The sequence below is a fragment of the Actinomadura physcomitrii genome (assembly GCF_008923205.2).
GTDB classification, from domain to species: Bacteria; Actinomycetota; Actinomycetes; order Streptosporangiales; family Streptosporangiaceae; genus Spirillospora; species Spirillospora physcomitrii.
In genome coordinates this window covers 56,702-112,562 of record NZ_WBMS02000021.1, presented here as the reverse complement: position 1 = coordinate 112,562, position 55,861 = coordinate 56,702, and the positions used below count along the sequence as shown (strand labels likewise).

Below are 55,861 nucleotides of genomic sequence, written 5' to 3'. Positions count from 1 at the left end.
GCGGCGCGCATGGCGGCGTGCATGGGCGGCGTGCATGCGGGGTGGGAGGGCGCGGGTTTGGTTTGCGGGTTTGTTCGTGGGGGGGGTTCTCGTGGCGGCAGGGCGCGAGGCACTGCAAGCGTGGGGGCTTGCAGTGCCCGTGTGGTTGAGGGTGGTCAGATGGCCGTGGGGACGATGTCGGGGGCGCCTCGGCGGCTCGCGTCGGCTTCCTGGTCGTCGTCCTGGGTCTGGGAGGCGCGTTCGGCTTCGACGCGCTTGCGGTAGTACTCGATCTCCCGGTCGCGCTGCTTCTTCGACCAGCCGAGGACGGGGGCGAGGAGGTCGGCGGCCTCCTGGGCGACGCCGACACCGCGGTCCCACGTCTCGATGGAGATGCGGGTGCGGCGGGCGAGGACGTCGTTGAGGTGCCGGGCGCCCTCGTGGCTGGCGGCGTACACGACCTCGGCGCGCAGGTAGTCGTCCGCGCCGCTCAAGGGCTTGCCGAGGTCGGGCTTGTCGGAGATGAGTTCGAGGAGGTCGTCGGTGAGGGTGCCGTAGCGGCGCAGCAGGTGCTCGACGCGAGCGACGTGCACGCCGGAGCGGGCGGCGAGACGGTGACGGGCGTTCCACATGGCCTGGAAGCCGTCGCCGCCGACGAGCGGGACGCGGTCGGTGCAGGATTCGGGGATCTTGCCGTCGAGGCCGTGGGCGACGGCGTCGATCGCGTCCTTCGCCATGACGCGGTACGTGGTGTACTTGCCGCCCGCGACCAGGACGAGGCCGGGGACGGGGTGGGCGACGACGTGCTCGCGGGACAGCTTGGACGTCTCCTCCGTCTCACCGGTGAGGAGGGGGCGCAGGCCCGCGTACACGCCTTCGACGTCGTCGTGGGTGAGCGGGGTGTTCAGGACGGCGTTGACGTGGTCGAGGACGTACTCGATGTCGGCCTTGGACGCGGCGGGGTGGGCCTTGTCGAGGTCCCAGGCGGTGTCGGTGGTGCCGATGATCCAGTGCCGTCCCCACGGGATGACGAACAGCACGGACTTCTCGGTGCGCAGGATGATCCCGGTCGAGGAGTGGATGCGGTCCTTTGGGACGACGAGGTGGATGCCCTTGGACGCCTTGACGTGGATCTGGCCGCGTCCGCCGACGAGCTCCTGGATGTCGTCGGTCCAGACGCCGGTGGCGTTGACGACCTGCTTCGCGCGGACCTCGCTGGTGGTGTTGCCCTCCAGGTCGCGGATGCGCAGCCCGGTGACGCGCTCGCCTTCGCGCAGCAAGCCGAGGACCTGGGTGCGGGACGCGATCTGCGCACCGTACTCGGCGGCGGTCCGCAGCACCGTCATGACGTAGCGGGCGTCGTCGACCTGCGCGTCCCAGTACTGGATGGCGCCGGTGAAGGCGTCCTTGCGCAGGGACGGCGCGAGCCGCAGCGCGCCGCGGCGCGTCAGGTGCCGGTGGTGCGGGACGCCCCGCGACATGCCCATCTGCAGCGACAGCAGGTCGTAGAGCGCGACGCCGGCGCCGAAGTAGGCGCGTTCCCACACGTGGTGGGTGGTCGGCAGCAGGAACGGGACGGGACGGACCAGATGCGGCGCGATCTGCTGAAGCAGCAGGCTGCGTTCGGTGAGCGCCTCGCGGACCAGGTCGAAGTTGTACTGCTCCAGGTAGCGCAGCCCGCCGTGGATCAGCTTGGACGACCGGGACGACGTCCCGGACGCGAAGTCGCGCGCCTCGACCACCGCGACCGTGAGACCGCGGGTCGCCGCGTCCAGTGCCGCGCCGGCCCCGACGATCCCGCCGCCGACGACCACGACGTCGAACTCCTCGCGGCCCATCCGGTCGAGCGCGGCGGCCCGTTCGGCGGGGCCGAGCCGTGAGCTGCCGAGGCCGGTCACAGGTGATCCCGTCATCGCGATTCCCCCCAGATCGGTTCGTTCACACGCAGTACCTACCCAACAGTAGGGTCGGGTCCACCCAGGAAACGCCCGATTCGGCGTGGGGTCGCTCTCAGTCGGTGGACCGGCGCGGCGCCACCACGACCTGTACCCGCTGGAACTCCTTCAACTCCGTGTAACCGGCCGTCGCCATCGCGCGGCGCAGCGCGCCGATCAGGTTCATGGAGCCGTCCGCGACGTGCGAGGGGCCGTGCAGGATCTGCTCGAGCGAGCCGATGGTGCCGAGGCGCAGCCGCGTGCCGCGCGGCACGTCGCCGTGGTGGGCCTCGCTGCCCCAGTGGTAGCCGCGGCCGGGCGCCTCGCTGGACCGGGCGAACGGGGAGCCGACCATGACGGCGTCGGACCCGCAGGCGAACGCCTTGGCGATGTCGCCGCTGTTGGTCATGCCGCCGTCGGCGATGACGTGCACGTACCGTCCGCCGGACTCGTCCATGTAGTCGCGGCGGGCGGCGGCGACGTCGGCGACGGCGGTGGCCATCGGGACGGCGACGCCGAGGACGGTCCGCGTGGTGTGCCCGGAGCCGCCGCCGAACCCGACGAGGACGCCGGCGGCGCCGGTGCGCATCAGGTGCAGCGCGGCGGTGTAGGTGGAGCAGCCGCCGACGATGACGGGGACGTCGAGGTCGTAGATGAACTGCTTGAGGTTCAGCGGCTCGGCGCGCCCGGACACGTGCTCGGCGGACACGGTGGTGCCGCGGATCACGAACAGGTCGACGCCCGCGTCGATGACGGCCTTGTGGAACTGCGCGGTCCGCTGCGGGGACAGCCGCGCGGCGACGGTGACGCCGGCGTCCCGGATCTCCTGGATCCGGCGGCCGATCAGCTCCTCCTGGATCGGCGCGGTGTAGATCTCCTGGAGCCGCTGCGTGGCGCGGGCGTCGTCCAGCTCGGTGATCTCGGCGAGCAGCGGCTCGGGGTCCTCGTAGCGGGTCCACAGGCCTTCGAGGTCGAGCACGGCGAGGCCGTCCATCCGGCCCATCGCGATCGCGACGGCGGGGCTGACCACGCTGTCCATCGGCGCGACGACCAGCGGCATCTCGAACCGGTAGGCGTCGATCTGCCAGGCGACGCTGACCTCTTCCGGGTCGCGCGTGCGGCGCGACGGGACGATGCCGATGTCGTCGAAGGCGTACGCCCGCCGGCCGCTCTTGCCCCGGCCGATCTCCACCTCAGCAGCCACTGCGCCCTTCCTCCACCTCGCGGACAAGCGTGCTGTTCCCGCCGGCGGCGCGAACAAGCCCCGCAAGAGCTTACGGCAGGTCGCACCGCACCCCGCGACCAGGACGGAACGCCCCGCACACCCCGCGCCGCGCAGGCCGCGCCGCACGGACCGTGTTGAACGGACTGTGTCGCACGGGCCGCACCGCACGGGCCGTGTTGGAGCCGGGTCGTGTTGGAGCCGGGGCGTGCTGCGGGGGTCAGCGACCCTGGTAGTTGGGGGCTTCTACGGTCATCTGGATGTCGTGGGGGTGGCTCTCGCGCAGGCCGGCGGGGCTGATGCGCATGAGCTGGCCGCGTTCCTGCAGTTCGGGGATGGTGCGGGTGCCCGCGTACCACATGGACTGGTGCAGGCCGCCGACGAGCTGGTGCGCGACGTTGGCGAGCGGGCCGCGGTAGGGCACCTGGCCCTCGACGCCCTCGGGGATCAGCTTCTCCTCGGCGGAGACGTCGGCCTGGGCGTAGCGGTCCTTGGAGTAGGACGCGCCGCGCTCCCGGTTGCGCATCGCGCCGAGCGAGCCCATGCCCCGGTACGACTTGTACTGCTTGCCGTGCACGAAGATCAGCTCGCCGGGGGACTCCTCGACGCCGGCGAGCAGGCTGCCGAGCATCACGGTGTCGGCGCCCGCGACGAGCGCCTTGGCGATGTCGCCGGAGTACTGCAGGCCGCCGTCGCCGATCACCGGCACGCCGGCCTCCTTGGCGGCGCGGGCCGCCTCGGAGATCGCGGTGAGCTGCGGGACGCCGACGCCGGCGACGATCCGGGTGGTGCAGATCGAGCCGGGTCCGACGCCGACCTTGATCGCGTCCGCGCCCGCGTCGACCAGCAGTTTCGCGCCCGCGTAGGTCGCGACGTTGCCGCCGACGACCTGGACGGGCGCGTTGGACTTGATCGCGGCGACGGTGTCGGCGACGCCCTTGGAGTGGCCGTGCGCGGTGTCCACGATGATCACGTCGGTGCCGGCGTCGATGAGGGCCCGCGCGCGCTTGATCGCGTCCTCGCCGACGCCGACCGCGGCGGCGACGAGCAGCCGGCCGTCGGCGTCCTTGGTGGAGTCGGGGTACTGCTCGCTCTTGGTGAAGTCCTTGGTGGTGATCAGGCCCTTGAGCCGGCCGTCGGCGTCCACCAGCGGGAGCTTCTCCACCTTGTTGCCCGCGAGCAGCCGGAACGCCTCGTCCCGCGACACGTCCACCGGCGCGGTGACCAGCGGCATCGGGGTCATGACCTCGCGCACCGGACGGGACAGGACCGTCTCGAAGCGCATGTCGCGGTTCGTCACGATGCCGACCAGTACGCCGCGTACGTCCGTGACCGGCACGCCAGAGATCCGGTAGCGGGCGCACAGCTCCTCGACGTCGGCGAGGGTCGCGTCCAGCAGGCACGTCACCGGGTTGGTGATCATCCCGGCCTCGGACCGCTTCACCCGGTCGGCCTGGCCGGCCTGCTCCTCGATCGACATGTTGCGGTGCAGCACGCCGATGCCGCCCTGCCGCGCCATCGCGACCGCCGTGCGGGCCTCGGTCACCGTGTCCATCGCCGCCGACACCAGCGGGATCCGCAGCGAGATCTCCCGGGTCAGCCGGGTCGTGGTGTCGGCCTCCCCCGGCTGCAGGTCCGAATAGCCCGGAAGGAGCAGCACGTCGTCGAAGGTCAGGCCCTGCGGGAGGAATTTGGCGGGCTCGGCGGCGGGGTTCATGGTTGCCTTCCGTAGTGGTGGCGGTATACGGCCAGGTCACGGCGACCCTGTCCCCATGTTAGGCCGTCGTCCCGCGCCGGGACGGGCTGTTGCGGACACCGGGCACGTGGCCTTGATGACACCGCGTAACGCGTACCGGACGCGCCCGCATTCCCCGCGGGACGGGCGCCGCGGGCCCCGGCGGACCTCGTCGCGGCCACGCAGAGTGATTGTTCGCGCACAGAAGGGACCGGGGGGTGCACCAGGTGGTGCGGCGCGCAGTAGCGTAAGAGTGTGCACGACGATGCCCCGCTCGACCCGTTCGCCGGAGACCCGGAGGATCCGGCGGCGTCGCTCGGCGACCCCGGCGAGGACGCCGCGCCGCTGAGCGTCGCCGAGCGCGAGGACGTGCTGGCCGACCTCGCCGACCTGGAGGTCTTCCGGGCGCTGCTGGAGCCGCTCGGGGTCCGCGGCCTCACCGTTGACTGCGCCGACTGCGGCAAGCTGCACTACATCGACTGGGATCTGCTGCACGGCAACCTGCGCCACCTGCTCGACCAGGGTCTCCCGCGCGTGCACGAGCCCGCCCTCTCCCCGGACCCCGTCGACTACGTGAGCTGGGAGTACGCGCGCGGCTACGTCGACGGCGTGATCGACAGCGAAGAGGGCCGGGACGAGAACTGACCGCCGCCGGGCGGGATTTCCGGTAAGCCGGGCGGTGATCGATCGGTCTCTGGCAGGCGATCGGGGCGCCGCGGGGTCAGTCCGGGTCGGGGGTTCCGTACTGGTCGAGGCGTTGCCGGGCGCGTTTGCGGATGTCGTCGATGGCGCGGCGGGTGTCGTCGTCGGACGGGGCCGACGGGAAGTCCGGGCGGATCGCCGGGGCCGAGCGCGGTGTGCCGGGACGGCGCGGCGCGGTCCGGTGCGGGCGGTCGGCGCCGGGGATGAACTTCTCGAGGTGGCGCTTGATGCGGTCGAAGTCCTGGCGGCCGGGGTCGCCGGTGGCGGGTGCCTTGGCGGCGGGACGGTCCGCGTCCGGAGCGGGCGCCGCCGGGGCGGAGGGCAGCGGACGCGAGTCGGCGTGGGTGCCCGCGTCGGTGTCCTTGGCGTGCCGTTCAGCGGGGCCGGACACGCCGGCGCCGCTGCCCGCGGGCGGGGCCGCCGCGGCGCGCTCGGTGGCACCGCCGCCGGCGGCGGCGACGCCGGTGCTGGCCAGCACGGCGCCGGCGACGCCGAGGGCGACGATGGTGCGGGGGCCGCGGCGGCGCGGTTTGGGCCCGGGTGCGGACGGCGGCGTCCCGGGACCGGGGTCGGGCGGGCCGGCGGCTCCGCGTCCGGGGTCCTGGTCGTCGACGTCGGCGATCAGCGCCCGCAGCAGCCGGACGGCGGGGTCGGCGGCGGCCTCGTCGCCGCCGGCGGCGGCAAGGCGCTCGGCGGCGGCCCGATCGGCCGCGGCGCGCTCGCCTCCCGCACGGTCGGCCACCGCGCGGTCAGCCGCCGAACGGGCGGTGGAGCCGACAGCGCGCCGCGCCGCCAGCGCGTCGATGATCGCGTCGGTACGGCGCACCGCGCCCAGGTCGGCGAGCAGGGTGACCGCCGGGGCCGGCGGCCGGTTCCCCGGCTCGCGGGCCGCGCCGGAGTTCGAAGGCCCGACCGGATCCGGGGCGCCAGGGCTCCGCTCCGTCAAGCGATCGACTCCTCTCTGGCCATCGCGCGGAGCCGGGCCAGGGCCCGGTGCTGCGCGACCCGTACCGCCCCCGCGGACATGCCCAGCACATTACCGGTCTCCTCCGCCGACAGGCCCGCCACCACGCGCAGCAGCACCAGCTCGCGCTGGTGGTCGGGAAGCCGCGTGAGCAGGTCGCGGGCGCGCTGCGCCTCGATGTAGCGGACCACGGTCTCCTCGGGCCCCGGGCGGTCGTCCGGGCCGTCGGGCAGGTCCTCGGTGGGCACGGCCGCGCGGACCGCGCTGCGCAGCGCGTCGGCGATCTTGTGCGAGGCGATGCCGAAGACGAAGGACGCGAAGGGGCGTCCCATGTCGCGGTAGCGGGGCAGCGCCGACAGCACCGCGATGCAGACCTCCTGGGCCACGTCGTCGGCGATGTGGTACTGCCCGGAGACCCGGCCGAGGCGGGCCCGGCAGTAGCGCACGATCATCGGGCGGACCTCGCCGATGAGCACCTCGATCGCGCCCGGGTCGCCCTGGACGGCGAGGTTGGCGAGTTCCCGGAGGTCGCCGCCGTCCTCGTTCGCCGCGCGGAGCACGCGCATGCGGCGGCCGGTGTCGTGGCGCGGCGGAGGGGCCGGTCCCCCCGAGGGTTCGACAGCGCGCGCGGTCATGGTCCCGGCGTAGCTTCCCTCGGTCACGTCAAGCATGATGCCCAGCACCGCCGGGCGTGTCGCCACTGTCGTCGGCAACGGAATGGTCACAGTGCGGGGACGAGCCCGAAAATACCACGCATTGCTGTCATCCGAGCGCGCAGAGTGCCGGAACCGCCACCGGCGGGACGGCGGGACGGCGGGACGGCGAAGGCCCCCGTCCGGTTCCGGACGGGGGCCTCGGTGATCTCCGCGGCGGGCGAGCCGCTCGCCCGCCGAGATCGGATGATCAGTGGCCGTGCCCGTGGCCGTGCCCGTGGCCGCCGGCCGCCGGCTCCTCCTCCTCGGGCTTGTCCACGACGAGCGCCTCGGTGGTGAGCAGCATGCCCGCGATCGACGCGGCGTTGGTGACGGCGGAGCGGGTCACCTTGACCGGGTCGATGACGCCCTGGGCGATCAGGTCGCCGTACTCGCCGGTGGCGGCGTTGTAGCCGTGGCCGGCCTGCAGGTCCTGGACCTTGGAGACGACGACGTAGCCCTCCTGGCCGGCGTTCTCGGAGATCCAGCGCAGCGGCTCGACCAGCGCGCGGCGGACCGCGTCCGCGCCGGTGGCCTCGTCGCCGGACAGGCCGAGGGTGTCGAAGCCCTCCTTGGCCACGTGCACCAGCGCGCTGCCGCCGCCGGACACGATGCCCTCCTCGATCGCCGCGCGGGTCGCCGAGATGGCGTCCTCGAGGCGGTGCTTCTTCTCCTTCAGCTCCACCTCGGTGGCGGCGCCGACGCGCAGCACGCAGACCCCGCCGGCCAGCTTGGCCAGGCGCTCCTGCAGCTTCTCGCGGTCCCAGTCGGAGTCGGAGTTCTCGATCTCGACCTTGATCTGGTTGACCCGCGCGGTGATCTCGTCCGCGGAGCCCTCACCGTCGACGATGGTGGTGGCGTCCTTGGTGACGGTGATGCGGCGGGCGCGGCCGAGGTCCTCGAGCCCGATCGAGTCGAGCTTGAGGCCGATGGCCTCGCTGACGACCTGGCCGCCGGTGAGGGTGGCCATGTCGCCCAGCATCGCCTTGCGGCGGTCGCCGAAGCCCGGCGCCTTGACGGCGACGGAGGTGAAGGTGCCGCGGATCTTGTTGGCGACGAGCAGCGCGAGGGCCTCGCCCTCGACGTCCTCGGCGACGACCAGCAGCGGCTTCTTGGTCTGCGCGACCTTCTCCGCCAGCGGCAGGAACTCCTGCACGTTGGAGATCTTGCCGTCCACGATCAGCACGTAGGCGTCCTCGAGGACGGCCTCCATGCGCTCGGGGTCGGTGACCATGTGCGGCGACAGGTAGCCCTTGTCGAACTGGAGGCCCTCGGTGAACTCCAGCTCGAGGCCCATGGTGTGGGCCTCCTCGACGGTGATGACGCCGTCCTTGCCGACCTTGTCGAACGCCTCGGCGATCAGCTCGCCGATCTGCGCGTCCTGGGCGGAGATGGTGGCGACGTGGGCGATCTCGCCCTTCTCGTCGACCTCGCGGGCCGACTTGAGGAGCTGGTCGGACACGTACTGGGCGGCCGCGTCGATGCCGCGCTTGAGGCCGAGCGGCGAGGCGCCGGCGGCCACGTTGCGGATGCCCTCGCGGACCAGGGCCTGGGCGAGGACGGTCGCCGTGGTGGTGCCGTCGCCCGCGATGTCGTTGGTCTTGGTCGCCACTTCCTTGGCGAGCTGGGCCCCGAGGTTCTCGTAGGGGTCCTCCAGCTCCACCTCGCGGGCGATGGTGACGCCGTCGTTGGTGATGGTCGGCGCGCCGAACTTCTTGTCGATGACGACGTTGCGGCCGCGCGGGCCGATCGTCACCTTGACGGCGTCCGCGAGAGCGTTGACGCCGCGCTCAAGAGCCCGGCGAGCGTCCTCCTCGAACTCCAGGATCTTCGCCATGGGGTTAACTCCTATGTCACGCGATCCGCCCCGGCCGCCCCGCCGGTGGGCGGCGCGGGCCGGGGCGGGCGCATCACGTCTCGGTGATTACTTCTCGATGACCGCGAGCACGTCGCGGGCCGAGAGGACGAGGTAGTCCTCGCCGTTGTACTTGACCTCGGTGCCGCCGTACTTGCTGTAGAGCACGACCTCGCCGACCTTGACGTCGACCGGGACGCGCTCGCCCTTGTCGTCGACGCGGCCCGGGCCGACGGCGAGGACGGTGCCCTCCTGCGGCTTCTCCTTGGCGGTGTCCGGGATCACCAGCCCGGAGGCGGTGGTGGTCTCGGCCTCAAGCGGCTGGACGACGATGCGGTCCTCGAGCGGCTTGAGAACAACCTTGGTGGCGGTCGTCACGATCTGACCTCCCCTTCGATTGGTCCTCGGCGGCCGTGGCCGGCCGCCGGCACATGTGACAGAGAGGCGACCCTGGACCGGCCTGTCGTCGCGGGTGCCAGACCGACCTTGTCGCTGTGTTGGCACTCTCGCGGGGAGAGTGCCAGTCAGTGAGACTATGCCGTGCCCGTTGGCCCGTCAACACGGACACGGAGGCACGGCCCGCGGCGTTCCCGCCCGTTCACCCGCGGATCACCGGTGCGCCGCGGTCGGTACGGTCCAGGCATGGACATCGCGTCGTTCCGGGAGCTGCTCACCCCCGCCGGCCAGGCACTTCTCGCGGAGGCGGGCGAAGCGGACATCTCGGAGGCCGGTCTGCTCGGCACGGCGTCGCGGCTGCGCGAGCGGTACGGGGCGGACCTGGTCGCGGCAGCACTGACGCAGGTGCGGTCGCGGCGGCGAGCCGAGGCGAAGTTCGGGTCCGATTCCGGCCGCATGTACTTCACCCCGGCGGGCTTGGAGCAGTCGACGCGTGCGAGCGTGGCGGCGCATCGCGCGCGCCGGTTCGCGTCGGGGCTGCCCGCGGGCGCGCGCGTACTGGAACTGGGGTGTGGCATCGGTGCCGACCTTATGGCGCGTTCGCGGATGGGTTTGACGGGGGACGGCGTTGAACGCGACCCATTGACGGCAGAGGTGGCCAGGGCCAACGTGACGGCGTTCGGCTTGGACGACCTCGTGCGCGTGCGCGTAGGCGACGCCCTGGAGGAGGACCCGGACGGATACGCCGCCGTGTTCGCCGACCCCGGGCGCCGCACGGCGCGGGGCCGCGTCTTCGACCCGCGCTCCTACGAGCCGCCGCTCGACGCCGTCCTCGGCCTCGCGGGACGGGCGCCGGCGGCGTGCGTGAAGGTCGCGCCCGGTATCCCGCACGAGGCCGTGCCGGACGGGGCGGAGGCGGAGTGGGTGTCGGTCGGCGGTGACGTGAAGGAGGCCGCGCTGTGGCTGGGCGGCCTCGCCGGGGACGTCGGCCGCCGCGCCACCCTCCTGCCGCCCGGCGCCCCGTCGGATGCGGAGCCGGTCACGCTGGTCCCGGCGGGGTTGGGCGATCCGGACGTCCGCCCCTGGGGCCGCTACCTCTACGAACCGGACGGCGCGGTCATCCGAGCGCATCTCGTCGCGGAGGTCGCCGACCTGGTCGGCGGCGGGCTCGCGGATCCGCACATCGCCTACGTCACGTCCGACGAGCTGCGCCCGACGCCGTTCGCGTCCGCCTACGAGATCGACGGTGTGCTGCCGTTCGCGGTGAAGCGGCTCAAGGCCGAGCTGCGGCGCCGCGGGACCGGCGTGCTGACGATCAAGAAGCGGGGCTCCGCGGTCGACGTGGACCGGCTCCGCCGCGACCTCGGCTTCGGCGGGCGGCGGGCCGGGTTCGGCGAGGCCGAGACCACGGTGGTGGTGACGCGGGTCGGCCGGGACCCGGTCGCGCTGCTCGCCCGCCCCGTCCAGCACCCCTTGCCGGTATCCGCGCGGCGGCCGGGTACGCAGGACGCCGACCCGCCCGCGGCGGGCCGCGCCCGGTAAACGGTCCAAAGATCTTCCGCGCGGCGCCGGAACGCCAAGGGCGTCCGCGCGACGCACCATGGCCGCGCAAATCATTCGCGCTTTCCGCATTGCGTTCACCAGGGTTTCCGGGTGGCCGGCAAGGTGCGCGCGACGGCCCGCCGAATCGGCGCGGCGGGATCGACGAACGGCGAAACACCAAGGCAGGTTCAGCGATCGGGTTCCGGCCGCCCACGAATGCCGGCCCGGAATGGCGGCGGGCCGGGCGGGGGCGTGCGGGGCGGAGCCGTCGCCCGCCGGGGCGCCGTGCCGGAGGGCCGGCTCGGGAACTGCCGATGTTGGACGAGATGTACGGACAGAGTCCCCGCCGCGGGCGCTCCGGCGGCGCCCGGGCGCGGGCCCGGCGACGGAACCGAACACCACATTCACCCCGAAGCCCTCGAATCATAGAAATCACCTTATGAACGATGATCACCGTCAATTCGCATCATCGGGATAACAGGCGCATTCCGCAGAACCCGCGACGTTCTCTGCTACCCGTTATAGCGGCGCTTCACACGCACTACAGTGGCGACTTCACGATTCATTGCCGTGCGCCATTTCGACGCGTCCGGCACACGAAGGAGCATCGGGTGGAAACGAATCACAACTTCCTGCAGACGGGGGGTCAACCGGTCTCGGATCGGATGCGGGAGTTGCTCGCCCGTGCGGCGCAGGACCACGTCTATGAACAGCGCTCACAGGGTCAGGTCCTGGACGAGATCCGCCAGCGGCTGGAGGGTATGGAGTGGCTGCTCCGCGAGGTCCGCGAGCGCGAGCTCACCGGGCTGACCGGGCAGCTCGACAGCGTGCGTGGCCAGGTCGACGAGCTGGTCGGCAAGCCCCCCGAGTGGGCCGAGGGGCTGGCCGAGCACATCGACGGCCTCGGCGAGCGGGTCAAGCCGGTCGCCGAGCTGCCCGCGCTGTGGGCCGACGTCGGCGTCGTCGCCGAGAACGTCGACGAGGGCCTGACCCGCATCCAGGCCGTCCTCGACTCCGCGCAGCACATCACCGACGCCACGCAGCAGGCGTCGCAGCGCATGGAGGAGATGACCAAGCGGCTGGACAAGCTCCAGGGCAGCATGGAGGCCGCGTCCGTCCGCTTCAACCGGCTGGACAAGTCGCTGGCCGAGCTCGGGCACCGGTCCGAGCGGCTGGAGCACTCGATCAACGGCGTCACGGCGCGGGTCGACCAGGCGCTCGGCGAGATGGCCGAGCGGATGGAGCAGGGTCTCGAGGCGGTCAACGGGCGGGTCGAGGGCGTCGGCGGCCGGCTCGACGGGCTGGACGGCCGGCTGGACGGGGTCGACGGGCGCATCGAGGGCGTGTCGGGCAAGCTGGAGGGCCTGGACGGCCGGTTCGAGAGCATCGAGGGCCGCATCGACGGCGTGGGCGAGCGGATCGGCCGGCTCCCGGCCACGCTGGAGATCGCCGAGATGCACCGGGTGCTGGGCGAGCTGGCGCGGCGGCCGCCGATGGACCACGGCGACCGGTTCGACGCGCTGGAAAAGCACCTGGCCGACGCGGTCGACCCGCTGATCGAGGAGCTGCGCGCCCGGCCGGACCGCGACGAGGTCAAGGCCACGATGTCGCAGATCGCCGAGACCGCCTACAGCGACGTGGCCCGGCGCATGGACGAGTTCTCCCGCCGGTTCGAGGACGTGCACGAGGACGTCAGCAAGCGGATCGAGGGCATCCACGAGGAGGTCGCCAAGCGCGTCGACGCGGCGCTGGAGGAGTTCACCGCGCAGATCGACCTCGTGTCCCGCCGGGTGGAGTCGGTGCACTCCGACGTCACCAAGCAGGTCGAGTCCGTGCACAGCGAGGTGGCGCGGCAGGTCGCAGGGGTGCACGACGACTTCGGCAAGCGGATCGGCGACATCCACGAGGACGTCAGCCGGCAGGTCGGCGCCATCCACGAGGGCGTCGCCAAGCAGGTCGCCGGGATGCAGGAGGACGTGGCCCGGCAGGTCGGCGGCGCGCAGGAGGAGTTCGGCCGCCGGGTGGACGGCGTGCAGGACGAGGTGACGCGCCGGGCGGAGGCGGTGCAGGACGAGTTCGCCAAGCGGTTCTCCCGGGTGGAGGACGAGGTCGGCCGGAAGGTCGACGGCGTCCACGACGATGTGTCCAAGCAGGTCAACGCGGTGCACGAGGACGTGCTGAAGCGGCTGTCGACGCTGGAGGAGACGATGCTCGCGCTGGCCGAGGCGCTGCTGCGCCCGCGCCGGGACGGCAAGGACTGAGCGCCGGGGCACAGGCTCCCTGGAAGCGGAGCGAGTGGGGTCTGCGGCGCGGTGCGGGCGGGGTCGCGGCGCGGCCCCGCTCGCACGCCCGTCGCGCCTCCCCGGAGTCCTTCCGCCCCGACCCGCTCCGGCCCGCTCCGAGGGGTTCGGATACTCAACTGGATCCGTTGAGTTTGTCCCGGTAAACGGCGTGATGACCGGAGGGCCTCCACCAAGACCCCGCGATGACGTGCATTTTGTTACGTTCCGTCTTCGCAAAATCACGCCCAATACCTTTCGGAATCCGTTTTCATGGATCTCGTGACTCGCACACCGGTTCCCTGCCTGCCGACCGGCGCCCCACCCGGCCACGCCACCCTGCGCTGGGTGGAGGGCTGCCTCGGCACGGGCGCCGAGGTGCGGCTGGTGCGGCCGCTGCCCGGCGGCACCGCGCACGCCAACCACGCGCTCGTCGTCGAGACGCCGTCCGGCAGCGCGCACCGGCTCGTGCTGCGCCGCTGGACCGGCCGCGACAGCGGCCTGGACGCGGGCCCCGGCCGCCGCTCCTACGGCGACACCGAGTTCTCCCCCGAACGCGAGATCGCCGCGCTCGCGCTGCTCGCCGGCTGCGAGATCCCGACCCCCGAGCTCGTCGCCGCCGACCCGTCCGGCGCGCACTGCGACGTCCCCGCGCTGCTGATCAGCCGGCTGACCGGGCATCCGCCCCGGCCGTCCCCCGACGACCTGCCCGAGTACCTCATCCAGCTGGCCGCCGCGCTGCTGCCGGTGCACGCCCTGAACGGCGCGTCCACGATGCCGCCGTACGTGCCCTACAACCGGCTCGACCAGCGGCTCCCGCCCAAGCACGCGCTGCGCCCGCAGCTGTGGGAACGCGCCTTCGAGGTCGCCGCCGGGCCCGCCCCCGACGCGCCCGCCCGGTTCGTCCACCGCGACTACCACCCCGACAACACGCTGTGGTCCTACGGCAAGCTGACCGGGGTCGTCGACTGGTCGGACGCCTCGTCCGGGCCCGTCGCGGTCGACGTCGCCCGGATGCGCCGCGGCCTCGCGCTGCGCTACGGCGTGCCGGTCGCCGACCGCTTCCTCGCCTCGTTCGACCAGGTCTCCGGCGGTTACGAGCACCACCCGTACTGGGACGTCCGCTGCCTGCTCGACCTGCTCCCCGAGGACGACGGCCGCATCGTCGACGAGGCGAAGGTCCCCCTCTTCGAGGACTACCTCGACGCCCTGCTGGCCGCCCTCAGACCGTGATCGACTCGATCGGGAGGCTCGAGTCGGCGGGAAGGCCCAGGTCGGACGGGGCGAGGCCGGCGGCGACGAGCTCGGAGCCGAGCGCGGCGACCATCGCGCCGTTGTCGGTGCACAGCTTCGGGCGCGGGACGCGCAGCCGGACGCCCGCGGCCGCGCAGCGTTCGGCGGCGAGGGCCCGCAACCGGGAGTTCGCCGCGACGCCGCCGCCGATCAGCAGGTCGCGGACGCCGTTGTCCTTGCAGACCTTGAGGGCCTTCTGGGTGAGGACGTCCACGACGGCCTCCTGGAAGGACGCGGCGACATCGGCGACCGGCACGGGCTCGCCGGCGCGCTCCCTGGCCTCCACCCAGCGGGCCACGGCCGTCTTCAGGCCGGAGAAGGAGAAGTCGTAGGTGCCGTCGTTGTACTTGCCGCGCGGGAACGCGATCGCGGCGGGGTCGCCCTCGCGGGCCATCCGGTCGATCGCCGGGCCGCCCGGGAAGCCGAGGTCCAGCACGCGCGCGACCTTGTCGAACGCCTCGCCCGCCGCGTCGTCGACGGTGCTGCCGAGCGAGCGGACGTCGGCCGCGACGTCCGGGACCAGCAGCAGCGAGGAGTGCCCGCCGGAGACCAGCATCGCGACGCACGGCTTCGGCAGCGGCCCGTGTTCGAGCTGGTCGACGCAGACGTGCGCGGCGAGGTGGTTGACGCCGTACAGCGGCTTGCCGAGCGACAGCGCGTACGCCTTGGCGGCGGCGACGCCGACCATCAGCGCGCCGGGCAGGCCGGGGCCGGCGGTGACGGCGAACGCGTCGATGTCGGTGAACGCGACACCCGCCTCCGCGAGGGCCCGCTCGACGGTCGGGCCCATCGCCTCCAGGTGCGCGCGGGACGCGACCTCAGGCACCACGCCGCCGAACCGGGCGTGCTGCTCGACGCTGGAGGCGATCGCGTCGGCCAGCAGCGTGTGCCCGCGCACGACGCCGACGCCCGTCTCGTCGCACGAGGTCTCGATGCCGAGCACGAGCGGCTCTTCGCGGATCATCCGTTCCCCCTGGTGAAGCCCACCGGGCGGCGCTCCAGGCGGCGGCACATCACGACCGCGTCCACGTCGGCGGGCTGGTAGTAGCGCTTGCGGACGCCGACCTCGAAGAACCCGAACCGCTCGTAGAGCCGGCGCGCGGCCGGGTTGTCGGCGCGGACCTCGAGGAACACCGCCTCGGCGTTGCGCCGGGACGCCTCGTCGATCAGCTCGGTGAGCAGCGCCGCGCCGATCCCGGCGCCGCGCCGGTCGGCGCGGACCCCGATCGTCTGCACGTCGGCCTGGCTCCCCGCGGCGGCGAGGCCCGCGTAGCCGACGATGTCGCCGCCGGGCTCCTCGGCGACGACGTAGTGGCGGGTGGCGGGCTGCCCGGCGAGCTCGTCGGCGAGCATCTGCGGGCTCCACGCGTCGTCGGGGAACAACGCCTGCTCCAGCAGGTGGACGTCCGCGAGGTCCCGCGAGGTCATCGCGCGGAGCACGACGCCGGTCGCCATGCCGGTCACCGGGGCGTCACCTTCTTGCGCGGGCCGGGCTCCTTCGCGTCGGGCCTGCGCAGGTAGAGCGGTTCGGGCGGGAGCAGGTCGGGGCCCTTCTCGCCGGCGAGCCGCGCGATGGCGAGTTCAGCGACGGCGGACGCGGTGGGCAGCAGCGGCTCGTGCCCGGACGCGCCGAGCACCTCCGGGTACAGGGCGGCGCCCTCGCCGATGACGGGCAGCCCGTCGGGCGCGCCGTTCAGGACGTCGGCGGCGGGGCCGACGGCGGGCTCGGTGGCGCGCGCGCGGGACGAGGCGTACCGGGCCCAGTACACCTCCTTGCGGCGGGCGTCGGTGGCGACAGCGAAAGGCTCGCCGCGTCCGGAGGCCCAGGCGATGGCGTCGAGGGTGCAGACGCCGTGCACCGGGACGCCCAGGGACGCGCCCATCGCGCGGGCCGTGACGAGCCCGACCCGCAGCCCCGTGTACGGGCCGGGGCCGACGCCGACGGCGATGGCGCTGAGGGCGTCGGGGGCCGCGCCGGCCTCGGCCAGCACCGCCTGGATGGAGGGGGTGAGCAGCTCGGTGTGCCGGCGCCGGTCGACGGCCTCGGCGCGGCCGCGGCGCCGCGCGCCCTCGCCGGGGACCCACTCGTGGAGCGCCACCGTGATCGCGGCGGTCGCGGTGTCGAAAGCCAAGACCAGCACGGGTTGTAAGCCTAGTCCAGACTCCGCCCTGCACGGTGCTCGAGCTGGGACGGAGCCGCCCGGGCCCCGCAGGCCGGGGCGGGCCGGCGCTGCTCAGCGGGCCGGGTCAGGCCTTGGAGAGCGCCTGCAGGACGGTCTTGGCGGCCTCGGTGGCGCCGTCACCTGCGTCCTTGGCCGACAGCGGGTCGCCGCCGTCGGAGCCGGAGTAGTGGATCGTGACCAGGACGTTCGCCAGCCGCACGTTGGTGATCGCCTCGCCGGACCCCTGGCCCTTGTCGACGCTGTAGACCAGGTAGCCCTCGTCGCCGACGCCCTGCAGGTCGCTCTTCTGGGTCAGTTCCTGGCCGGCGAGCAGCGCCTTGCCGGACTCGTCGGCGCTGCGCTCGGCGGAGATCGTGCTCTGCGCGACGGCGGTCGGGGTCTGCGAGGCGGTCCCGGCGATCGCGCGCAGCTCGACGGTGAGCTGCCGCTTGTTGTCGCCCGCGTACGCGCCCCAGACGCAGCCGTTCTGCTGCTCGTTGTTCTGGTAGTTGTCGGCCGGGTTCTGCTCGGCGCCGGGGGCGAGCCGGTTGATCAGGTCGCCGCCGACGACGGAGCAGGAGTCGGGCACCTCGGTGCGCTCGCCGCTCGCGGTCGGGGAGCTGTCGGTGGCGCCGCTGCCCACGGCCTGGCCGGTGCCGTGCTCGGAGCCGCCGCCGACCCCGTGCAGGAGCACGAACACGGCGAGGGCGCAGGCCGCCACGGCGCCGCCCGCGGCCAGCAGGATCGCGCCGCGCCGGCCGCCGCGGCGCTCGCGGGCGACCCGGTGGCTGCCGGTGCTCGTCCGGTAGCCGCCGCTGCCCGCCCGGTGGCCGCCGCTGCCGGACGGGTAGCCCCCGCTTTCCGTCGCGTAGCCGCCGCTGCCGGACGCGTAGCCGCCGGTGTCCGAGCGCCGGCCGCCGGGCTCGGAGCGGTGGTCGCCGCTGCCGAACCGGTAGTCGCCGCTGTCGGATTCGTACCGGTCCCGCCGGGAGTAGCCGCCGCTGTCGGCCGGGTAGTTGCCGCTGCCCGCCCCGGTCTCGTAGCTGCCGCCCGTCCGGTAGTCGCCGATCGGGTAGCTCCCGCTCTCGGACGGGTACCCGCCGGACGGGTAGCGGCCGCTTCCGGACGGGTACGCGCCGCCCCCGGTCGAGTACCGTCCGCTTTCGGACGGCGAACCGCCACCCTGGCCGGGGTAGCCGCCGCTCTCGGTGGGGTAGCCGCCGCTCGAGGTGTAGCCGCTCGCCGGGTAGCGGCCGCTGTCGCCGCCCTGCGCCGGGTACCCGCCGGTGGAGTAACCGCCCGTCGGGTAGCCGCCCGTCGAGTACTGGCCGGTCGAATACTGGCCGGTGGGGTAGCCGCCCGTGGAGTAGCCGCCGGACGACCGTCCTCCGCCTTCGGACGAGGGCGTGCCGGGCGCGGTGGGGTAGCCGCCGGAGCCGCTCTCATAGCCCCCGGCGCTCGCCTGGTGGCCGCCCGTGCCCGAGGCACGGCGGCCGTCCTGTCCCGGGTACGGCCCGTACTCGCCGTCCCCCGTGCGGTCCTCGCCGCTGCGATGGCTGCCACTCACCGGATCCCACTCCTGCTGTGAGGAAATCTCTGATATGTCGTGAAGGTGAGGTTCGTTCCGGCAAAGAGTACGACATCTCACAGCAAAGTGGTCCGGGAGCACTTACCGAATTCGGGGAAGATCTCTGATCCTTCTCAGACCAGGTCGGCGGGCAGGTCGCGCCAGCGATCACCTACCCCTTCGATCCTTACTACGCGCGACTCGCCCGGCTCGTCCCCCCGCGAAATGATCACTTCGAGCCGGTCGTCGGCGAGGCCCTCCGCGAGCCCTTCTCCCCATTCCACGATCGTCACCGATTCCGCCAGCGAGGCGTCCAGATCGAGATCGTCCAGCTCGGCGGAGCCGCCCAGCCGGTAGGCGTCCACGTGCACCAGCGCCGGCCCGCCCGCCAGCGACGGATGCACCCGCGCGATCACGAACGTCGGCGAGGTGATCGGGCCGCGGACCTTCAGGCCCTCCCCGATCCCCTGCGCCAGCGTCGTCTTGCCCGCGCCGAGCGGCCCCGTCATCACCAGCAGGTCCCCGGCCCGCAGCAGCCCGGCCAGCCGGACCCCCAGCTCCCGCATGTCCCGGTCGGTCGGGACGGTCACCACCATGCCGCTCACACTGCCACGCCGTTCACGCCGTGCGCTCCTCCTCGTCCTCACCGAAGCCGGGACGGACGCGCTCGACGAGCCGCCGCAGCCCGCCGGTCACCACGCCCGGGTACTCCAGCGGCAGCACGTGCCCGGCCTCCTCCACCTCCACCAGCTCGGCGTCCGGCAGCGCGGCCGCGATGCGGCGGCCGTGCTCCGGCGGGGTCAGCCGGTCCCGGCCGCCCACCAGCACCAGCGCCGGCACCCGGCCCAGCGTCTCCAGCGCGTCCAGCTTGTCGTGCACCATCAGCGCCGGATAGAACTCCGCGATCACGTCGATCGGCGTCGCCCTGATCATCTGCTCCAGGAAGTCCACCACCGTCGGGCTGACGTGCTTGTCGGCGAACGCCATCCGCCTGGTCACGACGAACGCCAGGTCGGCGCCCAGCCCCCGCGCCCGGTCCACCAGGTCGGCGCGCCGCCCGAGGCCCCGCAGCGTCCGCGGCGCCAGCGGCCGGACGACCTTCGCCAGCAGCATCGGCAGCCCCAGCGTCATCTCCGCCAGGTCGCCGCAGGAGGTGTTCACCAGCGCGACGCCGACGACCCGCGGGCCGAACAGCTCCGGATGCGCGTCCGCCAGCGCCATGATCGACATGCCGCCCATCGAGTGCCCGGCGAGGATCACCGGCCCCCGCGGCGCCGCCGCCTCCAGCACCGCGTACAGGTCCTCGCCGGTCTGCTCGATCGTCGCGCTCGCCGGGTCGCTGCGCCCCGACCGGCCGTGGCTGCGCTGGTCCCAGAACACCGTCCGCAGCCGTCCGCGCAGGTCGCGGCGCTGGTAGTGCCACGAGTCGCGGTTCAGGCAGTAGCCGTGGCAGAACACGACCGTGAGCCCGGCGTCGTCCGGGCCGTCCACCTCGGCGTGCAGCTCCAGGCCGTCGGAGGCGCGGACGGCCAGCTCCCGGCCGCGCAGCTCGCCGAACGGCTCGCCCGCGTCCGGGTCGGGACGCAGCCGCACCCGGCCGACCGCGAGGCGCCGCAGCCCCACCGCCGCGCCCACCCCGGCCGCGCCGACGCCCGCGACGACCCCGGCGACGCCGATCCGCCGCCTGCTCCTAGCGTCCACGCTCACGCCCCCTTGCCGCCCCTGGTCCGTCCCCGGTACGTCCTCGGCACCCGGGACCCGATGCGGGTGACGATCTCATACGAGATCGTGCCGAGCGCCTCCGCCCACTCCTGCGCGGTCGGCTCGCCCCGGTCGCCCGGCCCGAACAGCACGATCTCCTCCCCCGGCGCCAGCTCGTCGTCGCCGAGGTCGATGACGAACTGGTCCATGCAGACCCGTCCGGCGATCGTCCGGCGGCGGCCCGCCGCGAGGACCTCCAGCACGTTCGACCCGTGCCGCGGGATGCCGTCCCCGTACCCGGCGGGCACCACCGCGAGGTTCGTCTCCCGCGCGGTGAAGTAGGTGTAACCGTAGGACACGCCGCTGCCCGCCGGAACCCGCTTGACCAGCGCCGCGTCCGCGACCAGCGTCATCGCGGGCCGCAGCCCGAAGGTGCCGAGGGACGGCACCGGCGTGAGCCCGTAGGTCGCGATGCCCGGCCGGACGACGTCGAAGCGCGCCTCCGGCAGCGTCAGCGCGGCCGCCGAGTTCGCCAGATGCCGGACCTCCAGCCGCGCGCCCGCCTTCTCCGCGTGCTCCACCATCTCGGTGAACGCCCCGATCTGGGTGCCGATCGACGGATGACCCGGCTCGTCCGCGCAGGCGAAGTGCGACATCACGCCCACCACCCGCAGGTGCCCGGCCGCCTCCGCCTTCAGCGCCGCGTCCACCAGGTCGTGCCAGTCCTGCCCGCGCGCGCCACCCCGCGTCATGCCCGTGTCGGCCTTCAGATGCACCCGCGCCGGGCGCCCCGCCTCCTCCGCCGCCCGGACCAGCTCGTCCACCAGCCACGGCGCGCCCACGGTGAGGTCGACGCCGCGCGCCACGGCCTGCTCGAACGGCTCGCCCGGCACGGCCAGGCACACCAGCGTCCGGACGTCCACGCCCGCGTCCCGCAGCGCCAGCGCCTCCGCGAGCTTCGCCACGCCCAGCCATGTCGCGCCGCCGGCCAGCGCCGCGCGCCCCGCCTCCACCAGGCCGTGCCCGTACGCCTCGGCCTTCACCATCGCCATCACCTCGGCGCCGCCCGCGCGCTCGCGCAGCAGCCCGACGTTCGCGGCAATGGCGTCCAGATCGACGCGCGCCTCCGCAGGAACCCTCATGGTTACCCAGTGTGCCGTTCCCGGCGCCATGCCCGAAGCATCCCGGGCGGGCCCCGTCCCCCGGAGGGCCCACCCCCGTGCGCCCTTTGCCCGATTTGACGCACCTCGCCCGCACCCGGTTCAACGCGGAGGCGGGGTTCAGAGGCTCCGGAAGGCGTCGGGGAGGGCGGTGATGACGTCGTAGGCGCTGATGGGGGCCTCGGCAACGGACGGGTGGGGCGCGGAGGCGAGGCGGGCGGCGAGGCCGTGCAGGTAGGCGCCGGAGGCGGCGGCGTCCAGGGCGGGCATGCCCCCGGCGAGCAGCGCGCCGATCAGGCCGGACAGGACGTCGCCGGTGCCGGCGGTGGCGAGCCGGGGGGTGCCGGTCGGGTTCACCCGGACGGGGCGGTCCTGTTCGGCGACCAGCGTCGTCGAGCCCTTGAGCAGGACCGTCGCGGACAGTTCGGCGGCGGCGCGGCGGACGTGCTCCAGCCGGCGGGCCTCGATGTCCTCGCGGGGGACGCCGAGGAGGCGGGACAGCTCGCCGGCGTGCGGGGTGAGGACGGTCGGCGCGGGCCGCAGCAGCAGGCCGCGGCGGCGGGCGAGGACGGTGAGGCCGTCGGCGTCGACGAGGACGGGCAGGTCGGTGGCCAGGACGGCGGCCAGCAGCGACTCGGCGGCGTCGCCGGTGCCGAGGCCGGGGCCGGCGACCCAGGCCTGGACGCGCCCGACGCGTTCGAGGACCTTCGGGTCGTGCGGGCCGGGCTCGAGCACGGTGGTGACGACCTCGGGCCAGCGCTGCCGGACGAGTTCGACGGGGTGCGCCACGGAGGCGAAGCGGACCATCCCGGCGCCGCCGTGCACGGCGCCGCCGGTGCTGAGGACGGCCGCGCCGGTGTACTCGTCGCCGCCGGCGAGGATGCCGACGACGCCGCGCCGGTACTTGTCGGACTCGGGGCCGGGTTCGGGCGGGCGGACGTCGGCGGGCCGGGCGGCGACCACGTCGGGGTCGGGGAGGTCGTCGCCGAGGCCGATGTCGACGAGTTCGACCACGCCGCAGCGGGCCGCGCCGGGGTCGATGAGCAGGCCGGGCTTGTGGGTGCCGAAGGTGACGGTGATGTCGGCGTGGACGGCCTCGCCCTCGACGCGCCCGGTGCCGGCGTCGACGCCGCTCGGGACGTCGCAGGCGACGACGGTGCCGGTCGCCGCGGACGCGAGGGCGGCGAGGCGGGCGTGCGGGTCGCGCAGGGCGCCGGTGCCGCCGATGCCGGTGAGGCCGTCGACGATGAGGTCGGCGCCGGCGACGGCGTCCGCGGGGTCGCCGCCGAGGAGGCGGCCGCCGGCGGCGCGCAGCGCGGCGAGCCCGCCCTCGTGGATCTTGGAGCCGGCCTGGACGGCCCGGACGCGCGCGCCGCGGCGGGCCAGCCGGGCGCCGGCGTACAGGGCGTCGCCGCCGTTGTCGCCGCCGCCGACCAGCAGGACGACGCGGGCCCCGTAGACGGCGGGCAGGACGCGGGCGCAGACCGAGGCGAGCCCGGCGGCGGCGCGCTGCATCAGGGCGCCGTCGGGCAGCCGCGCCATGAGCGCTTGCTCTGCCGCCCTGACCTTGCCGACCTCGTGCGCGTACCTCATCCGCTGCTCCCCCTGCGCGCCGTCCCGACGATCACATGACTTAGCCTGCCACGCCCCGCCCTCCCGTAACCGGCCGGAGCCGTTGTCCAATCCGCGCCGCAATGGCGCGGACCGTCCGGGCCCGGTTCATGGTGCGCTGTACGAAAGGTGAGTTACCGTGTGATTTCACGGGAGTTGCAGTGCGGCGCGAGCGCGGAAAAACCCGTAAAATGATCAGCCAACGTGCAGCGCCGGACGGTCCCGATGCGACACACTGCGACGGGGCCGCTCCCCGGACGAGAAGGGGGTCGGAAACGGTGGTCGCGTCTCGCGGTGCGTCCGGGGACATGAGTCCGTTCCGTGGCCCGACCGTCCGGCAGCGCCGGCTCGCCGCCGAACTCCGGCGGCTCAGGGAACAGAAGGGACTCACCGGAGACGATGTCGCCGAGCGGCTGGCCTGGTCGACCGCCAAGGTGAGCCGGCTGGAGAACGCGCGTACCGGCGCGAAGATCGACGACATCCATGCGCTCATCGACCTCTACGCCATCCCCGAATCCCACCGATCCGAGCTGATCGCCCTTGCACACGATGCTGCCGAAAAGGGCTGGTGGGAGGGGTACCGGGAGCTTCCCGGCGGCTACTCCGCACTGATCGCACTGGAAGACGAAGCGAACAAGATCACGCAATGGGAGACCTACATCGTGCCGGGCCTCCTGCAAACCGAGGCGTACGCGCGCGCGACGATCTCCGGGCTGCATCTTTTCGACACCGTCCCGCCGCGGGAGATCGACCGCAGGGTCGAGGTGCGGATGCGTCGCCAGGGAATCCTGCACAGAGCAGAACCTGTCGAATACACCGTCCTGCTGGACGAGTCCGTGCTGCAGCGCCTCGTCGGCGACCCCGCGGTGATGCGAGCCCAGCTCGACCATCTCCGCGCGATCGCCGAATTGCCGAATGTGACTCTGCGCATCATGCGGCTGGGGGTCGCCCATCCTCTCATGGAGGCGTCCTTCCAGTTGCTGGAGTTCGACCCGGTTCACGACGTCGTCTTTCCGGACATCGTTCACACGGAAAGTCTCACGGTCAGCCAGCTCATCGACGAGAAGATCACGCACATGTATCGGCTCGCCTTCGAGGGAATGGCACGGGTCGCACTCGGCAGCGCCGAGTCCGTCGAATTGATCGCGCGAGCACGAGCCGTCTGGCGTTGACACCGCCTGGTGCGGTGCATAAACCAGGAAAGGCCAACGCGTGTCCTCGTTCGAAATGAGCAGCGAAACCATCGCATCCGCGGCCGGCGCGACCGGCTGGCGCAAGAGCGCCCGCTGCGCGGGCAACGGCGCCTGCGTGGAGGTCGGGAGCCTGCGCGGCGGCGCGGTCGCCGCGCGCGACGCCTACGACGGCGACACCGGCCCCGTGCTGAGGTTCTCCGCCGCCGAGTGGCGGGCGTTCGCGGCCGCCGCGAAGGCCGGCCGGTTCGACCTGGCCCGCTGACCGGGGTTCCGGGAGAAGATCGAGGGCCCGCGTCGGCGTACGCCGGGGCGGGCCGTCTCCGTGCCGTCCGAGCCGCCCGCGTCCCCCCGCCGCCGCCCGTGCCGGCACCGCTGATCATCGGCATTTCGAGCGAATCTTGTTACCTTGTTCTTGGCATCGGCAGCGCCGCCGTGAGCAGAATGCGTCTCCGATTCGGGAGCCAGGATGAGTTTCCATGCCACGCCGTCCCCCCGCTGGAGGAAGAGCACCCGTTGCGGGGCGAACAGCACGTGCGTCGAAGTGGCGGGACGAGACGATGGAATCGTCTCCGTACGGGACGGTGCGACCGACGATTCGCGCCTGGACTTCGCCCCGCGAGAATGGCGCCGGTTCGTCGCGGCCGTCCGACAGGGAGCCTTCGACTTGCACTGAAACTTGCATTTACTGAGATTCTCATTTCGGCCGGGAAATCGCCGCGCGCCCCCGTGCCCGGGAGGCGCCCCGGCGGCACGAGGAAAAGGGCGGAGGAGGCGCTCGCCTCCCCCGCCCTGCCGGCGGCGGCTACTCGACCGTGACGGATTTGGCGAGGTTGCGGGGCTGGTCCACGTCGTGGCCCTTCGCGGTCGCCAGCTCGCAGGCGAACACCTGCAGCGGCACGGTCGTCACGAGCGGCTGCAGCAGCGTCGGGACGGCCGGGACGCCGATCAGCGTGTCCGCGTACGGCTCCACCGACGCGTCGCCCTCCTCCGCGATCACGATGGTGCGGGCACCGCGCGCGCGGATCTCCTGGATGTTCGAGACGATCTTGTCGTGCAGGACGTCCCGCGCGCGCGGCGGGACCACCACCACGACCGGCAGGCCCTTCTCGATCAGCGCGATCGGGCCGTGCTTCAGCTCGCCCGCCGCGAACCCCTCGGCGTGCATGTACGCCAGCTCCTTGAGCTTCAGCGCGCCCTCCAGCGCCACCGGGAAGCCCACGTGCCGGCCGAGGAACAGCACGCACCGCTCGTCCGCCAGGGAGCGGGCCAGCTCGCGGACCGGCTCCATCGTCTCCAGGACCTTGTCGACCTTCTCCGGCATCCGCTCCAGCAGCTGCACCATCGCGAACACCTCGTCGCCCCACTTGGTGCCGCGCACCTGCGCGATGTAGAGCGCGATCAGGTACACCGCGACGAGCTGGGTCAGGAACGCCTTGGTCGAGGCGACCGCGATCTCCGGGCCGGCGTGCGTGTAGAGCACGCCGTCGCACTCGCGCGGCAGCGTCGAGCCGTTGACGTTGCAGATGCCGAGCAGCTTGGCGCGCTGCTCGCGGGCGTGCCGGACGGCCATCAGCGCGTCCATCGTCTCCCCGGACTGGGAGATCGCGATGACCAGCGTCGTCGGCGACAGGATCGAGTCCCGGTAGCGGAACTCGCTGGCCAGCTCCACCTCGCAGGGCAGCCCCGCCCAGTGCTCGATCGCGTACTTGGCGATCAGCCCGGCATGGTAGGAGGTGCCGCACGCCACGATGATGATCTTGTCGACCTCGCGGAGCTCCCGGTCCGAGATGCGCATCTCGTCCAGGTGCAGCCGGCCGTCCGCGCCGATCCGGCCGAGCAGCGTGTCGGCGACCGCCCGCGGCTGCTCGGCGATCTCCTTGAGCATGAAGTAGTCGTAGCCGCCCTTCTCCGCGGCCGACACGTCCCAGTCGACGTGGTACTCGGTCACCTCGGCGGGCCGGCCCTCGAAGTCGGTGACCGTCACCCCGCCCGACCGCAGCTCGACGATCTGGTCCTGGCCCAGCTCGATCGCGTCCCGGGTGTGCTCGATGAACGCCGCGACGTCGCTGGCGAGGAAGTTCTCGCCCTTCCCGACCCCGACCACCAGCGGCGAGTTGCGGCGCGCCCCGACCACCAGGTCGTCGTCGCCGGCGTGCACCGCGACCAGCGTGAACGCGCCCTCCAGCCGGCGGCACACCCGGCGCATCGCCTCCGCCAGGCCGTCCCGGGCGTTGCCGTCCACCGCCGCGAGCTCGTCCTCCAGCAGGTGCGCGACGGCCTCGGTGTCGGTGTCGGACTTCAGCTTGTGGCCGGCCTCCTCCAGCTCGGCGCGCAGCTCGGCGAAGTTCTCGATGATCCCGTTGTGGATCACCGCGACGGAGCCGGTGCAGTCGGTGTGCGGGTGCGCGTTCCGGTCGTTCGGCGGCCCGTGGGTCGCCCAGCGGGTGTGCCCCATGCCGAGCGTCCCGGCGGGCGGCGGCTCCTCCGCGAGCGCCTCCCGCAGGTTCACGAGCTTGCCCGCGCGCTTCGCCGTCCCCAGCCGCCCGTCGGCCAGCACGGCCACCCCGGCCGAGTCGTAGCCGCGGTACTCCAGCCTGGCCAGCCCGTCGACCACGACGTCGAGGGCGGGCCGGCCGCCTACGTACCCCACGATTCCGCACATGGCGGCAACTCTATTCGGTGTCCCTGGCCGGACCTACCTGCAAGCGACGTAGACGGGTGACGCTAGGTTGGACGCCCGGTGAAAACCCGGAGACCGGCCTGAACGAACGATTACCGTTCAGCCCATGACGAGCGGATGGGACAGCGTGCCGACCCCTTACGTGGAACTCTCCCGCGAGGCCTGGCGGGCCCTGCGCGAGAACACCCCGCTGCCCCTCACCCCCGGTGAGCTGGACGCCCTGCGCGGCCTGCGGGACCCGATCGACATCACCGAGGTCGAGGAGGTCTACCTGCCGCTGTCCCGGCTGCTGAACCTGTTCTTCCAGTCCGACGGGCGGCTGCGCGACACCGTCAGCGGGTTCCTCGGCGGCGAGGTCGCCCCCACCCCGTTCATCATCGGCGTGGCCGGCAGCGTGGCGGTCGGCAAGTCCACCACGTCGCGGCTGCTGCGCACCCTGCTGGCCCGCTGGCCGGACCATCCGAGCGTGGAGCTCGTCACGACCGACAGTTTCCTGTATCCGAACGCGATCCTTAACGAGCGCGGGATCATGGAAAGGAAGGGCTTCCCCGAGTCCTACGACCGCCGCTCGCTGGTCCGGTTCGTCTCGTCGATCAAGGCGGGGGCCGAGTCGGCGGAGATCCCGGTCTACTCGCACCTGGAGTACGACATCGTCCCGGACGCGACGCAGACCGTCCGGCGGCCCGACATCCTGATCGTCGAGGGGCTGAACGTGCTGCAGGCCCCGCCGCCCGGCACCCTCGGCGTGTCCGACTTCTTCGACTTCTCCATCTACGTGGACGCCCGGGTCGAGGACATCATGCAGTGGTACGTCGAGCGGCTGTTCGCGCTGCGCCGCACCGCGTTCACCGACCCGCGCTCCTACTTCCACAGGTACGCCCACGAGCTGGACGAGGACGAGACCGCCGCGTTCGCCAAGCGGGTCTGGCGGGACGTCAACGAGATCAACCTCGTGTCCAACATCCTGCCGACCCGCGCCCGCGCCACCCTCGTCCTGCACAAGGACCGCGACCACGCCGTCCAGCGCGTCCGGCTACGCCGGATCTGACACCGCGAGATCCGGTGGTGCGGCGTCCGGCGCGGGCGGCGCGGGCGGCGCCGCGACGGCCAGCGCGAGCCGGACGGCCTGCGCCTCCTGGAACCGCGTGATCCGCCAGACGACCAGCGCGGCCATCAGGGCCGCCGGGATCCCGAGCGCCCAGTCGACCACCCGCAGGGTGATCTCTTGGTGGATGTGCCCGGGCGTCCCCGTGGGGTCCCCGTCGCCCAGCCGGCCGACCAGGGCCCAGACGACGAACGCCGCCCACCACACGTTGACCGGCCAGGGCGGCTTGCCGTGCGGCGCGCTGGCGCGCCATACCGACGCGACGACGTTGCGCGGGATCCAGAAGTTCAGCACGGGGACGAACCAGCCGGCGATCACCCACGGCCGGCCCCAGCCCTCCGGCTCCTCGATGACCTCGGCGGCCGTGCGCGCGCGCCACAGCCAGACGATCACGGCGATCCCGGTGAGGACGGTCAGCACCAGCTGCGCGGTGGAGCCGGCCACCAGGCCGTTGCGCAGGTCGGCGGTCCGCGAGGTGAGGCCCTCGCCGCCGAGCAGCGCGTTCGTCCGCAGGCCGAGCCCGGCGAGGGCGAGCATCACCAGCGCGTTCGTGCCGAGGCCGGCGATCGCCACGAGCGCCGCGGCGCGCGGCGGCTTGAGGACCTCTGTCGGAGTGGTGTACACGCTCACCTCGGTTCGTGGATCGGCCTACCCGAACGTCTTCGGCAACGGGCCGCTGCCGAACCTCGTCGGCGGCTGGGCCGGGCTGGTGGTGGCCCCGCCGCCTGAGTCCCCGGGCAGGGCGCGTCATGACGTCTGAGGCGCGAAGATCTACTTCTGCGGCGGGGTGGGGAGGGTGTCGAGCCAGCGGATGAGGCGGGTGCCCTCGCCGGTCATGATCTCGGGGTCGCGCAGGGCGTTGGCCAGGAGCGACATGCCCTGGTAGGCGGCGACGAGGGTGACCGCGAGGCGTTCGGCGTCGGGCAGGCCCAGCAGGCGGAACTGGCGCTCGGCCCAGTCGAGCAGCCGCCGGATCACCCGGCCGGCCTCGACGTCGAGGACGCCGTCGCCGCGCTTGTCCAGCTCGGCGGCCAGGGTGCCGGTGGGGCAGCCGTAGCGGGCGGCGACGTCGCGTCCGCCCATCCAGGCCTCGACGAGGCCCTTCAGGCGGTCGCGCGGGTCGGGCAGCCGGTCGAGCCGGGCGGTGAGCTCGTCCAGGTGGGCGGTGTGCTCGCCGAGGGCCGCCTGGACCAGCTCGTCCTTGGTCTTGAAGTAGTAGTAGACGTTCCCGACGGGGACGCCGGCCGCGCGGGCGATGTCGGCGAGGGTGGTGCGCTCGACGCCCTGCTCGTGCAGCACCTTGGCGGCGGCGGCCGTCAGCCTACGGCGCTTGTCCGCCCCGCGGGCCCGCGGACGGGTCACTGAGTCGGTCACCCGACTCACTATAGACAACCGGTACCGGGTCCGTGCTACGGTCCTTCTCAGTCAGTCAGCTAACTAACTGGGGAGAGCGACATGATCGTGGTCACCGGCGCCACCGGGAACGTCGGACGCGCCCTGGTGCGCATCCTGGCCGCGGGCGAGACCGTGACGGCCGTGTCCCGCCGCATCACGCCCGCGGACGTCCCGGCGGGCGTGCGGGCCGTCCCCGCCGACCTCGCCGAACCCGCGAGCCTGCGCCCCGCCCTGACCGGCGCGGACGCGCTGTTCCTCCTGGTCGCCGGGGAGGACCCCGACGGTCTGCTCGCCCAGGCCCGGGCCGCCGGCGTCCGCAAGGTCGTCCTGCTGTCCTCCCAGGGCGTCGGGACACGGCCGGAGTCCTACCGGCACCCGGCGCTGTTCGAGGAGGCCGTCGCCGGCGGCGGGCTCGACTGGACGGTGCTGCGGTCCGGCGGGATGGCGTCCAACGCCTTCGCGTGGGCCGAGCCCGTGCGGGCGCACCGGACCGCCGCCGCGCCCTTCGGCGACGTCGGCCTGCCCTTCGTCGACCCCGACGACGTCGCCGCGGCGGCCGCCGCCGTCCTCCGGCAGGACGGCCACAAGGGCCGCACCTACGTCCTCACCGGGCCCGAACCGACCACCCCGCGCGCGCGTGCGGCCGCCATCGCCGACGCGATCGGCGAACCCGTCCGGTTCGTCGAGCAGACCCGCGAGGAGGCGCGCGCCCAGATGGCGCGGTTCATGCCGGCGCCCGTCGTGGAGGGGACCCTCGCGATCCTCGGCGACCCCACGCCGGACGAGCAGCGCGTCAGCCCCGACCTGCGGGCGCTCCTCGGCCGGCCCGCCGCCCCCTTCGCCGCTTGGGCGCGGCGCAACGCCGCCGCGTTCCGCTGACCCCGCCCCGCTCCTACTCGGCGCTGGCGATGGTCAGCGAGCGCAGCCGGAACGCCGCCAGGAACGCGGCGCCCACCGTCACGGCCACGAGCAGCGGGATCGCGACACCGAGGTCCACCGACGAACTGACCGGCGACGCGGGGGTGAGCGCGTCGGTGACCGACAGCGCCCACTGCTGGATCGACGCCGACTTGGCGCCCGGCGCGAAGCTGCCGAGCAGCGTCTCCCACACCAGCGCGTACAGCAGTCCGATCGTGACCGCGTTGCGGCTCAGCACCGCCAGCGCCACGAACACCGCGCTGTAGGCGACGCCGCCGACCAGCACGCCGACGGTGAAGGCGGGCACCAGCTGCGCGGTCGTCCCGGTCAGCAGCAGTCCCGCCAGCAGGGTCGGAACGACCGAGAAGCCCGCGACCAGCACGATCGCGACCGCCAGCTTCGTCAGCACGATCACCTGCCGCGGGATCGGCTTGGTCAGCACGTACATGATCTGGCCGTCGTCGATCTCCGGGCCGATCACGCCGGTGCCGGCGATCAGCGCGAGCAGCGGCAGCAGGGTCGCCAGGCCGAACTGCTGCAGCACGTCCGCCGAGATGTCCAGGTCGTCGTTGCCGGTCCAGCGCAGCACGACCGCCAGGACGATCAGCAGCGCCGGCAGGGCGAGCAGGAGCAGCGCGCGCCGCCGGCCGAGCATCGCCCGGAAGGTGATCATCGCAATGGTCGCGTTCATCGGAGCATCACCGGGCCACCAGGTAGGAGAAGACGCTTTCGAGGGACTCGTCGGCCGGGGAGACCTCCCACAGCCGGACGCCGGCGTCCCGCGACACCTGCGGGAGCAGCCAGGTGAAGCGCTGGAAGTCGACGGCCTCGACGCGCAGCCCCTTGTCGGTGAGCTGGACGCTGCGGGCCGAGCCGTCGGCGATGACGGCGGCGGCGAGGCCCCGGTCGTCGGACGAGCGGACGAGGAAGATGTGCGGCCGGTCGGTCATCAGCCGGCGGATCTTGCGGAAGTCGCCGGACGCGGCGTGCCGGCCCGCCACGATCACCTCGATGTGCCCGGCGAGCCGCTCGACCTCCTCCAGGATGTGCGAGGAGAACAGGATCGTGCGGCCCTCCTCCGCCATCCGGGTGATCAGGTCCATCAGCTGGAGGCGCTGGCGCGGGTCCATCCCGTTGAACGGCTCGTCCAGCAGCAGGACGGGCGGGTCGTGCACGAGCGCGGACGCCATCTTGATCCGCTGCTTCATGCCCTTGGAGTAGGTGCCGATCGTCCGGCCCGCCGCGTACGCCATCTCGACCCGGCCGATGGCCTGGCGGGCGGCGGCCCCGGGGTCGGGCAGCTTGTGCAGCTTCGCCATGGCCAGCACGAACTGCTCGCCGGTCAGGAAGTCGTAGGCGCTCTCGCGCTCGGGCACGAGCCCGAGCCGCCGGTAGATGCCGGGGTTCTGCCAGATCGGCTCGCCGTCCAGGGTGATCGTCCCGGACGAGGGGGCGAGGAACCCGCCCATCATGTGGATGAGCGTGGACTTCCCGGCGCCGTTCGGGCCGAGGAGCCCGGTGACGCCCGGTCCGATCGTCATCGACACGCCGTTGACGGCGACGACGTTGCCGTACCAGCGCGACACCTTCTCCAGCCTGATCTCGCTCAAGACCTGCTCCTTCGAGGGGGGACGACCCCCCACGCCCCCCGGTTCGCTCCGCTCATGACAGGCCCGCCTTCCGGAACCGGCGGTACACGACCGCGATGGAGCCGGCGACGATCAGCGCGCACAATGCGAGGGCGACGAAGCCGCTGAACGTGCCGGACGGCACGTCCACCGCGGACTTCGCCTGCCCGAGCAGCCGCACCTGCACGATGTCGACCAGGTTGAAAGGGGCGAGGAGCCCGATCCAGCCGGCCAGGGTGAAGTTGGTCTGGTGCTCGGCGATGCCCTGGATGATCAGCGTGAACGTGCTGGTGATCATGTACACGGCGATGACGGCGGCGACGCCGAGCCCGCGGCGCGGGGTGAACGCGGCGACCACCGTCCCGATCGCGGCGAGCACCAGCGCGAACAGCACGCAGCCGGCGAGACCCGCGAGGTAGTGCAGGAACTGGTGCCAGGAGTCCGGGACCTTCGTCACGAGACCGCCGATGTACAGCACCGTCACGGGCACCGCCATCAGCGCGAACAGCGCGGTGGCGAGCGCGCCGAGCTTCGCCAGCACGAAGTCGAGGTGGCCGACCGGGCGGGAGAAGTACAGCGGGACGGTGTGGAAGCGGATCTCCCGGGACGCCAGCACCGGCGCCTGCGTGGCCAGGAAGATCGCGATGATGACCTGGAGGGTGACCGCGTAGGAGGAGTAGCGCATCAGCGCCTCGGGCCGCTTGGCGACCGCGACGACCGCGACCGACCCGGCGGCCGGCAGCAGCATGATGGCGGCGAGCAGGAACGGCATCACCTTCGCGCGGGCGGGCCGTCCGAGGCCGAAGGCGGCGCGCAGGTTGTGCACGTACAGCGACCGCATCACGTACGCGCGGCCGCTGCGGCGGCCCTCGTAGTGGCGGTAGCCGATGTCGTGGATGGTGCTGGTGCTCATCGCGGGCCTCCCTGCGGCGCGCCGGGCGGCGACGGGACGGGCGGCCCGGCGGGGGGCGGCACGCCGGGCGGGCCGGACGGCGCCGCTCCGGGTGGGCCCGGCGGTGGCGGGGCCCCGGGCGGGCTAGGCTGGCCGGGTGGGACGGTCTGGGCCGGGGCGGTCTGGAAGACCTCTTCGATGTGGTGGCGGCGCTGCTCCATCCGGATCAGCCGCAGCCCGAGGTCGGCGACGCCGTCCCGGACGAGGTCGTAGGTCGTCTCCCCGGCGACGTCGATGACCAGGAACCGGCCCTCCGGGTGCACGGACACGCCCTGGTCGTACAGGTGCTGCCCGAGCCGGTCACGGCCCTCGTCCACCTCGACGGTGAGCACGCCGCTCTCGGCGGTGTAGGCCTCGACGGCCTGGGAGCGCAGCAGCTTCCCGCCGTCGATGATGACCACGTGGTCGCAGACCCGTTCCAGCTCGCCGAGCAGGTGCGAGGTGACCAGCACGCTGATGCCGAACTCGGCGCCGATGCGCCGGATCAGGTCGAGCATCTCGTCTCGCCCGGCCGGGTCGAGGCCGTTGGTGGGCTCGTCCAGGAAGACCAGCTTCGGGTCGTGCACGAGGGCCTGCGCCAGCTTCACCCGCTGCCGCATGCCGGTCGAGTAGCCGCCGATGGGGCGGTAGCGCTCCTCGTACAGCCCGACGTGGCGCAGCGTGTCGGCGGCGCGCTCGCGCGCGGCGGTCGGCGGCAGCCCGCACATCCGCGCCATGTGCACGACGAACTCGGTCGCGGACACGTCCGGCGGGAGGCACTCGTACTCGGGCATGAACCCGACGCTCTCCCGGATCCGGACGCCCTCGCGGGCGATGTCCATGCCCAGCACGGTCGCGGTGCCGGCGGACGGGGGCTGCAGGCCGAGCAGGATCTTGATCAGCGTCGACTTGCCGGCGCCGTTGGCGCCGACCAGCCCGACGACGCCGGGCTCGACGGCCACCGTCAGGTCGTCCAGGGCGGTCACCCGGGGGAACCTCATCGTCAGGCCCTGGGTGGCGATAATCGGCATGTCCCCGAACCTAGCGGCTGGGCGGTGCCGCGGCGTCACCCTTGGGTGGTAGGGGGATGGGCCTTAAGTCGACTGTTTCGCGGCCGATCGGCCCCTCTGCCGGAGGACGGCGTTCCACACGGCCCGCTGGACGAACAGCGTCACCGTCCCCGCGATGATCATCCCGGCGAGGTTGACGGCGAGCTGCTCCAGCGACCCGGTGATCTCCGAGCCGTGCCGCAGCGCCATCGCGACCGCGAGGTTGCCCGCGGCCGGGACGGTGGTGACCGAGATGAAGACGCCGACCAGCGCCGAGGACTTCCCGGCCGTCAGCGACAGCACCCCGGCGGCGCCGGCGAGCAGCGCGACGATGAACGACCAGCGGTCCGGGCTGTAGATGAACGCGGTCAGCGGCCGGCTCGCGGGCAGCCGGTCGGTCTCGATGACCCCGATCCACTTGCTGACCAGCGCGCACACGTAGGTGATGGCGATCGCGCAGACGAACCCGACGAGCAGCGCGCGGACCGCCTGCCAGATCCGCCCCGGCTGCCGCCGGAAGATCCCGTAGCAGATCGCCGCGATCGCGGCGAACTCCGGCCCGAGCACCATCGCGCCGACGACCAGGACCGGCGAGTCGATCAGCGCGGCGATCCCGGCCAGCTGCGTCGCCAGCGCGAGGAACGCGATGAACGACCAGGTCAGGATGGTGCCCTCGGTGACCTGCCGGTCGAACTCGTCCCACACGACGGCGTCGTCGCCGTGGCCGGGCGCGCGCCGCTCGGCCCGCTCGGCGACCGCCGACATCGACAGGTCGATCTTCTCCATCGCGATGGAGCCGTCCTTGTCGATGCCGAACCGGCGCAGCGCGTCGAGGACCTCGTTGGCCGACTCGCGGGCCACGTCGATCTGGACCAGGTCGCCGCGCGGGCTGCGCGCGGCTCCGGGGAGGACGACGACGTTCGTGGCGCCCGCGCAGTCCGCCAGCGCCGCGCAGACGGCGTCGGTGCGGTCCGGCGGGACGATCGCTCTGAGGTGCAGCACCCGCCACATGCTGCCGCAAAAGCCCGCTGAACGTGGCGCCGGGGCGAGTCCGTACGATTTGATCGTTTATTTACCCGCATGTGGGTGAAAGACGACAGAAAACTCCAGGTGGTGAGGGCATGACGCGGCGCAACGGGCTGCGGTGGGGACACGCGCCCCGACGGGAACGGCGCCGGACGGCCGTCGCGGCGGCGGCGCTCGCGCTCACGGTCCCGCTCGCGGCGTCCGGCTGCAAGACGGACGCGGGCGCGACCGGGTCGGACGGGGCGTCCGGCGGGGGCGGGTCGGGGCCGTCCCGCAATGACGGACATGCGGTCAGCCCCCTCGACAACCCCGAGGGCACCAAGCCGGGCCTCGCCGCCATCACCTCCGACGGCGACCGGGCCAAGGCCCGCGCGCTCATCGGCAAGGTCGCCACCAAGGGACGCGGCCCCAAGACCGGCTACGACCGCGACGAGTTCGGCTACGCGTGGATGGACAGCGCGCCCGGCGTGCCGTTCGCCCGCAACGGCTGCGACACCCGCAACGACCTGCTGAAACGCGACGGGGAGGACGTGAAGTACCGGCCCGGGTCCGACTGCGTCATCGTCTCCCTCACGCTCGACGACCCGTACTCCGGCAAGACCATCCACTGGACGAAGTCGCACGCGACCGCCATCCAGATCGACCACGTCATGCCGCTGTCGTACGACTGGCAGATGGGCGCGTCGCGGTGGACGAAGGGCAAGCGCGAGTCGATCGCCAACGACCCGCTGAACCTCATCCCGGTGGACGGCCCGCTGAACGGCGCCAAGAGCGACTCGGGGCCGGCGTCGTGGCTGCCGCCGAACAAGCGCGTCCGCTGCTCCTACAGCGTCCGCATCGCGCAGGTGTCGCTGAAGTACGACCTGCCGGTGACCTCCGCGGACAAGCAGAAGATGCTCGAGCTGTGCGGCGGCTGACGGCGGCCCGCCCGAATATGCTCATCGGATGAGCAACGAACCCGACGACAGGCCGGACGCCCAGAGCCCCGAAGCGGCGGAGGACACCGGCGCCGCCGAGCGGCCCCGCGTGCGCACCGAGCGCGGCGTCGGCGCCCGCGCGACCGGCGCCGAGGTGACCGGCGCGTCCGCCACCGGCCTCACCCTGCGCCTCGGCAACGGCCTCGGCTCCCTCGCCATCGGCTCCATGGCGCTCGGCGCGATCGCCATCGGTGCCGTCGCGATCGGCAAGCTCGTGGTGAAGCGGGCGATCATCGACCATCTGGAGGCGGGCACCGTCGAGATCAGGCACCTCAAGGTCGGCCGCCTGGAGATCGACGAGCCCTGATCCGGGCCCGCCCTGCCCGGCCCGCCCGCCGCGCCGGGCAGGCAGGGCAGGCCGCGGACGCCCCGGCTCCGGTTCAGCCGAGCAGGTCGCGGACGACCCCGGCCAGCCGCTCGGCGACGGACTGCGCCTGGTCGTGCGACGCCGCCTCCACCATCACCCGCACCATCGGCTCGGTGCCGCTCGGCCGGATCAGCACCCGGCCCGTCTCGCCCAGCTCCGCCTCGGCCTCCGCGACCGCCGACGCCAGCCCCGCGTCGGTCTTCGCGCGCCCCTTGTCGACGTCCTTGACGTTGATCAGCACCTGCGGCAGCCGGGTCATCACCTTCGCCAGCTCGTCCAGCGGACGGCCGCGCCGCACCATCGCCGCCAGCAGGTGCAGGCCGGTCAGCACGCCGTCCCCGGTCGTCGCGTGGTCCAGCATGATCACGTGGCCGGACTGCTCGCCGCCGAAGACGAACCCGCGCTCCTTCATCGCCTCCAGCACGTACCGGTCGCCGACCGCGGTCTCCACCACCGCGATGCCGGCCTCCCGCATCGCCAGCTTGAACCCGAGGTTCGACATCACCGTCGCGACCACGGTGCCGGCCGCGAGCGCGCCCGCCTCCCGCAGGTCCAGCGCCAGGATCGCCATGATCTGGTCGCCGTCCACCACCTCGCCCGACGCGGTCACCGCCAGGCACCGGTCGGCGTCGCCGTCGTTGGCGATGCCCGCGTCCGCGCCGTGCTCGCGCACCGCCGCGCACAGCGCGTCCAGATGCGTCGACCCGCAGCCGGAGTTGATGTTCAGCCCGTCCGGCGCCGTCCCGATGGTGATCACCTCGGCGCCCGCGCGGCGCAGCGCCTCCGGCGCCACCTCGCTGGACGCGCCGTTCGCGCAGTCGACCACCACCCGCAGCCCGTCCAGCGACACCGGCAGCGTCGACAGCAGGTGCGCCACGTACTGCTCGACCGCGCCGTGCGCCTCCCGGACCCGGCCGACGCCCGCGCCCGTCGGCGGCTCCCACGCCTCGCCGAGGCGCGCCTCGATCCGGTCCTCGATCTCGTCCGGCAGCTTGTAGCCGCTGCGGTCGAAGAACTTGATCCCGTTGTCCGGCGCCGGGTTGTGCGACGCCGACAGCATCACGCCGAGGTCCGCGGCCAGCTCGTGCGTCAGGTGCGCGACCGCCGGCGTCGGCAGCACCCCGAGCCGCAGCACGTCCACGCCCGAGCTCGCGAGCCCGGCCACCACCGCCGCCTCCAGGAACTCACCCGAGGCCCGCGGGTCGCGCCCGACCACCGCCATCGGCCGGTGCCCCCGGAACGCGCCCCGCTCGCCGAGGACCCGCGCCGCCGCGACGGACAGGTCCATGGCCAGCGGGGCGGTCAGGTCGCGGTTGGCGAGCCCTCGCACGCCGTCGGTCCCGAACAGACGAGCCACAGTTCAACTCCCGGAGAGACGAAAAGACCGCACGGGGTGTCCGGAACGGGTGCGCGTCCCGACCGCCCACGCGGTCAAATCTAGTGGGCCAGGCCCCCAGAACACGGGCGAGCCGCCGCACCCGGTGCGCCGCCCGTGCGGGGCGGCCGCGGAAACGTCCACGGGGTGCGGCGGCTCGTGCCGCCGATCAGCGCTTGCTGTACTGCGGCGCCTTGCGGGCCTTCTTGAGACCGGCCTTCTTGCGCTCCGGCACCCGCGCGTCGCGGGTGAGGAACCCGGCCTTCTTCAGCGCCGGGCGGTGCTCGATGTTCGCGAACTGCAGCGCGCGGGAGATCCCGAGGCGCAGCGCGCCGGCCTGGCCGGTGGTGCCGCCGCCGTTGACCCGGGCGAGGACGTCGAACTGGCCCTCCAGGCCGAGCAGCACGAACGGCTCGTTCACGATCTGCTGGTGGACCTTGTTCGGGAAGTACTGGTCCAGGGTGCGGCCGTTGATCTTCCACTGGCCGGAGCCCGGCACGATCCGGACCCGCGCGATGGCCTGCTTGCGGCGGCCGGTGCCCGCGGCCGGGCCGGTGGCGACCGGCTGGCCCAGGTAGCTCTCGCCGGCGGCCTCGGGGGTCTCGGTGCTGTACTCGGACGGAGCGTCCTCGTAGGAGTCGAGGTCGGCGCCCTCGGCGGGCATCTCGATGGACTCGGTCACGCTTCTCCTCAGGTGTTCTAGCCAGGGCGGCGGGCCCGGTGATCCGGGTGCCCCGGCGGCCTCTGCGGGCGCGCGCGGTCGCGCGGCCGCGTTACTTCGCGGGCTGGCTGATCTGGGTGATCTCGAACGGGACCGGCTTCTGCGCCTGGTGCGGGTGGTCCGGACCGGCGTAGACCTTCACCTTCCCGAACATCTTCCGGCCGAGGGAGTTCTTGGGCAGCATGCCCTTGATCGCCTTCTCGACCGCCCGCTCGGGGTGCTTGGCCAGCAGGTCGCCGTAGGCCACCGAGCGCAGACCGCCCGGGTAGCCCGAGTGCCGGTAGGCCTTCTTCTGCTCCAGCTTGTTGCCCGACAGCGCCACCTTGTCGGCGTTCACGATGACGACGAAGTCACCGGTGTCGAGGTGCGGGGCGTAGATGGGCTTGTGCTTACCCCGAAGCAGCTGCGCGACCTGACTGGCGAGACGGCCCAGCACGACATCGGTCGCGTCGATGACGTACCACTGACGCTGTACGTCAGCGGGCTTAGGGGTGTACGTGCGCACGGTCGTCAGCCTTCGTTTCTCGTCGACTTCACAGCGGATATCCTGCTCGCGCCGATCAGGACACTGGGATCTCCGACCTGGCGCTCCGGGAGGCCGGGGCCCGTAACGCGCGCACCCGTCCCCCGGGACGGACACGCTGATGGGGCACACCGACACGTCGTTGCGATTCGTCTCCCGCCCGGACAGGCGTCGACGCATACAACAAACCCGCAGGATACCCGCGCGGACGCACGCGGGTCAAAACGCGGGACGCTGTGGCAGTCTCCCAGCCGCTCTCCAGTATGCAGCATCGCCGCGGGGCCGGGTCCCGGCGGCCCCGCCCTGGCCGGAGGGCGGTTTCAGACGATCTTGGGATTCGCTTCTCCTTATAGGGATAAGGTGCCGCCGACCGGTCCACGCCGGCGCCGCCGGCCCGCACCCGGGAGCCCCCGCTGTCCCCTGCCCGCAGATCCCGCCGACGGCCCGGACGCCATCAGGCCCGGCACTCCGGTGAGCCCGCGGCGCGCGGTCGTTCCTTCTCCTCCGCGTCCTCCCCGTCCTCCCCGTCCTCCGCGTCTTCCGCCGCGCCTGTCGGGCGGGGCGGCCGGGCCGCGGGCCCGCGGCGGCGGCGCCGCGCGCGCAAGGGACGCTCCGGCGCCCGGCCGTTGATCGCGATCGCGGTGACGATCGGCGCGTCGGCCCTCGCCATCGGCACGGGCCTCGCGCTCGACCGGCTCGTCCTGCCCCAGCTGCGGTCGGAGCCGATCGCCGCGTCCGACCGCGGCGACGGGCCGTCCGGCCGCGGGAACCCGGGCCTGCGCGGCGACGAGCCCGGCTCCGGGACGGGAAGCGGCGCCGGGCCGGGACGCGGCGCGCGCACCGCGCCCACCGGCGCCCCCGCCGGTGGTGCGGTCACGCCGTCGCCGAGGACGGAGCACTCCTCGTCGCCCTCCCCCGGGCCGTCCGCACCGAAGACGGCGCCGTCCACCATGGACGGCGACCGGCCCGCGAACGGCCCGACGGAGGCGCCCGGCGCGGCCGTCCCGGCGAGCGCCGTCGTCGCGCTCACCAACGCCGAGCGCGCCAAGGCGGGCTGCCGACCGCTCCGCGCCGACCCGCGCCTCGCCGCCGCGGCGCGCGCGCACTCGGCCGACATGGCCGCGCACGGCTACTTCGACCACGACTCCCTCGACGGCGACAGCCCCTGGATCCGGATGCTCGACGCCGGCTACCCCAGCCCCGGCGCGGAGAACATCGCCAAGGGATACGCCACGGCCGCCGCCGTCGTCGACGGCTGGATGGACAGTCCCGGCCACCGCGCGAACATCCTCAACTGCGGGCTCCGCGCGATCGGCGTCGGCATGGCCGCGGGCCCGGACGGCCCGCTGTGGACCCAGGACTTCGGCTGGACGTGACGGCCCGGGCCCGCACGGTGACCTTCCGCAAAGCACCGGCGCCCGGTTCGCCCCCATGTCATGGTGGGTGTTCCGAAGGTCCAGAGCCCTGAACGAGGAACGGTAAGGTCCAGAGCCATGGGTTATCCGGGCGATCAAGGCAGGCCCGGCGGCCGGCCACCGGGGCCGTCGCCGCAGGCGCCGTACGGCTCCGGAGCCGAGGCGCCACCGTACGGCAACGACAACGACGAGACCTCCGCCCCGCACGGCGAGGCGTCCGGCGCGCGCCCGTTCGGTGCCGACTTCTTCGGAACCGGCCCGCTGGAGGCCGAGCCCTTCGGCACGGGCCCGCTGGAGGCGAAGCCCTTCGCCGCGCCGTCCGCGCCGTCCATGGGGGCCGAGCCGCTGGGCGGCCCGACGGGCGCGACGGCCATCTGGGGCGAGCCTCCCGCGCCGGGAGGCCAGGACGCCTTCCCGCCGGGCGACTTCGGACCCGCCGGCCACGACCCCTTCGCGCAGGGCCGGAACGAGCAGCTCGGGCACGACCAGTTCGGGCACGAGCAGCAGTTCGGGCAGGCGCCCGGCGGCTTCGGCCACGGCGACCCCGGGGACGACCCCTACGGCGCCCCGATGCCCGGCGGCTACCCGCAGGGCGACTTCGACGGCGCGCCCCCCGGGCCGTCCGGCGAGGACGCCCCGGCCGGCCGGCGCCGCCTCCCGCTGATCATCGGCGGCGCGGTCGTCGCCGGGCTGGTCCTCATCGGCGGCGGCGTCGGCGCCGCGTCGATGATGAAGGACGACTCGAAGCCCGCGAAGAAGGCGCCGCCCGCGGCCGCGTCCAGCAAGCCGACCGCCCCCGCGACGCCGACCGTCCCGCCGCTGCAGGCGGTGAAGCTGCAGAGCCGCACCACCGACCCCGTGAAGCTGACGCTGGCGGAGGTGTTCGGCAAGTCGTCGTTCAAGGCGGCCGGCCACAAGTACGTGCGGACCGCCGCCAGCTCCACGACGAAGTGCAGCGCCGTCGTCGGCGGCGCCGCCCTGGAGAAGGCCCTGAAGAAGGGCGACTGCACCCAGGCGCTCCGCGCGACCTACGCGCTCGACACCGGTTCGCTCATCGGCACCATCGGGGTGCTCAACCTCAAGTCCGAGAGCGCCGCCAAGCTGGCCGTGAAGGCCGCGTCCGCCAAGGACGCGTTCCTGCAGGCCCTGCCGGGCAAGGGCGTCACCAAGAAGGCCGGCAAGGGCCTCGCGTTCGGCACCTCGCAGGCGCGCGGCCACTACGTCGTCATGACCTGGGTGCAGCGGCCGGACGGCAAGGCGATCGCCGCCAAGTACCATAAGGCGGTCAGCGTCTTCGGCGCCGAGCTGTACAAGGGCAGCGACCTCGCCCTCGCCCTGCACTACAGGGAAACAGAAGGCAAACCCCTCAAGAAATGACCGGTTTGAATACCCTGTCTGCTTATGTCTGGACCTAGAGACACCCGGGAGACCGCCGAGGAGGCGGGGACGGCCGCCGCCCCCGCCGCTTCGGCGCCCCCGAGCTTCGGTGCGGCCCCTCCCGAGGGAGGCTCCGCCGCCACCGAGGCCGCTCCCGCCAGCCAGGCCTCGGACGACGAGACCGCCGCCCCCGCCCCCGCGGCCGGCGCCGCCGCCGACGAGGCTCCGTCCGCGTCCGCCCCCTTCCGGCTGCCCCCGTTCGGCCTGCAGACCCCCTGGTGGGCCGCCGAACCCGCGGCCGACACGAACGGCGCCGGCGGCACCGCCGGCGCCGGAGCCGCCGCCCCTGAGACCGCGGAGGCCTCGGACGACGCGGACACCACGGCGTCCGGCGAGGCCGAGGCGCCGGACGACACGGTCCCGCCCGGCACGCTCGTCGCCGGGGTCGGCGTCCCGAGCATCGACTCGCGCCGCGCCGTCCCGTCCGAGCCGCTCCGCAAGCGGCCCCTCGCCTTCGGCGACACCGACCCGGACGGCTTCGCCCCCGTCCGTCCCGACGAGGACGCCGCGCCCAAGCCGGCCCCCTCCGGCACGGACGGCGAGGCGGCCGAGGACGCACCGCCTCCCTCCACGGCGACCGGGCCGATGGGCATCGCGCCGCCGCTTCCCGCGAAGGACGACGAGCCCGCCGCTCCGGCCGAGCCCGCCGCAGAGGCCGAGCGGTCCGCACCGCCCGCCGCGCAGCCCGCCGCGCAGCCCGCCGCACCGCCCGCCGCGCAGCCCGCCGCGCAGCCCGCGCCCCGGACGCAGGCGAAGGCCGCCGCGTCGTTGAAGACCGCCGAGGAGCCCCGGCCCGCGCCGGAGCCTCCCTCCCCGCCGCGCGACGCGGCGGACGGCATGGTGGCGTTCGAGAAGGCCATGGAGGCCGAGAAGGCGGCCGCGGCCGTCGCCCCCGTGCTGGTCCCCGACGCGATCCTGCCGCCCGGCGTCCTGCCTCCCACCGGCAGCGGGCCGTACCCGCACACCGACGCGAGCGGCGCGACCGCCACGGCCGAGCAGCCCGCCATGGCCACCGTGATCACCCCCGTCTACCACGCCGAAGGCGGCGTCCCGCTCGACGAGCCGGGCCCGGCGGGTTCCGGCGGCCCGGGCGGGCCGTCCGCGCCCGGCACCCGGCGGCCGCGCCGGGGCGGCGGCAGGCAGCGCATCGTCCTCGTCGGCGGCGGCGCGGGCCTCGTGCTCGCCGCCCTCGTCGCGCTGTTCCTCCTCGGCGGGACGGGTTCGAAGGGCGACGGCGCCACCCGCAAGGACGCCGAGCCCACCCGCACCGAGCCCACCCGCAGCGGGTCGGCCGCGCCGAAGCCGAGCACGCCGCCCAAGCCGCGGCCGGTCGACATCAACGACGAGAAGACCGACCCGAAGGACCTGTCGTTCACCGAGGCCTTCCCGCAGACGTCCGTCAACCTCGGCAGCCGCGCCTTCGACCGCGACCGCTGGTCCGTCAACAAGGACCTCGGCTACGCGGCGCGCGGCTCGATGCTGAAGGCGCTCCAGCAGGAGAACTGCCGCAAGATCGTCCGCGCCACCTTCATCAACAAGATCAAGACGTGGGCCGTCACGACCGGGATCGCGGTCATGCCGAACCGGGCGGCGGCGCTGCGGGTGAGCCGCGCCGGCGACCCAGCCGCCTACGAGTGGTTCCGCGGCATGTCCGGCAAGCAGACCAATGACATCGACCGGGCCGGCGGCTACGCGGCCGTCACCGTCCGCGGCCGGTACGTCATCTACGCCTACGTCCAGGACCCGGGCGGCCACCAGGTCAAGCCGGGCGACAAGCTGGCCAAGCAGATCGCCCAGCAGTTCCTCGGCTACAGCGCGCGGCCCATCGAGGCGCGCGCACACGGCTGACCGGAGCGCGCGCACGGAACACCGGAACACGGCGGCGGGGGGCGGGGGGGCGGACCCCCCCCCCCCCCCCGCGCCCCCCCCGGGCCCGGCGCCCCCCCCCCCCCGGCCGCGCGGGCCCCCCCCCCCCCGCCCCCCACCACTCCGCTGCGTCCGCGCAGGTAGCAGCCCAGCATGATGTTCTCCAGGACGCTCTCGCCGCCGGACAGCTCCAGGTTCTGGAACGTGCGGCTGACACCGAGCCTGGCGATCCGGTGCGGCCGCATGCTCGTCAGCTCCGCCGCGCCCAGCCGGACCCGTCCCGCGCTCGGCCGGTAGAAGCCGGTGATCACGTTGAACAGCGTCGACTTGCCGGCGCCGTTCGGGCCGATGACCGCCGACACCGAGCCCTGCGGGACGTCCAGGCTGACGTCGTTCAGCGCGCGCACACCGGAGAAGTCGACGCTCACGCCCTCGACCGCCAGCGCCGTCGCGCCGCTCATGACCCGGCCTCCGCGGCCCGCTCGCGGCCGCTCGCCGAGCCGCCCAGGTAGAGGTCGCGGACGACGCCGCTGTCGCCCATCTCCTCGGGGCCACCGCGCCACTCCACCCGGCCGAGCCGCAGGACCAGCACCTGGGTCGCCAGCCGCCGCGCCAGCGCGATGTTCTGCTCGGCCAGCAGGACGGTCGTGCCGCGCTCCGCGATCCGGGCGATCACGTCGCCGACCATGGAGATCGTGGTCGGGGCGAGGCCGAGGGACGGTTCGTCCAGCATCAGCAGTTTCGGGCGGGACATCAGCGCTCGTCCGATGGCGAGCAGCTGCTGCTCGCCGCCGGACAGCAGGGCCGCCCCGGTCCGGCGCTTCCTGCGCAGGACGGGGAACAGGTCGAGCATCTCGTCCAGCACCGCGCGCCTCTCCTTGCGCGCGCCGAGCGCGAGCGAGCCGACCAGCAGGTTCTCCTCGACGGTCAGCTCCTTGAAGATCCGCCGGCCCTCGGGCACGTGCCCGATCCCGCGGCGGACGATGTCGGCCGGGTCGAGCCGGTCGATCCGGTCGCCGGCCAGGCTGACGCCGCCCGCGCTGATGGCGCCGCGGTGGAACCGCAGGGTGCCCGACAGCGCCCGCAGCAGGGTCGTCTTGCCCGCCCCGTTGCTCCCGACGAGCGCCACCGTGCCGCCTTCTTGGACGCTCATCGTCAGGCCTTGCACCGGATGGATGTCGGTGCCGTAGCGGACGGTGACGTCGGTGAGCTCCAGCAGCCCGCCCATGGCATGGCCACCTCCGTTCGGACGATTGCCCTGGTGGCAGGGAGGTTCTTTGGTTGATCCTTTGGTACCGGGTGCTTCCAGCGAAGTCAATGGGTCGCGGACGACGAGTGGTCCTTTAGACCGATTTTTTAAAGGTTCAACCTTTGTTAGCTGGTTCCGGCCATCCCCGACCGGGCAGGGCGCGGTGCCGCTGATCCCCTCGTCCGTTCACCGGCGTACGCGCGGTTCCGGCTCGTACGCCGCTCGGCGTACGCGTGGAGTCGTCCTCCGGGGGACGTCGTGCGGTCCGTCGTGTCGTCACGATGACCGGGTCGTGTTACCCATCAACGGGAGGACGGATGAGCAACGGGGCGAGCAGGTGGACGGCACCGCGCGCGGCGACGGTCGGCGGGCAGGTCGTGGGGAGGGCGTGCAGCAGGTCGGTGTGATCACGGTGCTGGTCGCCGGGGTGATCGCCTGCCGGTCGGCCTACCGCGGACGCGCGTAGGGCCCGCGGGCTTCGACCGCGCCCCCCTCGTCCCGTTGGCGGACGGCCAGAGCACGGATCGCCCGGTGGCTAGAGCCAGCCGTTGCGCCTTGCCTTCTGGATCGCCTCGATGCGGTTGCGCGCGCCGGTCTTCTGGATGATCCCCGACAGGTAGTTGCGGACCGTGTTCTCCGACAGGCTCAGCAGCTTGGCGATGTCCGCGGCGGTGGCGCCGTCGTCGGCCGCCGCCAGCACCTCGAGCTCGCGCTCGGTGAGCGGGTTCGGGCCGACCGCCAGCGCGGTGGTGGCGAGCTCCGGGTCGATCACCCGCTCGCCCGCCAGCACCCGCCGGATCGCGGCCGCGAGCTCGTGCCCGGGGCTGTCCTTGACCAGGAAGCCCGCGGCGCCGGCGTCCATCGCCCGGCGCACGTAGCCGGGGCGGCCGAACGTGGTGACGATCAGCACCCGGCAGGCCGGGAGCCGCTGGTGCAGGTCGGTGATGACGTCCAGGCCGCTGCGGCCGGGAAGCTCGATGTCGACCACCGCGACGTCGGGCCGGGTCTCCAGCGCGCGCGGCACGACGTCGTCGCCGCGGTCGGTCTCGGCGACGACCTCGAGGTCCTCCTCGAGGTTCAGCAGCAGCACCAGGGCATCGCGCATCATGCCCTGGTCCTCGGCGAGCAGCACACGGATCATGCCTTCTCCTTGACCGGGCGGTGCGCGGGGAGCGTGGCGCGAAGACGGAAGCCGCCGCCGCGACGGGAGGACACCTGCACGATACCGTCGCCGGCCGCCAGCCGCTCGCGCAGCCCGCGCAGCCCGTTGCCGGACGGCTCGTCGCCGTCCCCGGCGCCCCTCCCGTCGTCGCGGATCTCCACCGACAGCTCGTGGTCGTCGTTGCGGACGTCGATCTCGCAGCGTCCGGCCCCGCTGTGCCGGATGACGTTGGTGACGCCCTCCCGGATCACCCAGCCGAGGAGGGTGTCGGCGTCGGCGGGCAGGGCGGTGCCCGACTGGCGGATGACGCACTCGATCCCGGCGTCGCGCAGCGTCTCGAACGACTTGTCCAGTTCGGCGGCGACGCCGGACTCGCGGTAGCCGGTGACCGCCTCGCGCACCTCGCGCAGCGCCTCCCGGCCGATCTCCTCGATGTCGCCGGCGAAGCGCTCGGCGACGCCCGGATCGCGCGGCGCGACGCGGCGGATGCCCTCGGCCTTGACCACGATGACCGACAGCGTGTGGCCCAGCAGGTCGTGCAGGTCGCGGGAGAACCGGATCCGCTCCTCGACCACCGCGTGCCGGGCGAGTTCCTCGCGGGCGTCGCGCAGTTCGATGATGACGGCCATGAGCCTGGTCAGGATCGCCACCACGATGCCCGCCGACAGGCTGCCGTACCAGAGGGTGAAGACGTCGCCGCCCTGCCGCCAGGCCATCAGGGCCGCGACGCCGGACACCGCGCCGACGACGATGGGCGGCAGGAAGTAGCGCCACGGGACGATGAGCCCGCAGGCGATCGACAGCAACGCGAACAGGGGGTCGGTGTCGGGGCCGAAGCCGGCGTTCATCGCGACGGTCAGCGCCCCGAGCGCCGCGAGCGCGGCCAGGGCCGGGACCTGGGCCTGGCGGCGCAGGTGCAGGTGGATCGCCGCGACGTCCAGCACGGCGAACGCGACCAGCCCGAGGCCCGCCAGCCAGGTGGGCTTCAGTTCGCCCTCCAGTACCCCGGAGGCCGTGCCGGTGGCGATGACGAGCCAGAAGTAGAACGGAAGAGGAGTGAGCTGGGTGTCGAACTGCTCGTGTGACGGCGCCTTGCCGCTCTCCTTCACGGTCGTGTCGCTCCCTCGGAATCCGGTCCGGAAGGGGCCTGCGTGCCCGTTCAGAACTCTGCCCCAATCACGCCGTCCGCGCATCTGTCGGCTCCGGCGGGTCAGGCGCGGCGGCCGGTGCGCCGGTAGGCGAACAGGGCCAGCGCCATCAGGGCGATGGTCCAGGCGGCGAGGGCGGCGATGTCGAACGCGTGCGGGACCTCGTCCCAGCCGACGCTGCGCGGGATCTCGGCGTAGCTGTACACGGGCGTGATCTTGGAGACGACCTGCAGCCAGCCGGGGAAGTCGGAGACCTCGATCCACAGCCCGCCGACCATGGACATGCCGACGAAGAGGGCGAGGCCGATCGCCTGGGCCTGCTGCGGGGCGCACAGGTAGCCGATGCCGAGGCCGAGCAGGGCGACCGGCGCGATGCCGAGCCAGAGCAGGGCGGCCACCGAGACCCACTGCGCGACGCTCAGGTCCACTCCCTTGAACGCGCCGGCGACGCACACGATCGCGATCGGCGGCAGCGACAGCGCCATGGCGCACAGACCGCGCGCCACCACGACCTTGGCGGGTCCGAGCGGGAGCAGCCGCAACTGGCGCAGCCAGCCGCGCGCCCGGTCGTCGGCGATGCCGGTGCCGCTGTTCAGCGTGATGCCCACCGCGCCGAAGCCGGCCATGCCGACCATGAGCTGGACGAGGTCGTGGTTGGTCGCCTCGTCGCCGAGGCTGGAGAACAGCAGGAACATGCCGACCGGCAGCAGCACGCTCACGAGCACGTAGCTGCTGTCGCGGACGAGCCTGCGCAGTTCGAGCCAGAGATAGGGGAACATGGCGCTCTTTCGGTTCGCGCGATCATCGGTTCGTAGGAGTTCTGTCGACGGTATTGATCCGCGGCCCGCCGCCAGTAGAGGAGAACATCAGGTGTTCGACCTGACACTTGTCCTAGGCGATCTCTGTACGGGGCGGTCTGCACTGCTCAGGCCGTCTCCGCTAGCCGGCCGTCTCCTCCAGCAGCGAGACGAGGGCGGCGGGGGACGGAAGCTCCTTCATCTCGTCGGCGATCCGGGCCGCCCCCTGCCGGTGGCCCGGATCCTCCAGCAGCCTGGTGAGGGCCTTGCCGATCGCCTCCGGGTCGCGGCGGGCGCCGGGGTCGCCGATCGCCAGTCCGAGGCCGCGGTCCTCCACCAGCTCGGCGGTGGCGCCCAGGAACGGCTCGTCCTGCGGCACCACCAGTTGCGGCAGCCCGTGGTGCAGCGCCGTCAGCGTCAGACCGCCGCCGCCGTGATGCACCATGAGGTCGCAGGCCCCGGCCAGCAGGCCGACCGGGGTCCGGTCGATCACGTGCACCGCGGCGGGGACGTCGCCGAGGTCGCCGTGCCGTTCGGCGGGGAACGGCAGCACGGCCGTCGCACCGGCGGCGGCCACGGCCTCGCCGACGGCGCGGACGACCGCCGCCCGGTCGCCGTCCTGCCCCACGGCCTGGCTGCCCCACATGCCGAGGCAGATGCACACCCTCGGCGCGGTGCGGGGTTCGAGGGACCAGGGGGGCAGGATCCCGGTGCCGTTGTAGGGGACGAACCGTACCGACCGGGCGGGCGCGGCGGCGGGGTCGCGCAGGCTCGGCGGGCACGGGTCGATGATCATGCCCGGATCGGGGAAGGCCGCCACGCCGTACTCGGCGCACAGGCCGGCGAGCGCGGTCCCGGCCCGCTCGTGCAGGACCGTGGTCACGGTGTCGGGCCCCCACCGGTGGACGGCCGTGGGCACGCCCAGCGCCTCCCCGACGATCAGCCCGCCGAACTCCACCGGATCGGTCACCACCAGATCAGGGCGGAAGCCGCGCGCCAGGGCCAGGAATCCGCCGAGGTAGCCGCGCAGCCGTCTCTCCCAGCGCCGTCCGGCCCGCTCCCAGTGGCTCTCGCCGGGCGCGCCGGGCCCGGTCACCGCGGGCCGCTCGATCGCGCCCGGGCGAGCGAGCCGCGCGATCTCGTTCCCCTCCGCGCCGATCGGCCGGGTGAGCAGGCCCGCCTCGCGCGCGGCGGCCACCACCTCGGGCATGCCGCAGACCAGGACGTCGTGGCCGGCGGCTCGCAGTCCCCAGGCCAGCGGGACCATCGGCATCAGGTGGCTGGGCACCAGCGCCGTGAAAAGGACACGCATCGCGTTTTCTGCCTTTCGTTCTTCAACCTGGTCAGCAGCGGGTGGTCGCAGCGGGTGGTCGGCGGCGGATTGCCGGCGACGGGGTCGTCACCGGCGGCTCGTCAGCGGCGGGCCGCCAGCTCCTCCAGGTCGCCGACCAGCTCGTCCATGGGCGGTGAGGCGAGGATCCGGCGGCTCATGGCGCGTGCCCGGTCGCGGTACGCCGGGTCGGACAGCAGGGTCCGGACGGCCGCGCCGATCGCGGCGGGCGTGGCGTCGGGACCGGGCACCGACAGGCCCACCCCGAGGTCGCGGCAGCGCGCCGCCGAGTGGGGCTGGTCGTCGTACATCGGCGTGACCAGCAGCGGGACGCCCGCCGTGAGACCCTCCCGGATGCCGCTGAAGCCGCCGTGGGTCACGAACACGTCGCACATCGGGAGCAGCCGCGGCTGCGGCAGCCAGGAATCGACGAGGCGTACGTGCGGCGGCACCGCGCCGAAGGCGTCCAGGTCCCGGTCGAGACCGACCGACACGATCGCCGAGCACTCGATATCGCTCAGCGCCGCGACGACGGAGGTGAGCACCTCGTCGGACTGCCACGGCATCGACTGGGCGATCGTCCCGATCGAGGCGTACACGATCGGCCGCCCGGCCGGCAGCTCGGCGAGCCAGCCGGGGACCCGCTCGTCCTGCCGCTCGGGGGCGGTCTGCCGGTAGCAGCGCAGGGTCTGCGAGGCCAGGTCGTCGCGCACGTACTCGCGCGGCAGCAGGCTCGCCAGCAGGTACCGGTAGCAGGTCAGGTCCGAGGGGTCGGGCGGCAGGCCGAGCTCGGCGCGCAACTTGTTCAACGGGTCGCGCACGACGTCCGGCGGCAGCAGGTGCGTGGACCCGCCCGCGATCCCCGCGTGCGGGACGCCGAGCGTCTCGGCCGCCAGGTAGCCCGCCATGTCCTCGCCCTCGCGGACGATGAGGTCCGGCCGCCAGGCTCCGGTGACCTCCAGCAGGTCGCGGGCCATGTCCAGGGCGGGCCGGCCCAGGACGCATTCATGGGTCAGCACCCGCTCGTAGGCGGCCTGGTCGCGGGTGACCAGCGTGGGAGCCAGCGCCAGGACCGTGTCGCGGTTCTCGCCCCAGTCGTAGCCCGCCTCGAAGAAGCGCAGGCCGTAGCGGGCGGTCTCCGCGCGCATGCTCGCCGCGGAGGCGACGGCGACCTCGTGCCCCCGCCGGGCCGCGGCCTGGGCGGCGGGGACGACCAGCCGGAGATGGGAGACCGCGGCGTGCACGGTGAACAGAATCCGCATGTCCGGATCGTGCCCCGGCGGCCACGAGGCCCGCTCGAGCCGGAGCCGGGCTGCACGAAGCTTCCAGCGCGGCTCGAGGACGGCCGCCCAGCATGGACGCACGCCGGACACTACGGAGAAGGAGCTTCGGTGCGCTGGGAATCGGTCTACCTCGCGGGCCTCGGGACCTGGCTTCCCCGCCCGGTCCCGGTACGGGACGCCGTCGACGCCGGTGCGATCGGTCCGGAATGGACCGACGACTACGGCTACGAGTCGGTGCTGGTCGCCGAGGACGTCGCGCCCCCCGACATGGCGGTCGAGGCCGCGCGGACCGCGGTGCAGCGCTCGGGGGCCGCCCCCGAGGACTTCTCGCTGATCCTGCATGGCAGCACGTGGTTCCAGGGGCTCGACATCTGGCCCGCCGCCTCCTACATCGCGGCCCGCACGATCGGCGACCACGTGCCCGGCTTCGACGTGCAGCAGCGGTGCAGCGTCGGCGTGAGCGCGCTGGAGCTGGCCGCGGGCCAGCTGGGGATGGGGGTCCGGCCGGGGCATGCCGCCCTCGTCACCACCGCGGACCGGTTCGGTCCGGCCGGGGTGACCCGGTGGACGCTCCGGCCCGGCGTCGCCTACGCGGACGGCGCCACCGCGACGGTGCTGTCGACGCGCGGCGGGTTCGCCCGGCTGCTGTCGACCTCGACCATCGCCGACAACACCCTGGAGGGCCTCGCCCGCGGGTCGGAGCCGTTCACCGCCGTCTCGACCGCGGCCGAACGCACGATCCTGCTCGAGGAGCGCGCCGAGCAGTACCGGAAGGCGCACGACGAGGCGGAGATCTCGCTGCGGCAGGCGCGCGCGATGTTCAAGGTGAAGCTCGAGGCGCTGTCGCACGCCGGCGTGGAGCTGGACGACATTTCCTACGTCATCATCCCGGGCACCGGCCGCGCTAAGGGGGAGTTCCAGATCCACGACGTGCTGGGCGTCCCGGAGGAACGGACCACCTGGGCCTTCGCCAGACGCACGGGCCACGTCGGCACGGGCGACTACTGCGCGGCGCTGGAGCACCTGGTCGTGACCGGCGCCGTCGGCAAGGGCGACCGGGTGATGCTCTACGGCATCGGAGCCGGCTTCACCTGCTCGGCGGCCGTCGTCGAGCTGCTGGAAACACCCGAGTGGTAGGCGGATGAGAACTGTGGCCGACAACCTGACGCACGACCTGGTGCACCACCTGCCGGCGGCGGCGGTCGCGCGGCGGCCGGACGCCCCGGCCGTCACCGACGCCCACGGCACCTGGACCTACGCCGAGCTCGACGCGCGCGCGGCCGCGTTCGCGACCTGGCTCGCCGAACGGGGCGTGGCCCGGGGCGACCGGGTGCTGTCCCGGATCGGGAACGTCCGCGAGTTCGCCGCGATGCTGTTCGGCACGCTCCGGCACGGCGCGGTGTTCGTGCCGATCGGCGCCGGAATGAAGGCCTACCATCTGGACGCCGTGCTCGAGGACTGCGCGCCCGCGCTGGTCGTCGCGGCCGAGACCGACGGCGGCGTGCCACCGGGCCCGCGCGTCCACATGCTGGAGAAGCTCTGGCCGGAGGTCGAGGAGATCGCGCTCGGCGGGTCGCCGGAGTCGGCGGCGAGCCCCGAGGTGTCGCCGGACGAGCTGGCCCTGCTCATCTACACCTCCGGCAGCACGGCCGCGCCGAAGGGCGTGATGAGCCCGCACCGGGCGATCACGTTCGCGGCGGCCGCGATCGCCGAACGGCTGCGCTACCGGTCCGGCGACGTGGTCCTGACGGCGATCCCGCTGTCCTTCGACTACGGCCTCTACCAGGTCTTCCTCTCGGCGCAGGCGGGCGCGCACCTGGTTCTGGCCGGCCCGGACGAGCACGTGGGGCTGCCCGCGCTGATGCGCGCGCACGGCGCGACGGTCGTGCCGGTGGTGCCGTCCCTGGCGGAGATGCTGATCCGGCTGGTCGGGCGCGGCTCCGCCGAGCCGCCCGCGGTGAGGCTGTTCACCAACACCGGCGCGGCGCTCACGCCGCCGCTCGCGGCGCGGCTGCGCGCGGCGTTCCCGACCGCGAGCCTCGCGCTGATGTACGGGACCACCGAGTGCAAGCGCACCACGATCATGGAACCGGACGGCGATCTGGAGCGGCCGCACGCGCTCGGCCGCCCGCTGACCGGGACCCGGGTGACGATCCTCGGGGAGGACGGCCGGCCGGTGCCCGCCGGCGGGACCGGCGAGATCGTGGTCTCCGGCCCGCACGTGATGGACGGCTACTGGAACGCGCCCGAGCTCACGGCCGAGCGGTTCCGGCGCGACCCGGAGACGGGCGAGCGCCGGCTGCACAGCGGCGACTACGGCCGGCTGGACGCCGACGGCCACCTGTACTTCGAGGGCCGCCGCGACGACCTGTTCAAGCGCCGCGGCGTTCGCATGTCCTGCCAGGAGATCGAGGCGGCGGCGGTGGACGTGCCGGGCGTGGAGGCCGCCGCCGTGCTGCCGCCCGCGGACGGGCGCGACCTGACCGTGTTCGCGGTGACCGGGCTGCCCGCCGCGGACGTCCTGGCCGGGCTGGCCGAGCGCCTCGAGGACGCCAAGGTCCCGGCGGACTGCCGTCCGGTGGCCGGGCTGCCCCTGACCCCCAACGGCAAGACCGACAAGCGGCGGCTCGCCGAGTCGCTCGAGTGAGCCGCGACCGGTGTCGACGACGGACCCGGTGTGGACGACGTACCCAGCGTGACGAGAGGGAGACCATGACCGACAGGGAGACGCTGACCGGCGACGCGCTCGACGAGCGGTTCGTCGAGCTGCTGCGCGGGGTGCTGCCCGCCGCCAAGCGGGCCCGGCCCATCACGCCCGACCTGGATCTCAAGGCGGCCGGGCTCGACTCGATGGCCACGATCGAGCTGCTGCTGCGCCTGGAGGACGCGTACCAGGTGACGCTGCCGGACTCGGCGCTGAACGGGCGGACTTTCGCCACGCCGGCCGCCGTGTGGTCGGCGGTGCGGGAGCAGCGCGGGGCTTGACCCGGGAAGCCGAGGCCAGGCCGGCAAGACCGAGGCCGCAGGGGCCCGGCCGCCGTTCAGGCGGACCGGGCCCCCGCGGCGTCGAGCGCGGCGGTGAAGACCTCCACCGCGCGCTCCAGCGGCCCCTCGATGTCGGGGTCGAGGGTGATCCCGCCGTCCCTGCCGACGGTGACCAGCCGCTGGTGCACGAACACGCCGCGGACGATGTGGTCGGCGCCCATGGCGACCAGCACGGGCCGCAGCGCGTAGTCCAGGACCAGCAGGTGCGCCATGGAGCCGCCGGTCGCCAGGGGCAGGATCGGCTTGCCTTCCAGCGCGTGGCGCGGCAGCACGTCCAGGAGGCTCTTCAGCAGGCCGGAGTAGGCGCCCTGGTAGACGGGCGTGGCGATGACCAGGCCCGCCGCGCGTTCCACCGCGGCGACGACCGAACCGATCACCGGATGGGCCGCGTCGCCCGCCAGCAGCGCCGCGGGCGGCAGCTCGCGGGCCGCGGTCGTGCGGGCGTGGAAGCCCTGTCCGGTGACGCGCTCCGTCACGTATCCCGCGACGGAGGCCGTGAGGGACGTGCGCGAGGGGCTGCCGACGATCGTGAGGACCTCCGGCGCCGTCGCCCGCCCGCCCTCGCGGGCCGGGGCGGGCACGTCCGTCCGTCTCATCGGGCGGTCCTGTCCCGGACCTCCGCCAGGCGCTCGAGCCCTTCCAGCACCCGCCGCGGCTCGTCCACGAAGTCCACCAGGCAGGCCAGCTCGTCCGCACCGGACTCCATGAGCCGCCGCGCCGTGGCGGCGCACGTCTCGACCGAGCCGATGAGGGAGTTGCCGTCGAGGTAGCGGTTGACGCCGAGCTCGGCCAGCCGCGCGCGGGCGTCCTCCGCCGACATGAAGTCGCGGCCCGCGCGCCCGCCGCTCATCCCGCCGCCCGCGCTCACCGCGGCCGACTCCAGGTCGATGGCGGTGAGCAGGTAGCGCTTCAGCGCCGGGACCGCGACGGCACGGGCCGCCTCGTCGGACTCGGCGACGTAGGTGTGCATCATGACGGTGACCTTGCCGCCGTCGTGGCCGGCGGCGCGGCGCGCCTCCCGGTACATGCCGATCTTCTCGCGCAGCGCGTCGGGGTCCTGGTTCTCCAGGTGCGTGAGGACGTTGGTGCCGAGCGCGCCCGCCTGCCGGAACGTCTCCGGGCTGCGGGACGCGGTGATCCACAGCTCCGGCTCCGCGCTGACCGGCCGGGGAAGGATGTGCAGCTCGACCCGCTCGCCGCGCGGGTTCTCGCCCTTCCACTCGCCGGTCCGCCAGGCCTCCCGGATCGCGCCGATGTCGTCGATCATCCGCTGCCGGCGGGTCTCGAACGCGTCGGGGGCGAGCACGAAGTCGTTGACGTTCCAGCCGGAGCCGACCGACATCGCCGCGCGCCCGCCCGACATGGCGTCTACCATCGCGAAGTCCTCGACGACCCGGATGACCGGGTGCATCGGCGTGATGACGCTGCCGGCCCGGATCTGCACCCGCTCGGTCACCGCGGCGATGGCCGCCGAGGTCACCGCCGGGTTGGGGAAGGCGCCGCCGAAGCGGTGGAAGTGGCGTTCGGGCGTGGAGACGAACCCGAAGCCGAGCCGGTCGGCACCGCGGGCGCAGTCGAGCATGAGCCGGTACGTCTCGGCCGCCGACTCGCCGACGGCGGCGAAGAAGAAGACGCCGAACCCGAGGCCGGGCCGGGCCGCCCGCCCCTCTGGCTGCTCCATGAGATCCGCTCCTCACTCGCCCGCGCGACACACGGCGCGGCGCGGTCGTCCGCCTCGTCCCGGCCAGTGTCGAGGGCCGGGTTCGAACGCCGCTAGAGGAGGCGGCGAGCCCGGTCTTCACCCGCCTGGCCTGGACCGATCTCGGTGATGCCGGCGGTCGGGAGCCATCGACGGACCATGTGACAAGTGTCATGAGCGATCGGGGATGAAGTGATCTGGTCCAGGGATCGGGCAGAACCAAGACTTGGATGGGAAACCAATCGGGGCAGCTGTCGCTGGAGGGACGGGCACCATGGCCGGTATGGCGGACGTACCCCTGAGAGTGATCATCGTGGACGACTATCCACTGTTCAGGGACGCGATCTGCGCCGCCATGGACGCCGAGCCCGACATGGAGGTCGTCGCCGCGGCCGCCGACGCGGACACCGCCGTCGCCGAGGTGAGCCGCCATCGGCCCGACGTCGTCCTGCTCGACGCCCAGATCCCCGGCGAGGACACCGCGGTGACGCTCGGCCGGCTCCGCGACGCGTCCCCCGACACCCGGGTCGTCATCATCAGCCCGCACGACGAACCGCGGCTCACCCGGCAGCTGCTGCTCCTCGGCGTGTGCGGCTACCTGCTGCTCAGCTCCGGGCTGGAGGAGCTGCTGTCGGCCGTGCGCACCGCGCGGACCGGAAGCGGGCGGATCACCCTGTCGATCTCCCGGACCGGCCTGCGCCGGATGCACGCCGCGCCCGAGGTCAGACTCTCCGAGCGGGAGCGCGGC

The 55,861-nt window shown here is 73.4% G+C and carries 54 protein-coding genes (1 of these 54 only partly in view); 19 read left to right on the top strand and 35 right to left on the bottom strand.

Annotated features, from left to right (window positions below):
• Window positions 1-155 precede the first annotated feature (155 nt).
• From glpD to guaB, 3 genes are all read right to left on the bottom strand, one after another.
• A complete protein-coding gene (gene glpD, locus F8568_RS25730; protein ID WP_151596262.1) occupies window positions 156-1,892 on the bottom strand; it encodes a glycerol-3-phosphate dehydrogenase in 1,737 nt (578 codons plus the stop codon).
• A gap of 97 nt (window positions 1,893-1,989) precedes the next feature.
• Entirely contained in the window at window positions 1,990-3,105 is a 1,116-nt protein-coding gene (locus tag F8568_RS25725) for a GuaB3 family IMP dehydrogenase-related protein (RefSeq protein WP_151596294.1), read from the bottom strand.
• Between the two features lie 250 nt (window positions 3,106-3,355).
• A complete protein-coding gene (gene guaB / locus F8568_RS25720; RefSeq protein WP_151596261.1) occupies window positions 3,356-4,852 on the bottom strand; it encodes an IMP dehydrogenase in 1,497 nt (498 codons plus the stop codon).
• Window positions 4,853-5,125: 273 nt separating this feature from the next.
• On the opposite strand from guaB, the gene F8568_RS25715 reads away from it, so the two are divergent.
• Complete coding sequence (locus F8568_RS25715) at window positions 5,126-5,515, top strand: DUF5319 domain-containing protein (protein WP_151596260.1); 390 nt, start codon at window positions 5,126-5,128, stop codon at window positions 5,513-5,515.
• Between the two features lie 76 nt (window positions 5,516-5,591).
• Here F8568_RS25715 and F8568_RS25710 read toward each other — a convergent pair whose 3' ends face one another.
• The 4 genes from F8568_RS25710 to groES form a co-directional block, all read right to left on the bottom strand.
• Window positions 5,592-6,518, bottom strand: a complete 927-nt coding sequence (locus F8568_RS25710; RefSeq protein ID WP_151596259.1) for a hypothetical protein — start codon at window positions 6,516-6,518, stop codon at window positions 5,592-5,594.
• Window positions 6,515-7,102, bottom strand: coding sequence for a sigma-70 family RNA polymerase sigma factor (locus F8568_RS25705; RefSeq protein ID WP_151596293.1), 588 nt, complete (start codon window positions 7,100-7,102; stop codon window positions 6,515-6,517). Before F8568_RS25705 ends, F8568_RS25710 begins: the two co-directional genes overlap by 4 nt.
• A 337-nt stretch (window positions 7,103-7,439) precedes the next feature.
• Window positions 7,440-9,065, bottom strand: coding sequence for a chaperonin GroEL (gene groL, locus F8568_RS25700; RefSeq protein WP_151542704.1), 1,626 nt, complete (start codon window positions 9,063-9,065; stop codon window positions 7,440-7,442).
• A gap of 87 nt (window positions 9,066-9,152) precedes the next feature.
• Window positions 9,153-9,461, bottom strand: a complete 309-nt coding sequence (gene groES / locus F8568_RS25695; protein WP_089314894.1) for a co-chaperone GroES — start codon at window positions 9,459-9,461, stop codon at window positions 9,153-9,155.
• Between the two features lie 264 nt (window positions 9,462-9,725).
• Here groES and F8568_RS25690 point away from each other — a divergent pair, with 264 nt between their 5' ends.
• The 3 genes from F8568_RS25690 (at window position 9,726) to F8568_RS25680 (ending at window position 14,533) form a co-directional block, all read left to right on the top strand.
• A complete protein-coding gene (locus F8568_RS25690; RefSeq protein WP_151596258.1) occupies window positions 9,726-11,021 on the top strand; it encodes a class I SAM-dependent methyltransferase in 1,296 nt (431 codons plus the stop codon).
• A gap of 611 nt (window positions 11,022-11,632) precedes the next feature.
• Entirely contained in the window at window positions 11,633-13,282 is a 1,650-nt protein-coding gene (locus tag F8568_RS25685) for an apolipoprotein A1/A4/E domain-containing protein (RefSeq protein WP_151596257.1), read from the top strand.
• 291 nt (window positions 13,283-13,573) lie between these two features.
• Window positions 13,574-14,533: a phosphotransferase family protein gene (locus F8568_RS25680; protein ID WP_151596256.1), complete on the top strand. Its 960-nt coding sequence runs from the start codon at window positions 13,574-13,576 to the stop codon at window positions 14,531-14,533.
• Here the strand turns inward: F8568_RS25680 and tsaD are convergent.
• The 8 genes from tsaD to F8568_RS25640 form a co-directional block, all read right to left on the bottom strand.
• The gene (tsaD, locus tag F8568_RS25675; protein ID WP_202125331.1) at window positions 14,523-15,557 is read right to left on the bottom strand and encodes a tRNA (adenosine(37)-N6)-threonylcarbamoyltransferase complex transferase subunit TsaD; all 1,035 of its coding nucleotides are present in this window, start codon (window positions 15,555-15,557) and stop codon (window positions 14,523-14,525) included. The genes F8568_RS25680 and tsaD overlap by 11 nt on opposite strands.
• On the bottom strand, window positions 15,554-16,048 hold the full coding sequence (gene rimI, locus F8568_RS25670) for a ribosomal protein S18-alanine N-acetyltransferase (RefSeq protein WP_151596291.1): 495 nt from the start codon (window positions 16,046-16,048) through the stop codon (window positions 15,554-15,556). The genes tsaD and rimI overlap by 4 nt, the downstream gene beginning before the upstream one ends.
• 5 nt (window positions 16,049-16,053) lie before the next feature.
• A complete protein-coding gene (tsaB, locus tag F8568_RS25665) occupies window positions 16,054-16,734 on the bottom strand; it encodes a tRNA (adenosine(37)-N6)-threonylcarbamoyltransferase complex dimerization subunit type 1 TsaB (RefSeq protein WP_328601006.1) in 681 nt (226 codons plus the stop codon).
• A 106-nt stretch (window positions 16,735-16,840) separates the two neighbouring features.
• Window positions 16,841-18,322, bottom strand: a complete 1,482-nt coding sequence (locus F8568_RS50605; RefSeq protein ID WP_151596255.1) for a hypothetical protein — start codon at window positions 18,320-18,322, stop codon at window positions 16,841-16,843.
• Between the two features lie 134 nt (window positions 18,323-18,456).
• Complete coding sequence (gene tsaE, locus F8568_RS25655) at window positions 18,457-18,918, bottom strand: tRNA (adenosine(37)-N6)-threonylcarbamoyltransferase complex ATPase subunit type 1 TsaE (protein ID WP_151596254.1); 462 nt, start codon at window positions 18,916-18,918, stop codon at window positions 18,457-18,459.
• 22 nt (window positions 18,919-18,940) lie between these two features.
• Window positions 18,941-20,029 carry an alpha/beta fold hydrolase gene (locus F8568_RS25650; protein WP_328601005.1) on the bottom strand — a complete coding sequence of 363 codons (1,089 nt, stop codon included), beginning with the start codon at window positions 20,027-20,029 and terminating at the stop codon, window positions 18,941-18,943.
• Window positions 20,026-21,165, bottom strand: coding sequence for an alanine racemase (alr, locus tag F8568_RS25645; protein ID WP_151596253.1), 1,140 nt, complete (start codon window positions 21,163-21,165; stop codon window positions 20,026-20,028). The genes F8568_RS25650 and alr overlap by 4 nt, the downstream gene beginning before the upstream one ends.
• Window positions 21,166-21,303: 138 nt before the next feature.
• Complete coding sequence (locus F8568_RS25640; RefSeq protein ID WP_151596252.1) at window positions 21,304-22,776, bottom strand: NAD(P)H-hydrate dehydratase; 1,473 nt, start codon at window positions 22,774-22,776, stop codon at window positions 21,304-21,306.
• Window positions 22,777-23,102: 326 nt separating this feature from the next.
• Here F8568_RS25640 and F8568_RS25635 point away from each other — a divergent pair, with 326 nt between their 5' ends.
• The 3 genes from F8568_RS25635 (at window position 23,103) to F8568_RS25625 (ending at window position 24,660) form a co-directional block, all read left to right on the top strand.
• Window positions 23,103-23,966 (top strand): helix-turn-helix domain-containing protein, encoded by an 864-nt coding sequence (locus F8568_RS25635; RefSeq protein ID WP_151596251.1) that lies wholly within the window; start codon window positions 23,103-23,105, stop codon window positions 23,964-23,966.
• Between the two features lie 55 nt (window positions 23,967-24,021).
• Window positions 24,022-24,249 (top strand): DUF397 domain-containing protein, encoded by a 228-nt coding sequence (locus F8568_RS25630; protein WP_151596250.1) that lies wholly within the window; start codon window positions 24,022-24,024, stop codon window positions 24,247-24,249.
• A 204-nt stretch (window positions 24,250-24,453) separates the two neighbouring features.
• Window positions 24,454-24,660: a DUF397 domain-containing protein gene (locus F8568_RS25625; RefSeq protein WP_151596249.1), complete on the top strand. Its 207-nt coding sequence runs from the start codon at window positions 24,454-24,456 to the stop codon at window positions 24,658-24,660.
• Window positions 24,661-24,789: 129 nt separating this feature from the next.
• On the opposite strand, the gene glmS is transcribed toward F8568_RS25625, so the two are convergent.
• On the bottom strand, window positions 24,790-26,649 hold the full coding sequence (glmS, locus tag F8568_RS25620; RefSeq protein ID WP_151596248.1) for a glutamine--fructose-6-phosphate transaminase (isomerizing): 1,860 nt from the start codon (window positions 26,647-26,649) through the stop codon (window positions 24,790-24,792).
• 124 nt (window positions 26,650-26,773) lie between these two features.
• Here glmS and coaA point away from each other — a divergent pair, with 124 nt between their 5' ends.
• On the top strand, window positions 26,774-27,715 hold the full coding sequence (gene coaA / locus F8568_RS25615; RefSeq protein ID WP_151596247.1) for a type I pantothenate kinase: 942 nt from the start codon (window positions 26,774-26,776) through the stop codon (window positions 27,713-27,715).
• On the opposite strand, the gene F8568_RS25610 is transcribed toward coaA, so the two are convergent.
• Complete coding sequence (locus F8568_RS25610) at window positions 27,701-28,396, bottom strand: DUF4328 domain-containing protein (protein WP_151596246.1); 696 nt, start codon at window positions 28,394-28,396, stop codon at window positions 27,701-27,703. The genes coaA and F8568_RS25610 overlap by 15 nt on opposite strands.
• Between F8568_RS25610 and F8568_RS25605 the strand changes: the two genes are divergently transcribed.
• Window positions 28,386-28,532: a hypothetical protein gene (locus F8568_RS25605; RefSeq protein ID WP_160573758.1), complete on the top strand. Its 147-nt coding sequence runs from the start codon at window positions 28,386-28,388 to the stop codon at window positions 28,530-28,532. The two genes, F8568_RS25610 and F8568_RS25605, sit on opposite strands and share 11 nt — an antisense overlap.
• A gap of 11 nt (window positions 28,533-28,543) precedes the next feature.
• Here F8568_RS25605 and F8568_RS25600 read toward each other — a convergent pair whose 3' ends face one another.
• Entirely contained in the window at window positions 28,544-29,146 is a 603-nt protein-coding gene (locus F8568_RS25600) for a TetR/AcrR family transcriptional regulator (RefSeq protein WP_151596245.1), read from the bottom strand.
• Between the two features lie 81 nt (window positions 29,147-29,227).
• On the opposite strand from F8568_RS25600, the gene F8568_RS25595 reads away from it, so the two are divergent.
• A complete protein-coding gene (locus F8568_RS25595; protein ID WP_151596244.1) occupies window positions 29,228-30,046 on the top strand; it encodes an SDR family oxidoreductase in 819 nt (272 codons plus the stop codon).
• Window positions 30,047-30,059: 13 nt separating this feature from the next.
• Here F8568_RS25595 and F8568_RS25590 read toward each other — a convergent pair whose 3' ends face one another.
• The 5 genes from F8568_RS25590 to F8568_RS25570 form a co-directional block, all read right to left on the bottom strand.
• Window positions 30,060-30,776 carry an ABC transporter permease gene (locus F8568_RS25590; RefSeq protein WP_151596243.1) on the bottom strand — a complete coding sequence of 239 codons (717 nt, stop codon included), beginning with the start codon at window positions 30,774-30,776 and terminating at the stop codon, window positions 30,060-30,062.
• Window positions 30,777-30,783: 7 nt separating this feature from the next.
• A complete protein-coding gene (locus tag F8568_RS25585) occupies window positions 30,784-31,695 on the bottom strand; it encodes an ABC transporter ATP-binding protein (protein ID WP_151596242.1) in 912 nt (303 codons plus the stop codon).
• Window positions 31,696-31,747: 52 nt separating this feature from the next.
• On the bottom strand, window positions 31,748-32,626 hold the full coding sequence (locus tag F8568_RS25580) for an ABC transporter permease (protein WP_151596241.1): 879 nt from the start codon (window positions 32,624-32,626) through the stop codon (window positions 31,748-31,750).
• On the bottom strand, window positions 32,623-33,675 hold the full coding sequence (locus F8568_RS25575) for an ABC transporter ATP-binding protein (RefSeq protein ID WP_151596240.1): 1,053 nt from the start codon (window positions 33,673-33,675) through the stop codon (window positions 32,623-32,625). The genes F8568_RS25580 and F8568_RS25575 overlap by 4 nt, the downstream gene beginning before the upstream one ends.
• 63 nt (window positions 33,676-33,738) lie before the next feature.
• Window positions 33,739-34,695, bottom strand: coding sequence for a DUF389 domain-containing protein (locus F8568_RS25570; RefSeq protein WP_151596239.1), 957 nt, complete (start codon window positions 34,693-34,695; stop codon window positions 33,739-33,741).
• Between the two features lie 119 nt (window positions 34,696-34,814).
• Between F8568_RS25570 and F8568_RS25565 the strand changes: the two genes are divergently transcribed.
• On the top strand, window positions 34,815-35,636 hold the full coding sequence (locus F8568_RS25565; RefSeq protein WP_151596238.1) for an HNH endonuclease family protein: 822 nt from the start codon (window positions 34,815-34,817) through the stop codon (window positions 35,634-35,636).
• Window positions 35,637-35,664: 28 nt separating this feature from the next.
• On the top strand, window positions 35,665-36,003 hold the full coding sequence (locus tag F8568_RS25560) for a hypothetical protein (RefSeq protein ID WP_151596237.1): 339 nt from the start codon (window positions 35,665-35,667) through the stop codon (window positions 36,001-36,003).
• A 73-nt stretch (window positions 36,004-36,076) separates the two neighbouring features.
• Here F8568_RS25560 and glmM read toward each other — a convergent pair whose 3' ends face one another.
• The 3 genes from glmM to rplM form a co-directional block, all read right to left on the bottom strand.
• Window positions 36,077-37,420, bottom strand: coding sequence for a phosphoglucosamine mutase (gene glmM / locus F8568_RS25555; protein WP_328601004.1), 1,344 nt, complete (start codon window positions 37,418-37,420; stop codon window positions 36,077-36,079).
• A gap of 187 nt (window positions 37,421-37,607) precedes the next feature.
• Window positions 37,608-38,102 carry a 30S ribosomal protein S9 gene (rpsI, locus tag F8568_RS25550; protein ID WP_202125336.1) on the bottom strand — a complete coding sequence of 165 codons (495 nt, stop codon included), beginning with the start codon at window positions 38,100-38,102 and terminating at the stop codon, window positions 37,608-37,610.
• A 109-nt stretch (window positions 38,103-38,211) separates the two neighbouring features.
• The gene (gene rplM, locus F8568_RS25545; protein ID WP_151542730.1) at window positions 38,212-38,664 is read right to left on the bottom strand and encodes a 50S ribosomal protein L13; all 453 of its coding nucleotides are present in this window, start codon (window positions 38,662-38,664) and stop codon (window positions 38,212-38,214) included.
• 644 nt (window positions 38,665-39,308) lie between these two features.
• Here rplM and F8568_RS48580 point away from each other — a divergent pair.
• From F8568_RS48580 to F8568_RS25530, 3 genes are all read left to right on the top strand, one after another.
• Complete coding sequence (locus F8568_RS48580; RefSeq protein WP_151596235.1) at window positions 39,309-40,058, top strand: CAP domain-containing protein; 750 nt, start codon at window positions 39,309-39,311, stop codon at window positions 40,056-40,058.
• 117 nt (window positions 40,059-40,175) lie between these two features.
• Window positions 40,176-41,474: a hypothetical protein gene (locus F8568_RS25535; protein ID WP_151596234.1), complete on the top strand. Its 1,299-nt coding sequence runs from the start codon at window positions 40,176-40,178 to the stop codon at window positions 41,472-41,474.
• 24 nt (window positions 41,475-41,498) lie between these two features.
• The gene (locus F8568_RS25530; protein WP_151596233.1) at window positions 41,499-43,382 is read left to right on the top strand and encodes a hypothetical protein; all 1,884 of its coding nucleotides are present in this window, start codon (window positions 41,499-41,501) and stop codon (window positions 43,380-43,382) included.
• Here F8568_RS25530 and F8568_RS25525 read toward each other — a convergent pair.
• The 7 genes from F8568_RS25525 to F8568_RS25495 all read right to left on the bottom strand — a co-directional run bounded on the left by F8568_RS25525 (window position 43,343) and on the right by F8568_RS25495 (window position 50,348).
• Window positions 43,343-43,861, bottom strand: coding sequence for an ATP-binding cassette domain-containing protein (locus F8568_RS25525; RefSeq protein ID WP_151596232.1), 519 nt, complete (start codon window positions 43,859-43,861; stop codon window positions 43,343-43,345). The two genes, F8568_RS25530 and F8568_RS25525, sit on opposite strands and share 40 nt — an antisense overlap.
• Window positions 43,858-44,628 (bottom strand): ABC transporter ATP-binding protein, encoded by a 771-nt coding sequence (locus tag F8568_RS25520; protein WP_151596231.1) that lies wholly within the window; start codon window positions 44,626-44,628, stop codon window positions 43,858-43,860. The genes F8568_RS25525 and F8568_RS25520 overlap by 4 nt, the downstream gene beginning before the upstream one ends.
• Before the next feature lie 556 nt (window positions 44,629-45,184).
• Window positions 45,185-45,790 carry a response regulator transcription factor gene (locus F8568_RS25515; RefSeq protein ID WP_151596230.1) on the bottom strand — a complete coding sequence of 202 codons (606 nt, stop codon included), beginning with the start codon at window positions 45,788-45,790 and terminating at the stop codon, window positions 45,185-45,187.
• Window positions 45,787-46,920 (bottom strand): sensor histidine kinase, encoded by a 1,134-nt coding sequence (locus F8568_RS50600; RefSeq protein WP_151596229.1) that lies wholly within the window; start codon window positions 46,918-46,920, stop codon window positions 45,787-45,789. Before F8568_RS50600 ends, F8568_RS25515 begins: the two co-directional genes overlap by 4 nt.
• A gap of 101 nt (window positions 46,921-47,021) precedes the next feature.
• Complete coding sequence (locus tag F8568_RS25505; RefSeq protein ID WP_151596228.1) at window positions 47,022-47,738, bottom strand: ABC transporter permease; 717 nt, start codon at window positions 47,736-47,738, stop codon at window positions 47,022-47,024.
• Between the two features lie 160 nt (window positions 47,739-47,898).
• Window positions 47,899-49,068 carry a nucleotide disphospho-sugar-binding domain-containing protein gene (locus F8568_RS25500; RefSeq protein ID WP_151596227.1) on the bottom strand — a complete coding sequence of 390 codons (1,170 nt, stop codon included), beginning with the start codon at window positions 49,066-49,068 and terminating at the stop codon, window positions 47,899-47,901.
• A gap of 101 nt (window positions 49,069-49,169) precedes the next feature.
• Complete coding sequence (locus F8568_RS25495) at window positions 49,170-50,348, bottom strand: glycosyltransferase (protein WP_151596226.1); 1,179 nt, start codon at window positions 50,346-50,348, stop codon at window positions 49,170-49,172.
• Window positions 50,349-50,477: 129 nt separating this feature from the next.
• Between F8568_RS25495 and F8568_RS25490 the strand changes: the two genes are divergently transcribed.
• The 3 genes from F8568_RS25490 (at window position 50,478) to F8568_RS25480 (ending at window position 53,354) form a co-directional block, all read left to right on the top strand.
• Window positions 50,478-51,506, top strand: coding sequence for a ketoacyl-ACP synthase III family protein (locus F8568_RS25490; protein WP_151596225.1), 1,029 nt, complete (start codon window positions 50,478-50,480; stop codon window positions 51,504-51,506).
• A 4-nt stretch (window positions 51,507-51,510) separates the two neighbouring features.
• Complete coding sequence (locus tag F8568_RS25485) at window positions 51,511-53,016, top strand: class I adenylate-forming enzyme family protein (protein WP_151596224.1); 1,506 nt, start codon at window positions 51,511-51,513, stop codon at window positions 53,014-53,016.
• A 65-nt stretch (window positions 53,017-53,081) separates the two neighbouring features.
• Window positions 53,082-53,354, top strand: a complete 273-nt coding sequence (locus F8568_RS25480; protein WP_151596223.1) for a phosphopantetheine-binding protein — start codon at window positions 53,082-53,084, stop codon at window positions 53,352-53,354.
• A gap of 56 nt (window positions 53,355-53,410) precedes the next feature.
• On the opposite strand, the gene ssuE is transcribed toward F8568_RS25480, so the two are convergent.
• Both ssuE and F8568_RS25470 read right to left on the bottom strand, forming a co-directional pair.
• Window positions 53,411-54,010: an NADPH-dependent FMN reductase gene (gene ssuE / locus F8568_RS25475; protein ID WP_151596222.1), complete on the bottom strand. Its 600-nt coding sequence runs from the start codon at window positions 54,008-54,010 to the stop codon at window positions 53,411-53,413.
• The gene (locus F8568_RS25470) at window positions 54,007-55,095 is read right to left on the bottom strand and encodes a MupA/Atu3671 family FMN-dependent luciferase-like monooxygenase (RefSeq protein ID WP_151596221.1); all 1,089 of its coding nucleotides are present in this window, start codon (window positions 55,093-55,095) and stop codon (window positions 54,007-54,009) included. The genes ssuE and F8568_RS25470 overlap by 4 nt, the downstream gene beginning before the upstream one ends.
• Window positions 55,096-55,396: 301 nt before the next feature.
• On the opposite strand from F8568_RS25470, the gene F8568_RS25465 reads away from it, so the two are divergent.
• Window positions 55,397-55,861, top strand: the 5' portion of a protein-coding gene (locus F8568_RS25465; RefSeq protein WP_202125328.1) for a response regulator transcription factor. It continues 195 nt past the right edge of the window; only the first 465 of its 660 coding nucleotides appear in the window; its start codon is at window positions 55,397-55,399; its stop codon lies off the right edge, out of view.

Excerpts from the sequence above, each read along its gene's own strand:
- glpD (WP_151596262.1), bottom strand. The coding sequence starts at position 1,892 with ATGACGGGATCACCTGTGACCGGCCTCGGCAGCTCACGGCTCGGCCCC.
- guaB (WP_151596261.1), bottom strand. The coding sequence starts at position 4,852 with ATGAACCCCGCCGCCGAGCCCGCCAAATTCCTCCCGCAGGGCCTGACC.
- F8568_RS25705 (WP_151596293.1), bottom strand. The coding sequence starts at position 7,102 with ATGCGCGTGCTCCGCGCGGCGAACGAGGACGGCGGCGACCTCCGGGAA.
- groL (WP_151542704.1), bottom strand. The coding sequence starts at position 9,065 with ATGGCGAAGATCCTGGAGTTCGAGGAGGACGCTCGCCGGGCTCTTGAG.
- F8568_RS25690 (WP_151596258.1), top strand. The coding sequence starts at position 9,726 with ATGGACATCGCGTCGTTCCGGGAGCTGCTCACCCCCGCCGGCCAGGCA.
- F8568_RS25680 (WP_151596256.1), top strand. The coding sequence starts at position 13,574 with ATGGATCTCGTGACTCGCACACCGGTTCCCTGCCTGCCGACCGGCGCC.
- tsaD (WP_202125331.1), bottom strand. The coding sequence starts at position 15,557 with ATGATCCGCGAAGAGCCGCTCGTGCTCGGCATCGAGACCTCGTGCGAC.
- rimI (WP_151596291.1), bottom strand. The coding sequence starts at position 16,048 with ATGGCGACCGGCGTCGTGCTCCGCGCGATGACCTCGCGGGACCTCGCG.
- tsaE (WP_151596254.1), bottom strand. The coding sequence starts at position 18,918 with ATGGTGGTGACCGTCCCGACCGACCGGGACATGCGGGAGCTGGGGGTC.
- alr (WP_151596253.1), bottom strand. The coding sequence starts at position 21,165 with ATGAGGGTTCCTGCGGAGGCGCGCGTCGATCTGGACGCCATTGCCGCG.
- F8568_RS25640 (WP_151596252.1), bottom strand. The coding sequence starts at position 22,776 with ATGAGGTACGCGCACGAGGTCGGCAAGGTCAGGGCGGCAGAGCAAGCG.
- F8568_RS25635 (WP_151596251.1), top strand. The coding sequence starts at position 23,103 with ATGAGTCCGTTCCGTGGCCCGACCGTCCGGCAGCGCCGGCTCGCCGCC.
- F8568_RS25630 (WP_151596250.1), top strand. The coding sequence starts at position 24,022 with ATGAGCAGCGAAACCATCGCATCCGCGGCCGGCGCGACCGGCTGGCGC.
- F8568_RS25625 (WP_151596249.1), top strand. The coding sequence starts at position 24,454 with ATGAGTTTCCATGCCACGCCGTCCCCCCGCTGGAGGAAGAGCACCCGT.
- glmS (WP_151596248.1), bottom strand. The coding sequence starts at position 26,649 with ATGTGCGGAATCGTGGGGTACGTAGGCGGCCGGCCCGCCCTCGACGTC.
- coaA (WP_151596247.1), top strand. The coding sequence starts at position 26,774 with ATGACGAGCGGATGGGACAGCGTGCCGACCCCTTACGTGGAACTCTCC.
- F8568_RS25595 (WP_151596244.1), top strand. The coding sequence starts at position 29,228 with ATGATCGTGGTCACCGGCGCCACCGGGAACGTCGGACGCGCCCTGGTG.
- F8568_RS25590 (WP_151596243.1), bottom strand. The coding sequence starts at position 30,776 with ATGAACGCGACCATTGCGATGATCACCTTCCGGGCGATGCTCGGCCGG.
- F8568_RS25580 (WP_151596241.1), bottom strand. The coding sequence starts at position 32,626 with ATGAGCACCAGCACCATCCACGACATCGGCTACCGCCACTACGAGGGC.
- F8568_RS25575 (WP_151596240.1), bottom strand. The coding sequence starts at position 33,675 with ATGCCGATTATCGCCACCCAGGGCCTGACGATGAGGTTCCCCCGGGTG.
- F8568_RS25565 (WP_151596238.1), top strand. The coding sequence starts at position 34,815 with ATGACGCGGCGCAACGGGCTGCGGTGGGGACACGCGCCCCGACGGGAA.
- F8568_RS25560 (WP_151596237.1), top strand. The coding sequence starts at position 35,665 with ATGAGCAACGAACCCGACGACAGGCCGGACGCCCAGAGCCCCGAAGCG.
- rpsI (WP_202125336.1), bottom strand. The coding sequence starts at position 38,102 with ATGCCCGCCGAGGGCGCCGACCTCGACTCCTACGAGGACGCTCCGTCC.
- F8568_RS25535 (WP_151596234.1), top strand. The coding sequence starts at position 40,176 with ATGGGTTATCCGGGCGATCAAGGCAGGCCCGGCGGCCGGCCACCGGGG.
- F8568_RS25530 (WP_151596233.1), top strand. The coding sequence starts at position 41,499 with ATGTCTGGACCTAGAGACACCCGGGAGACCGCCGAGGAGGCGGGGACG.
- F8568_RS25525 (WP_151596232.1), bottom strand. The coding sequence starts at position 43,861 with ATGAGCGGCGCGACGGCGCTGGCGGTCGAGGGCGTGAGCGTCGACTTC.
- F8568_RS25520 (WP_151596231.1), bottom strand. The coding sequence starts at position 44,628 with ATGGGCGGGCTGCTGGAGCTCACCGACGTCACCGTCCGCTACGGCACC.
- F8568_RS25515 (WP_151596230.1), bottom strand. The coding sequence starts at position 45,790 with ATGATCCGTGTGCTGCTCGCCGAGGACCAGGGCATGATGCGCGATGCC.
- F8568_RS25505 (WP_151596228.1), bottom strand. The coding sequence starts at position 47,738 with ATGTTCCCCTATCTCTGGCTCGAACTGCGCAGGCTCGTCCGCGACAGC.
- F8568_RS25500 (WP_151596227.1), bottom strand. The coding sequence starts at position 49,068 with ATGCGTGTCCTTTTCACGGCGCTGGTGCCCAGCCACCTGATGCCGATG.
- F8568_RS25495 (WP_151596226.1), bottom strand. The coding sequence starts at position 50,348 with ATGCGGATTCTGTTCACCGTGCACGCCGCGGTCTCCCATCTCCGGCTG.
- F8568_RS25485 (WP_151596224.1), top strand. The coding sequence starts at position 51,511 with ATGAGAACTGTGGCCGACAACCTGACGCACGACCTGGTGCACCACCTG.
- F8568_RS25480 (WP_151596223.1), top strand. The coding sequence starts at position 53,082 with ATGACCGACAGGGAGACGCTGACCGGCGACGCGCTCGACGAGCGGTTC.
- ssuE (WP_151596222.1), bottom strand. The coding sequence starts at position 54,010 with ATGAGACGGACGGACGTGCCCGCCCCGGCCCGCGAGGGCGGGCGGGCG.
- F8568_RS25470 (WP_151596221.1), bottom strand. The coding sequence starts at position 55,095 with ATGGAGCAGCCAGAGGGGCGGGCGGCCCGGCCCGGCCTCGGGTTCGGC.